This window comes from Glycocaulis alkaliphilus (assembly GCF_004000605.1).
Lineage (GTDB): Bacteria > Pseudomonadota > Alphaproteobacteria > Caulobacterales > Maricaulaceae > Glycocaulis > Glycocaulis alkaliphilus.
Map to the genome: position 1 here is coordinate 227208 of NZ_CP018911.1, position 55598 is coordinate 282805.

The following is a 55598-nucleotide window of genomic DNA, read 5'->3' on the forward strand; positions in this document are numbered from 1 at the left end:
GCCCGGCGTGCAGGTGTATCGCCCGGCGTGGTAAAGGGGCTCGCCGATGCTGGCGCGCTGCGCGCTGAACAGCGTGACACCGACCAGCCTTTTCCGGCGCCTGACCCTTATCGCGATGGCCTCACGCTCAATGACGGGCAGGAGGCTGCGGCCAGCCAGCTGCGCCGCCTTGTTGCCGCGGGCGGCTTTCAGGCGGCGCTTCTTGATGGCGTGACGGGCTCAGGCAAGACGGAAGTCTATCTGGAAGCCATAGCCGAGCTGTTACGCCGTGAGCCCGATGCGCAAGTGCTGGTGCTCCTGCCGGAAATTGCTCTGACGCAGGCCGTTACGGCGCGGTTTGAAGAGCGTTTCGGGGTGTCGCCTGCGCTCTGGCATTCGGCTATCGGGCCAACGGAGCGCCGCCGGGCCTGGCGCGAGATCACGGCGGGGCGCGCCCGTATCATTGCAGGCGCGCGCTCGGCCATCTTCCTGCCCTACCGCAATCTGCGCCTGATCGTGGTCGATGAGGAACATGACCCGACCTACAAGCAGGATGAGGGCCTGACCTATCACGCCCGCGATCTGGCGGTCGCGCGCGCCAAGATCGAAGGCGCCGTGGCGATCCTTGCCAGCGCGACGCCCAGCCTTGAAACCCTCGTCAATGCGCGCGCGGGCCGCTACGGCCATATCCGGCTGGCGGCGCGGGCAGGCTCTGCGGTATTGCCGCAGATCGAAACGATTGATCTGCGCGAGCACCCGCCCGAAGCGGGCCACTGGCTGTCGCCGCCTCTGACCGCCGCTATGGCCGAAACTATCGGGCGCGGCGAGCAGGTGCTGCTTTATCTGAACCGGCGCGGCTATGCGCCGCTGGTCCTGTGCCGGGCCTGCGGGCACAAGATGAAAAGCCCGGATACTGACCGCTGGCTGGTGGAACATCGCTATACCGGGCGGCTCATCTGCCACACGACCGGGTTTTCCATGCCCAAACCGAAGGCTTGCCCGGAATGCGGCGCGATTGAGTCGCTGACCAGCGTCGGCCCCGGTGTCGAGCGCGTGGCGGAAGAAGCCACCTTGCGCTTTCCGGAGGCGCGCGTGGAGGTGTTTTCCTCCGACAGTGCCGCCGGGCCCAATGGCGTGCGCGAGCTGATCGCCCGCATGGAGGCTGGCGAGATCGATATTCTGGTCGGCACCCAGATTGCCGCCAAGGGCCATAACTTCCCAAAACTGACGCTGGTCGGCGTGGTCGATGCTGATCTGGGCCTGAAAGGCGGCGATCTGCGCGCGGGCGAGCGCACCTATCAGACTTTGGTGCAGGTGGCAGGCAGGGCGGGGCGCGCCGACCGGCCAGGCCGGGCCTTGCTGCAGACCCATGAACCGGAACACGAAGCCATTCAGGCGCTGCTGGCGGGAGACCGGGATAGCTTCCTCGATCTGGAAGCGATGATGCGCGAGCAGCTCGGCCTGCCCCCTTTCGGGCGGCTGGCGGCTCTGGTGATGTCCGGCACCGATGAGCGCTTGTTGGCTCAGACCGCGAAAATCGCCGCTGCAGCCGCGCCTTTAAGTGATGATGTGAAACTGTTCGGGCCAGCCGAACCGCCGCTGGCGGTCGTGCGCGGGCGCTACCGGCGGCGCTTTCTGGTGCAGGCGCAGCGCAATGTGGATGTATCTGCCTTCATGGCGACCTGGATGGCGCGCTTCAAACTGCCCTCCTCGATCCGCGCCCGCGTCGATATCGAGCCGTACTCGTTTTTGTGAGCGGCCATAACGCGACATGATCTGACATTTTGTGTATCATTCCTGTCAGATCATGGAGGCCGGCATGCACATTTCGCTCACCGAAACGCTCGAAAAATGGGTCCGCGACAAGGTCGAGAGCGGCCTTTATTCGAACGCCAGCGAGGTGATCCGCGAGGCCCTGCGCGAACGCATCCGTGCTGAACGCACCGAAGCAGAGGATATCGAAGCCCTGCGCGCCCAGATTGATGTGGGCCTGCAACAGGCCGAACGCGGGGAGCTGCTGGACTGGACCATGGCCGATATCAAGTCCCGCTTGCGCGAAGAGCGTAATGGCTAGGTGGCGTCTTTCTCCCGAAGCGGGGGAAGACCTGCTGGAGATTGGCCGTTAAACGACGCAGGAATGGGGAGAGGCGCAAAGCGAACGCTATCTCGACCGCCTCGATGACGTTTTCAACCGGCTGGTGCTCATGCCCGGCCTTGGCCGTGAGCGCGAGGATATCCGGTCCGGCGTGTTCAGCTTTCCGGCCGGCCGCCATGTCGTCTGGTACCGGCAGATGCCTTCAGGCATCGAGATATTGCGCGTCCTGCACACCCGTCAGAGCAGCCGGGACGCGTTTTCCTGAAGCTCCGCCTGCGCCGTTTGCGCGCGGGCAGGTTGCCGCCCTCAAACCCTTGTGCTAGGTGGGCGCCGGACTGAACGGGACTGTCCTTGCACGGCCAAGGTGGTCTTTTGAAAAACCTCAATATCTCAAGTGCTTGGGCCTGATCTTTCGGCCAGACCCTATTTGGCACTCACCACAGAGAAGAGAGCGGGCGAAAAACGGTGACAAGCGCCGGTAACGCAATTTCAAACGAAGCCGCGCAGCGCTATGCGCGCGCGCTGTTCGATCTGGCCCTTGAAACCAAGGCGCTGGCGAAGGCCGAGGCCGACATGGCGTCTCTGGCCGAGGCTTTTGCCGAATCGGGCGAGCTCGCCCGCGCGGTTGCCAGCCCGATGCACAAGGCTGACGACAAGGTGAAGGCGCTTGGCGCTCTGGCCAAAGCGCTCAAGCTGTCGCCTCTGGGCACCAAATTCATCGGCGTTGTCGCCCGCAATGGCAGGGCAGGTGATCTGCCGGCCATGACGGTTGCTTTCGCCGCGCTGGCCGCCGCGCATCGCGGCGCCATTACCGCAGATATTGCCAGCGCTGACGCGTTGACTGCCACGCAGCTCAAGGAGCTGACGACGGCACTGAAAACCGCCCTCGGGCGGGAAGTTGAGATCCGGGCCGAAGTGCGGCCGGAACTCATTGGCGGGCTTACCGTGAAGGTAGGTTCGCGCATGTTCGATTCTTCACTCCGGACCAAGCTGGACGGCGTGAAACAGGCGATGAAAGAGGCTTGAGAACCGCCATGGACATCCGGGCAGCTGAGATTTCTGCGATCCTGAAGGATCAGATCAAGAATTACGGTGCGGAAGCGGACGTCTCTGACGTCGGCCAGGTGCTCTCCGTCGGTGACGGTATTGCGCGCGTTTACGGCCTCGACGAGGTGCGCGCTGGCGAGCTGGTGGAATTCCCCGGCGGCGTGAAGGGCATGGCCCTGAACCTGGAAAGCGACAATGTCGGCTGCGTGATCTTCGGTGATGACCGGGGCATCAAGGAAGGCGACACCGTCAAGCGTCTGGGCTCCATCGTTGACGCCCCCGTCGGCAAAGGCCTTCTGGGCCGCGTCGTCAACGCGCTGGGCGAGCCGATTGACGGCAAGGGTCCGCTTAAAGACGTGGCCGAGCGCCGCCGCGTGGACGTGAAAGCGCCGGGCATCCTGCCGCGCAAATCCGTGCATGAGCCGATGGCGACGGGCATCAAGGCCATCGATGCCATGATCCCGGTTGGCCGTGGCCAGCGCGAGCTGATCATTGGCGACCGCCAGACCGGCAAGACGGCGATCGCGCTCGACACGATCCTGAACCAGAAGCAGATCAATGAAGGCGATGACGAGAGCAAGAAGCTCTACTGCGTCTATGTCGCCATCGGCCAGAAGCGCTCCACTGTCGCCCAGATCGTGAAGACGCTCGAAGAAAACGGCGCGATGGAATACTCCATCGTTGTCGCCGCAACAGCCTCCGATCCGGCGCCGATGCAGTTCCTCGCGCCCTTCACCGCCTGTGCCATGGGCGAGTATTTCCGCGATAACGGCATGCATGCCCTCATCGTGTATGATGACCTCTCCAAGCAGGCCGTCGCCTACCGTCAGATGTCACTGCTGCTGCGCCGCCCGCCGGGCCGCGAAGCCTATCCTGGCGACGTGTTCTACCTCCATTCGCGCCTCCTGGAGCGCGCTGCTAAGCTCAACGAGAACCACGGTTCGGGCTCGCTCACCGCGCTGCCGATCATCGAGACGCAGGCCAATGACGTGTCGGCCTACATCCCGACCAACGTGATCTCGATCACGGACGGCCAGATCTTTCTGGAAACGACGCTCTTCTATCAGGGCATCCGTCCTGCCGTGAACGTCGGCCTGTCGGTCAGCCGCGTGGGCTCTGCCGCGCAGACCAAGGCCATGAAGCAGGTTGCCGGCAAGATGAAGGGCGAGCTCGCCCAGTATCGCGAGATGGCCGCCTTCGCCCAGTTCGGTTCCGATCTCGATGCTGCCACCCAGCGCCTTCTGGCCCGTGGTGAGCGCCTGACCGAGCTCTTGAAGCAGCCGCAATTCTCGCCGCTGGCCATGGAAGAGCAGGTCTGCGTGATCTTCGCCGGTACGCGCGGCTATCTCGACAAGATCGCCACGAAGGACATCGGCCGCTTTGAGACGGAACTGCTCCAGCATCTGCACGCCGACAAGGCCAAGCTGCTCGATGCAATCCGTTCAGAGCAGAAGCTGTCGGATGCGTCGGAAGCAGAGCTGGTCAAGACGCTTGAAGCGTTCGTCACCCGGTTCGCGGGCTAGGGTGCAGGGGCAAGGCTGACCGAGGCATAATCGATGGCGAGCTTGAAAGAACTGCGCAGCCGGATTTCCTCCGTGAAATCCACGCAGAAGATCACCAAGGCCATGCAGATGGTGGCCGCAGCCAAGCTGCGCCGCGCGCAGGACAGCGCGCAGGCAGCGCGCCCCTATGCGCAGAAAATGGCGCAGGTCATGGCCAATCTCGCCAATGGCGTTGTGGCCGGACCGGAAACGCCGCGCCTGCTTACCGGCACGGGAAAATCCGAAACGGTGCTCCTGCTCGTCCTGAGCGCTGACCGTGGCCTTTGTGGCGGCTTCAACACCAATATTGCCCGTCTGGCGCGTGAACGTGTCGCGACGCTCGTCGGCGAAGGCAAGGACGTGAAGATCGTCACGGTCGGCAAAAAGGGCTTCGACGCTCTCAAGCGCCTGCACCGTGACCGGATCGTCAGCGCTGTGGAACTGAAAGACGCCGCCAGCCCGGCCGCCCTTGCGGCCCGTGTGGGCGACGAAGTGCGCAAGCTCTTCGAGGCGGGCGGGTTTGATGTGTGCGAGCTGATCAGTTCCGAGTTTGTCTCGGTCATCAGCCAGAAGCCGAAGGCCCGTACGCTCATTCCGGCCCGTGAAGCCATCGATCCCGATGCGCCTGCCCCTGATCTCAAGGGCGCCATCTATGAATACGAGCCGGATGAAGAGGCCATTCTGGCCGCTCTCCTGCCGCGCTATGTCGACACGGTCATCCTCTCGGCCCTGCTGGAGAATGCCGCTGGCGAGATGGGCGCGCGGATGGCCGCGATGGATAACGCAACACGCAATGCCGGTGAGCTCATCAACAAGCTGAACCTGCAATACAACCGTACCCGTCAGGCCAAGATCACCACCGAGCTTACGGAGATCATCTCCGGGGCCGAGGCGGTCTAGGGCAGCGGATCAAACAAGTTAGAGAACACCTCCTGCGCATGGCAGGGGATTGGTAAAAGAGGCTGAGACGATCATGAGCAATCTCAAGGGCCGTATCACACAGGTGACGGGCGCCGTCGTCGACGTGAAGTTTGAAGGTGGCCTGCCGCCGATCCTGAACGCCCTGGAAACCATGAATGGCGACCAGAAGCTGGTTCTGGAAGTGGCCCAGCACCTTGGCGAGAGCGTGGTGCGCACCATCGCGATGGACGCCACTGAAGGCCTGCAGCGCGGCGGTGAGGTCGTTGACCTTGGCTCGCCGATCACCGTGCCGGTTGGTCCGGGCACGCTCGGCCGCATCCTGAACGTCACGGGCGAGCCGATCGACGAGGCAGGCGACGTGGTATTTGACCAGCGCGCGCCGATCCACCGTCCGGCGCCTGAGTTCGACGAGCAGTCGACCGAGGCGGAAATCCTGCCCACCGGCATCAAGGTCATCGACCTGCTCTGCCCCTACGCCAAGGGCGGCAAGATCGGCCTGTTCGGCGGCGCGGGCGTCGGCAAGACTGTGCTCATCCAGGAACTGATCAACAATATCGCCAAGCTGTTCGGCGGTTACTCTGTATTTGCCGGCGTTGGTGAGCGTACCCGCGAAGGTAACGACCTTTACTGGGAGATGATCGAGTCCGGCGTGAACAAGGACCCGAAGGAAAACAACGGCTCCACCGAAGGTTCACGCTGCGCCCTCGTGTTCGGCCAGATGAACGAGCCTCCCGGTGCGCGTGCCCGCGTGGCGCTCTCCGGCCTCGCACAGGCAGAATATTTCCGCGATGAAGAGGGCAAGGACGTGCTCTTCTTCGTCGATAACATCTTCCGCTTCACGCAAGCGGGCGCCGAAGTGTCCGCGCTTCTGGGCCGTATCCCGTCGGCGGTGGGCTATCAGCCGACGCTGGCCACCGACATGGGCGCCCTGCAGGAGCGCATCACCTCGACCAAGAAAGGCTCGATCACGTCTGTGCAGGCCGTTTACGTGCCCGCCGACGACCTGACCGACCCGGCACCGGCCACGACCTTCTCCCACCTTGATGCGACGACGGTGCTCAACCGCGCCATCTCGGAAAAGGGTATCTACCCGGCCGTGGACCCGCTCGATTCCACCTCGCGCATCCTTGAGCCGCGCATCGTGGGTGAAGAGCACTACGCCACCGCCCGCCGCGTGCAGGAAATCCTTCAGCGCTACAAGGCTCTGCAGGACATCATCGCGATCCTGGGCATGGACGAGCTGTCTGAAGAGGACAAGCTGACCGTGGCCCGCGCGCGCAAGATCGAGCGCTTCCTCAGCCAGCCCTTCGACGTCGCCGAAGTATTCACCGGCTCGCCGGGCATCCAGGTGCCGGTCGAGGAGACGGTGAAAGGCTTCAAGGCGATCTGCGATGGTGAGTATGACCACCTGCCGGAGCCTGCCTTCTACATGGTCGGTACGATCGAGGACGCGGTGAAGAAGGCGCAGAAACTGGCCGCCGAGGCGGCGTAGGCGTAACATGGCCGAGGGCCGCCCCACGCTGCGGATCGAGGACTGCGTCAATGACGTCTGTCCATGGTCCGGAAAGCCGGTGAGCGCAGATTCACTCACTGTCTATCGCGGGGCGGTCATGGGCTTCTGCAATCCCGGCTGCCGGGACAAGTTTGAAGCGGCTGCCGGCGCGTTCGATCGCGCTCTTGCTGCAAGGGACGATGATAATGGCTGACAAGCTGCAATTCGATCTCGTTTCGCCCGAGGCCCGTGTGTTTTCCGGGGCGGTGGACATGGTCGTGGTGCCGGGCACGGAAGGCGATTTCGGCGTGCTGCCCGATCATGCGCCGTTCATGGCGACGATCCGCACCGGCGCGATCGAGGTTCACAATGATGGTTCGGTCAGCCGTATTTTCATCCATGGCGGTTTTGCCGAGGTGACGCCTCAGGGCCTGACCATCCTCGCCGAGGAAACTGCAGAACTCGCCACGCTTGATGCCGCTGACATCCGCCAGAAGCTGGAAGCGGCGCGCCTGCGTGCCAAGGATGCCGGTGACGATATCACACGCGATCAGGCCGAGGCTGAGATCGCCAAGCTGGAAGCGATGCAGGCGGCCATTGAGCTGACGCACTAGAGGCGTTGAGGTGCTCGAAGTTTCAAAAGGCCCCGGTCTCCAGACCGGGGCCTTTTTGCGTTACGGGATCATCGCTGGCCGAAGCGGGCAAACGCCCGCACCACGTCCTCATAAACGGCGCGTTTCCACGGAATGATGAGTTCCGGCACGCGCTCCAGCTTTTCCCAGCGGAAAGCTTCAAATTCCTGCGGGGGCACGGCCGTCAGGTCGAAATCGGCATCGGTGCCCAGAAAGCGGAAAGCAAACCAGCGCTGGCGCTGGCCTTTCCAGTTCTTCTTGCGCAGAGCGAGGACTTCCGGCGGGAAGTCATAGGCCAGCCAGTCCGCGATGGTACCTAGCAGCTCCACCTGATCGCTGCGGATCCCGGTTTCCTCATATAGCTCGCGATAGGCGGCCGCCTGCGGGTCTTCGCCCGCATCCATGCCCCCTTGCGGCCATTGCCACACCCACTGCCCGGCTTCGCGGTAGCGGCGGCCAATCCATGTCAGCCCTTCGCGGTTGAACAGGACAATCCCGGCATTGGGCCGGTAAGCGGCAAGCGCCGCCGGGTCATTCAGGGCGCTCATGTGTCCTGGCCGGTGTACCCGGCGCGGATATTGGCCACATGTGAGGCGGGGGCCAGATGATAGCCCCGCCGCTCAAGGCCTTCAGCCCAGCTTTGCAGCGCGCTGACCGTCACAGGATAGGCAAAGCCGGAACCCAGTGAGTGACCGTTCTGGATGGCCAGCGCCTCCAGCTCAAGAAGCCGGGCGTCAATCGCCCGGGTGCTGGGGTCGCCATCAATGACCCGATCGGCAAGCGCCAGCGGCGCACCAGCGCGCGCGGCTGCTGCTGAGGCAGCGCCCGGACGACCCGCCCCGTCGTGGAAAATGGCGAGCCCGCGCCGTTCAACCTCGCCATATATGCGCGCCAATGCGGCTTCCGAGCCGGTCAGGCGCGCACCCAGATAGTTCGTGACCGCGAAATAGCCAGATGCCCGCGACAGCAGCCAGTGCAGCCGGCGCATATTCTCCGCCTCGCCCGCATCGGCCAGCAGGGTATGGGGGCCGGGGTCGTTATTGGGATAATCAAACGGCTCCATGGGCAGCTCGATCATCACCTCATGCCCGGCGGCCCGTGCGCGGTTCATCCAGCTCTGCAGATCACGCGCATAAGGCACGAAAGACAGGGTGATCTCGGGCGGCAGCGTGTCTATGGCCGCCTGGGTGAGGGACTCACTCACCCCCAGACCGCCGACAATCACGGCGATGACCGGCACTCCCGGCTCTGCCTCGAAGGGGCGTGCATAGGCCGAGGAGGGGCGGCGTCCATCGGACGCGATAACGGGAAGTGGTCCGCCCGGACCCTCCTCGAAGAGGCCGGCATAAGGAACATTGGATGCCCGCTGGAGGGCCAGCGCGCGGGCCGCATTGCTGCCCGGAGGCGGCTCCACCTCGCCGCCCAGAACATCGTGCGTTTCGCGCACGCCGGGAAGGCTCAGGCTTTCATCTGCCTCGCCTTCAGCGAACACGAGCGGGCTGGCGGGCGGCACCTCGGCGACCTCGATAGCCGCTTCTTCCTCGCGGGGCATTTCGAGTGCGGCCCGTGCCGCCGAGCTGGTCTGGGGTGCTGGCGCAAGGAATACAATGGCTGCGAAAGCCAGCCCGGCCACGAGAAACAGGCAGGCAGCCGCAATCAGGGGATTGCGCAAGGGCGGCGTGTCGGATGTCTGGCGGGCGGGCATGGTGTCCGGTTTGGCCTGAACAGGTGAAGGTGTGCCGGAGAGCAGAGCTCACTGGCACACTGACGCACAAGACCATTCAATGCGCCGGGGTAAGGAAAGGTTAACGTACCCGCCGACAGCCGTGCGGCGATTACCCTACCTGTTGGCGCCGCCTGACTGAACGCGAGCCTCCCGCCGCTCCATCATGCTCGAAAGCTGCTCAATGGCGCGGTGGAGCTGATAGTCCTCGTCCTCGGCCCAGTCTTCTGGCGGATACTCCATATCCTCGCGCTCGCGCCGCTCGGCGCCCGCCTCATTGGTCAGCGCATTGCGCAGATTGGCTTCGCTGAAGCGCGCGATTTCGCCTTCACGCGGGCGGCGGAAGGCCACCGCAATATCCGGTTCGACGCCTGTGGCCTGGATCGACGTGCCAGAGGGTGTGTAATAGCGCGCCGTGGTCAGGCGCAGCGCCCCGTCACGCCCCCCCCGCAGCGGTATCACCGTCTGCATGGAGCCTTTGCCAAAGCTGTTGGTGCCCATCAGCACGCCGCGTTCCCGATCGCGCAGCGCACCTGCCACAATCTCCGACGCGCTGGCAGAGCCCGCATTGATCAGCACCACGATAGGGGCGCCGTTCAACACATCACCCGGCCGGGCATTGAAGCGATAGGTGTTGCGCGCATCGCGCCCGCGGGTGGATACCACCTCGCCGCCGCTCAGGAACAGGTCGGAGATCGAAACTGACTGATCCAGCAAGCCACCAGGATTGGAGCGCAGGTCGAGCACAAGGCCCGGCAAGGGGCCGCCATTGGCTTCGCGCAGATCATTGAGCGCGCGCACGGCAGCCTCGGTCGTGTGTTCGTTGAACGTGGTGATGCGCAGGTAAGGCGTGTTATTCGCTTCCATGCGGTAGATCACCGAGCGCACCTCGATGATCGCGCGCACAATGGTGACATCGAAGGGTTCCACCCCGTCGCGCGCAATGGTGATGGTGACAGGCTCGCCGGCCGGTCCGCGCATGCGCTCCACCGCTACATCAATCCCGGCGCCGATCATGGACTCGCCGTCCACGGCGATAATGCGGTCTTCAGGTTCGATTCCCGCCCGGTCGGCGGGGGTTTCCGCGATGGGGGAGACGACGGTGACAAAATCGTCGCGCAGCGTCACTTCAATGCCGAGCCCGCCATACTCGCCGCGCGTGCTGACCTGCATATCCTGAAACGCCTGGGCGTTGAGATAGGTTGAGTGAGGGTCAAGCGAGCCCAGCATGCCGTTAATGGCCGCTTCGATCAGCTCGACCTGGTCCGGATCGCTGACATAGTCGGACTCGATACGGCTCAATATGTCGCCGAACAGCTCAAGCTGCCGGAAGGTGGCATCCCGGCCGCGGTCATCACCCTGCGCCGAAACGGCCAGTGCCGCAGCGCCGATACCAAAGGCGATGGCCGAAGCGATAATGTGCAAGCGCATGTATGTGTCCTGTCTGTCAGCGGCCCCGGTATTCGTCTCTCAACCAGTTTGCGGGGTTTTCGGCAGTCCCGTTACCCCGTCTTACCTCATAATATAGGTGTGGCGGCGGAATTTCACGCTCCGGCATGAGTCCGACCGGTTCCCCTGCCAGCACACTTTGCCCTTCTTCAGCATAAAGCAGGCCAATTCCGCCAAGAATAAGGGTGTATCCGTCACTCGTATTGATCATCACCACCGCTTCAAAGCTCTGGAACGGTCCTGCAAAAACCACCACGCCGTCAAATGGCGCTGACACCTGTCCGCTGCTGCGCGCGTCCAGCCACAGGCCTTCGCGGCGGATTCCATCCGGTCCGGGCGTGCCGGCCGGGCTTGCCACACGGCCCTCCACAGGCGGCCTCAGGCGCCCGCGCATATCGCCAAATCCGGGTCCTGCAGAGACGGTTTCCACTGGCAGCGCCGAGAGCAGGGTTTCACCTTCCAGCATCGCGACATCGGCCATCATGGCCGCCCGCCGTTCACGTAAAGGTGACAGGCGAGGCGATATGTCAGCGAGCTGCGTGATCTCCTCCCAGAGCTGGCGCAGGGACCGGGCCTCGGCGGCTATCCGCGCGGCCTGGCTGGCGAGGTCGCCCGCCTCGCGCCGCAAGGCGGCCTCAGCCTGACGCCGCTCCGCGATCAGAGCCTCAACCTGTGCCCGGACGGTGGCGAGTGCTTCGCGGGCGGTTTCAACCGTTTCACGCTGCCCCGAAAGCTCTTCACGTAAGCGTTCCAGCGCCTCTATATCGCTGCGCACGGCGCGGGCCCGCCGCTCAAGTTCCGGCGCGATGGCGGCCAGCAGTCCGGCAGCGCGCGCCGCCTCGCTGGCATCATCCGGGCTGACGGCCAGCGCCGGCGGCGCGTTCATCTCCAGCCTTTGCAGGGCAGCCAGCACCTCGGCAAGGCTGGCGCGTTCCCGGGCCAGGCGTGTACGCAGCTCGCCTTCTTCGGTCTCCAGTTCCGAAAGCCTCGCTTCGGCCGCGCCCGCATCGGCCTCACGCGCTTGCACGCGCGAACCAGCCTCCACCAGCCTTGCCTGCAGTTCCGCGATTTCCTGCCGCAGGGCGTTGGCTTCAGCTTCGCGTGCCTCGCTGATCGCCCGCGTTTCACGGGCGGTTTCCTCCATCGCCTCGATCTCCTGCGGATCAGGCGGCGTCTGCAACAGGGCGATGGCAAGGAGAAGCGCGCTCATGGTGCCAGCCTTCAGTCCCGGTGATAGGGCGCGCCGGACAATAGCGCGCTGGCCCGGTAAATCTGCTCGGCCAGCATGACCCGCACCAGCTTGTGCGGCCAGACCATGCGCCCGAAGGACAAAAGCCTGACATTGCCGGGCAACAGGCTATGGTCAAATCCGTCTGCGCCGCCGATCAGAAAGTACATCTCCCGTGTGCCCTGATCGCGCTCGCGCCCGATCATCTGCGCAAACTCGCGTGAATCCATCTGCTTGCCACGCTCATCGAGCGCGATGACAATGCCGGAGCCCAGCCCCTCGATGAGCGCGCGGGTTTCTGCTGCCGCGCCGGACAGGGAACGTGTATCGAACTCGCGCTCGCTGACAGGGCCAAGCCCGGTGGCGCGCCCATGATGGTTTGCGCGCTCGATATAGGTGTCGGCAAGGCTGCGTTCCGAACCCGGCCGGATGCGGGAAATGGCCCGGATCTCGATGCGCAAGGCTGGATCAGGCCGCCGTTTCCGGCGCCCCGCCCCACATCTTCTCCAGATCATAGAAGCTGCGCACTTCCGGGCGGAAGAGGTGGACGACCACATCCCCGGCATCAATGAGCACCCAGTCGGCGGCCTGCAGGCCTTCGACCTTTACATGGGCGTGCCCGCTCTCCTTGAGAGCCTGCAGCAAATGGTCGGCGAGGGCGCCGACATGGCGGTTCGACCGTCCGCTCGCGATCACCACGAAATCGGTAACGGACGACTTGCCGGTCAGGTCGATGGATACGATTTCCTCTGCCTTGTCATCATCAAGCGTTTTGACGACGAGGGCTTCGAGGGCTTCACTTTGCTCCCGGCCGCCTTTGAGGCTTACCGGGGCGGGCGCAGTATCATTGCGTTGGCGTTCGACGGGCAGTGCCGGAGCTCCTGTTGAATGGACTAAAACCAGAAAGGTCAGTCTAGCACGCTTCGCCCGCCGGTTCGAGCCAGTGCATGGAAAAGGGTTCACGGCCCGAAACCCAGGCCTTGCGCGACTTCAGACCGGCCTTCGCCGCCAGATCATGGAAGGTGTCCAGCGTGAATTTGTGGGAATTCTCCATGTGGATGGTCTCGTGCTTGCGGATCACGAAGCGTTCGCCAGCAACCGTGAAATGCATGTCGCGCACGGCCATGAGATACATCTCTACGCGCGAGCGGTACGGGTTCCAGAACGCCCGGTACTGCAGGCCGTCGGCGTCTATATCTCCGTCCAGCTCGCGATTGATCCGGGCGATGAGGTTGAGATTGAAGGCGGCTGTAACGCCTGCCTTGTCGTCATAGGCCGCTTCCAGCGTTTCGGACGCTTTGCGCATGTCCGTGCCGATCAGGAGCGCATCGCCTTCGCGCAGCCAGCTGCGCAGGGTTTTGAGAAGGCCAAGCGCGTCTATCAGCTCGAAATTGCCAATAGTCGATCCGGGGAAGAACACCACCCGCCGCCCTGCGTGGGCGTTTTCTGACAGGGGCAGGGCGTCCACATCCAGTTTTTGGGTAAAGTCGTGGCAGAGTGCGCCGATCTCCAGCTCCGGATAATCCGCCGCGAGCTCTTCGCATGCCGCGCGCACATGATCGCCTGAAATGTCCATCCCGACAAAGGCGGCCGGACGCTCCAGCGCGTCCAGCAGTGTGCGGATCTTCACGCTTGACCCCGCACCCGGCTCCAGAACAACCGCGCCCTCGCCCGCCAGTGCCGCCAGTTCCGGGCCGATCGCGCGCAGCAATTCCAGCTCCGTTCCGGTGACATAGTATTCGGGCTGTTCGGTGATGGCATCGAACAGGCGCGAGCCTTCCTCGTCATAATAGTATTTGGGGGGGAGCGCCTTTTGCGGCTTTGACAGGCCAGCCAGAATATCGGACCGGAAATCGGCCGCCGGCGGATGCATGTCCTCATAGAAGGACAGGCTGGGCGTCTGGCCCGTCTTCAGGCTGGGATCGGTCATGGCGGATACTAGGGGGCGGCTTCGGACGAGTGGGCTGGCGAGGTGCGTGAGAGACAGGAATGCCAGCGGAGAACGCCGGGTCGCAGCTTACCGTTCCCGGCGCAGGATCGAGGATGCCTCAGCATGTAATGGCGCGGTGATATATGTCCACCCCGGCGCGCCGCGTTCTACGAGGGCTCTGGCGGCAACCGGCTGGACGCGCGCATGTGCCAGTTGACGGGCCGCTTGGCCCAGCCGCCATTTCAGTGGCGAGCCGCCGCGCGCGATCACGCACACGGGCACCCGCGCGGCAATCTCGCGCCAATGCCCCCAGCGGCGAAAACTGCCAAGCCCGTCCGCGCCCATGATCCAGACAAAGCGGACCTGCGGATACCGCTTTGTCAGATGACGGATAATGTCGATCGTGTAGCGGGTGCCGAGACGGCTCTCGAGCGTGGTCACGACATGGCCCGGTTCCGGGATCAGCGCACGGATCGCGGCAACGCGCGCTTCAATTTCGCCGGGCGCATGGTGTTTGAGCGGGTTGTGCGGCGAGACCAGCCACCATACCGCATCAAGGCCGAGCCGTTTGCTCGCCGTCAGCGCCACGTGGCGGTGCCCGGCATGGGGCGGGTCGAAACTGCCCCCGTACAGCCCTACGGTCATGCCCGGCGCAAGCATCTCCGCCTTGCCGGCAGCAAAGCGGGGTGTGGCGGGCCGCTGGCTCATGGTGTCCAGCTATCGTCCTCATCGCCGCGTGCCAGACGCTCGGCCTTGGCCTTGTCGGCGGCGCGTTGGCCCTCGATGGCGGCCTCGATCCGGTAAAGCAGCGGGCGCATGTTCTCGCCGGTAACGGCCGACACCACAGCAATCTCGCCTTGGCTGCGGCTCTCAAGCTCTGCTTTCAGCTCTTCCAGACGTTCCGGGCTGACCGTCTCCATCTTGGAGAGAACGAGAATTTCCGATTTCTCCGTCAGGCCTGCGCCATAGGCTTCCAGCTCGCCGCGCACCACATCATAGGCCGCGACGGGGTCTTCACCGCCCGCATCGACCAGATGGACCAGCGTGGCGCAACGCTCGATATGGCCAAGGAAACGGTCGCCAATACCGGCGCCCTCGTGGGCGCCCTCGATCAGGCCTGGAATATCAGCGAGCACAAAGCGCTTGCCCTCGCCAGTGTCCACGACGCCCAGATTGGGATGCAGCGTGGTGAAGGGATAGGCTGCGATCTTCGGATTGGCCCGGCTGCAGGCCGACAGGAAGGTCGACTTGCCGGCATTGGGCAAACCCACCAGCCCCGCGTCCGCGATGAGTTTCAGGCGCAGCCACAGCCAGCGCTCCTCGCCCTCTTCGCCGGGCTGGGCATGGCGCGGCGCCTGCTGGCGCGAGGTCTTGAAATGGGCATTGCCCTTGCCGCCGCGTCCGCCGCGCGCCAGCAACACCTTCATGCCCTCTTCGGTCATGTCGGCGAGCACTTCCTCGTTGTTCTCGTCGAGGATCTGCGTGCCCACCGGCACTTTCAGGATGATGTCCTCGCCATCGGCGCCGGTGCGGTTCGCGCCAGCGCCATTAATGCCGCGCTGAGCCTTGAAATGCTGCTTGTAGCGGTAGTCGATGAGCGTGTTGAGCCCGTCCACGGCCTCCGCCCAGACATCGCCGCCCTTGCCGCCATCCCCGCCATCGGGACCGCCAAACTCGACATATTTCTCCCGCCGGAACGAGACGCATCCCGGCCCGCCATAACCAGACGCGATAAAGACTTTGACCTGATCGAGAAATTTCATGCGCTTTGCTTTCAGTCCGGCTGGTTTGGCCGGAGGAGGGTAGTCCGGCGCTCTCTATATACATTCCCGCACGCGATTACAGCCCGCCTGGCCCATGTCCCCACACAACTATGCCCTTGCCCGGACCCGGTTGCGCCTTGCGTGCGTGGCGCCGGGACGTTTCACTGGACCTTACCGTTCGCGCCGGGACACGAATCTGGCCTCGCGGGGACGGGAAAGGGCGTGAAACGGGTATCGAAGAGGGTTCAGCATGAGCGAGCGCGCACCCCGGCCAAGGCCGCCAAAGAAAACCGGAAGCATTGAATTCCGGGTGGCTGCCGAGGACAAGGATGCCTTCCTGGATGCCTGCGAGGCAGAGGGGAGGCCAGCCAGCGGGGTGCTTCGTGAAGCCATGGCGCATTTTGTCCGGCACCGCCGGATCGCGCCCAGCAGATGGAGCCGTCTCATGCCTAATTCCGTTATCGCAGCGGGCCTTGCGCTCGCCTTCGCCGTCCAGTCCGCTGACCGCCTGCCCGGCGCGGACCGGCCCTATGCCATTGCCGAGTTCGACTATTACGACCTCAACTCCGATGGCCGCATCACCTTGCATGAATATCTGCGGGCATCCGGGACGGTCCGGGAGTTGGCGGGGAACAGCAGAACCCCGCGTCAGGCTGAACGGACGGGCCGGGTGTTTGGTTTGTTTGCGGCCTACAATGCTGGCCCCGCCCAAATGCTCTTTGCGCACCCGGATCGCGTTAGTGACGAATGCTGGCGGGCTGTGGAGGACCAGCAACTGGTTGCCACCACTCGCAACTTCCAGCTGATGGACGCCGACAATGATGGCGTTGTGACGCCGGAGGAGTTTGGCCGGTACCGGCTTGAGGCAACACAAAGAGCGTTTAGCAATGCTTGGGACCTCACCGGAGACGGCCTCATCACATCTGCCGATCTCGAACTGCGGGCGCAGAGGTTTTCAGCATTTCAGACAGACACTCCCCGGCGGGAAGAGCAACTGCTCGATCCGGCCACCTTCCACGAGGACACACCTGACCATGTGCGGGTCTGCGCGCCTGAATTCGTCCGGCTCGCGCGAATGGAGCCAGAGACGGTGCCTGCAAGCAGTGACGCCAACCCTCTGATGCGGTCTGAGTCGTTGCTCCAACACTTGGATCTCGACGGTGATGGCGTCATCACCTTCCAGGAATATGCCACCGTCATGGAGCGCAACTGGTCGCGCCCTTAAGGCGCGCCAGCTCTCACCCTGCCTTGCGCACCATGCGCGGGCAGGGGCCAGATCCCATGCGTCCGGATGAGAAGGCAGCCGGCACCTCGCCGGTATAGACAAAGCCGCACTTTTCCAGAACGCGGCCCGAAGCCGGATTATCGGCATAATGCCCGGCGACGATAGGTGCGATGCCGGCCAAGTCGGCCGCAGCGAGAAGGCATTGCGCCGCTTCGCTGGCATAGCCTTGCCCCCAGAAGGGTTCTGCCAGCCAGTAGCCAAACTCGAAGGCGCCGTCTTTTCGCGGGTGCAGGCCGATCATGCCGATGCCCTGCCCGGTGCCTTTGAGCGTAATCGCCCGCACCCGGTCACCCCTGTTGGCCTCTGCGGCCAGGCAGGTGAGGACGTAAAGTTCGGCCCCCAGCGGGGGATTGGGATAGGGGATACGCCCGGTCATGTCGGTGACCTTGCGGTTGGTCGTGCCGGCTGAAATCCAGCCCGCATCGCCGAGCGTCAGGGGGCGCAGCTGCAGCCGCGCCGTCTCCAGAGGCCTTGTCCAGTCCAGTTCTTCTTCGGCATCGGCGTGCATGGCCGTCTCCGGGACGCTGGCCGGGAAAGGGTCCGGCACAACGAAAAGGGGAGCGGGATGATCCCGCTCCCCTTTCAGAGCTTTTGCAGCCAGTGCTGCCCGGGATCACCTTTTCTTGCGAAGGGCGATCCCGGCTTGAAGCGTGGGAAGGCCCCTATTCGGCGGCGTCGCTAAGCGGGGCGACCGACACATACATGCGGTCATCGCGCTTGCGGCGGAACTCCACCTTGCCTTCGGTAAGGGCGAACAGGGTGTGATCCTTGCCCATGCCGACATTGGCGCCGGGATAATACTTCGTGCCGCGCTGGCGAATGATGATATTGCCCGGAATCACGGCCTGACCGCCGGCCTTCTTGACGCCAAGGCGCCGGCCTTCACTGTCGCGTCCGTTGCGGGATGAACCGCCTGCCTTTTTGTGAGCCATTGTCTGCTCTCCTCAAAATCTGTCTGCTATCGGAACGGCGCGGGGGCTTAGCCCTTCGCCAGTTCCTTGGCCTGTTCCACCCAGTCGCCGGTCTCGGCTTTCGCCTTGATGCCGGGGATTTCCGCGTCCAGCGCGTCCAGATCGGCCGCCTTCCAGGCAGCGACCTGCGCAAAGCTGGTCACGCCAGCTTCATTCAGCTTCTTGGCATAGGCCGGGCCCACGCCATTGAGCTGGGTCAGATCGTCATTGCCTGCGGCCTTGGCTTTCGGCGCGGCTTTCGCGGCGGGCTTTTCAGCCTTCGGGGCGGCTTCGTCAGCCTTTGCCTTGGGCGCAGCTTTCGCCTTGGCAGCCGTTTTCGGCTTGGCGCCCGGCAGCACGATCTCGGAGATCGCAACGAAGGCTTCCCACTGGCGGTGGCCCTTGGTGCGGCGGTAGTTCTGACGGCGGCGCTTCTTGAAGACGATGACTTTCTCGCCCTTGCGCACTTCCACCAGCTCGCCGATTACCTGCGCGCCGTCGATGAGGGGGCTGCCGACGGTCACGCCGTCCGTGCCGCCCAGCATCAGCACTTCGCCGAACACGATCTGGTCGCCGGCTTCGCCTTCGATTTTTTCAACGGCGAGGCGGTCGCCTTCGGCAACCTTGTATTGCTTCCCGCCGGTCTTGATTACCGCATACATCTCTCAATCACCTTTTCTACGGCCAGATCTCCCAAACCCTTTGGAAGCCTTGCCCTTTTTCTTCGCCAGCTTCTTTGCAAGATGGCGTTGTCACAACGAAGTGCCCGCACTCAAGGCCTGAGGCGGGCATCAGAGGCGCGGACTTATACCCATGAGCGCGCGCGAGTCAATCGCGCGAGGGCGCTGCCGGGCCTGTATATGCACGGCTGGAAGGCCCTTTGGGGCGGGCGTGCAGGGGCGTCCGGGCGTTGCCGCTTCTCATGCACATTACCCGCTTGCAGGGGGCAAGGCTTGTCGCTAGGTTCCGCGCCTTCGCGGAGAGGTGCCGGAGTGGTCGAACGGGGCGGTCTCGAAAACCGTTGAGCGCGCAAGCGTTCCGAGGGTTCGAATCCCTCCCTCTCCGCCATTTTCATAGCAATTTCAATATGTTAGATCGATTGTTGGCTTCGCGGCCAACATAGCGGCCATCATTGAGTGGCCCAAATTCAAGCCGGTGTTACCGATTAAGCTGAACCCAGAATCGTATTATTGAACTGCTATAAAGCGATGAGGTGAGTCATGCAGTCAACAATCGTCGAGCAACTTTTGCATTCAACCGTGAAGTTGACCACGGCTTGTGAAGGCAAGGTTACCGGCTCTGGCACCGGCTTTTTTGTTAGGTTTGCAAGGCAGGACAACGGTAGTTTTGTGCCCGCCATTGTAACAAATAAACACGTTGTAAACAATAAGGACAGGGTAATTGCAGTTTGTCATTTGGCAGAAGATCAAAATTCGACAGAAGATCAAAAACCTTCCGGTAAATTCGTAAACTGTATAATTTCAATCGCACCTGAGATAATAATTAATCACCCTGATCCAAACGTGGATTTGTGTGCTGTTCCTATAACGGGAATTCTTTCAGATGCGAAGAAGAAAGGGACGCCTCTTTTTGTTAGATTTCTTGATCTTAGCCTAATTCCTGCGCAGGATGATTGGCAATATTTTGACGCACTTGAAGAAGTTTTAATGATAGGTTGCCCAAATGGGATATACGACAAGCATAACAACCTACCCATTATCCGGCGCGGCATAACTGCGACACCGGTCGGCAAGCGATATGAAGGCCGAGATGAATTCATGGTTGATATGGCGTGCTTTCCAGGATCGTCGGGTTCGCCAATTTTTCTCTACAATCAGTCTGGATATTTTAGTAGAAAAGAAAACGCGACTCTGATGGGGGCAGCGCGCCTGCACATAATCGGCGTGCTATATGCAGGCCCACTAATTACAAATGAAGGGAGCGTCATACTTTCGAAAGCGCCTCGCTTCTCTGTTGGCAGCATGATGCATCTCGGCAACGCTATAAGGTCAAGTGAGTTGCATGTTTTGGATGCAGAAATAAAAAGATTGGCTGGCCTGCCGCTTAAGCCCGAAGTTGAAATCGGTGAACCTGAATCATTCGAAGAAAAATAGCCCCGGCCATTACAGCCGGGGCAACCAATCACCCTTGGAGGATGGCGACCGACAAGAGCGATTGGCTAGTTACCCGTGGCGAGGGAACGCAGTCGCACGGGATCAGTGTTCAACCCGGCTGTTGCCTTTGTCGGCCAAGGCGGAGTTGTAAAAGGATCGGTGAACCGCACTGATGGCTTTGGGATATTTCGCGGCGGCTTTGCCAACGTCGATGGATTGAGCGATGCAACCCGCGCCTTCAGGGCAATGCTTCTTGATGAGGTCACCTGAAATCGAACCGTAAGTGTCCTCTGCCAGCCCAAGCAGATAATGCGGCGTGTTGTAGAGGACGGCGGCGGCTTCAAGGTCTTTGCCAGCGATTTCACGAATGCGGGCTAGACCGTCTTCTTTCGTTGAGAGTTCACGGATATATCCGCGTATGTCGGCATGAATGGCAGTGCGCTTTTCGTTGAGCGTGAACGCCTCATCAATGAGCTTCACGCCTTCGTTGAAAAACTCATCTTGAAGCGCGAGAAGTCCGGCTTGAGATTTTTCAACCTCGCGAGCAACATCGTGGGCAATCTTTTGCGCCACGACATGCTTTGAGACTTCGGTGCGCGTTTCGTCTTGATGCAGCGCCGCCACCTTCTCAATCCCGTATTTGATCGAGTCATGGGCGCGGTTCACGTAATTCAGCGCCTTCGCTGGCAGCTTCGACGCATCACCAAGCAGCACCTTGCGTCCGGTCGGTATGGACATGTCAGCAAAAAACTTGGCCGCATCCGGGCTGTTGTTCAGCGGCTTGATCGGTTGAGCGTTAAACATGGCGTGGACTTTCTTCAGTTGTAATTCGCCCTAGCCGGGCGGTTGTTGAGTTCGTCAGATCGGGCGTCTTCATCGCGGCATTCTTCAAGAAGCTTTGCTTGCTGTTCTTCAATGAGCTTATCGACAGCGGCAATGTCTTCAGGTTCGCGCGGGACTTCAGGCACAACTATCAAGCGGTGGCCTTCAGGTATGTCGCCGTATTGGCGCTGCATCCGGGCAAAGGCTTCGTCTTCAGTCTCGTTCCAACGCACCCCCACAACATGCGGCCAGTGGGTGCCGGTGCCGCGCTCTAGGCGCTCTAGGCGTCTGGACAGGCCGCGAAGGCTCATTGCAGCGTCCTGCCCTTCTCAAGCGCCTCTACACGGGCCTCTAGGGCCGATCCCTCAATCATCCGCGACAGGATCGACAGAATGTTGGCTAGGCGGCTGGCGTCTTCGACCTTGATTGAGCCGGAGCGCGCGTCCCTGAAAAGCCTTGCGGTCTGGTGGGCACAGTCGGTCACGCTCGACAGCCGCGCCCTGAACGCCTTGCGACGGCCACCCACAGCCCCTTTAGCGGGGGCAGGCAGGGGAACCCCGTCTTCAACCGGAAACTCGCTTTGCTCGACTTGCATTTCTCGACACCCAAGGCAGCTATTACCCACAGCCTAGAGGCGATTATTTGCATTAGTCAATAATAATGAAATCTGCAATACATATTCAACGAATGCATATTGTTTAATTAAAGTTCACCACTCGCTTTCTTGCGCATGTGTTCATCATATAATTCAAACATCAACTTTGTCGCTTCAAAAGCGACTTCCCTATCCGGCGAATTCACCGCTCGCAACAGGCATTCGATTGAGTGATTCAAGAGCCAGTTGCCTTCTTCACCCTTGGGTTTGAATTCTTCACGGGTCATAAGAATCTGAAGGGCCGCAATGGCCGTGCTGCGATCCGATTGGTTCACCCAATGCTTCGCCAGCCGTTCAGCCGTTTTCAGGTAACTGCGCTCGATTAGCCGATTGATTTCTTCATCGGTTGGAGCCGGTCCCGTGTCCGGTTTGTATTGGCGTTCCCACGGTGTTTCATTCCACCAATCCGCCCTTGGTTCATCCGTCATTTCAAAGTTCCTTTTGTTATTTATGTTGGCCGGTATGTTGGCCAAGTTGATGTTGTTCAATCAAAAGTCCTGCAAACTCTGTCGAATGTGGCGGAGTGTAAATCCGCGAGCGCCGAAATCGGGGCGCTCTAGAGAAGGGGCGGTAACAACGGTCACAAGGTAACAATCACGAAAAAAGACCCCCCTCATTCGTTACTTTGTTACCGTTGTTACCGGGGGTATAAGGGTGAGCGTATTTTCCGCGCCCTTCTTTGCGCAATTCGCCCGCCGCCACCATTTTGCCAAGTAACCGGCGAATGTTACCGGGGGACTGGCCGGTAACATTGGCGATCTCTTGAGGGGTGAGAGGGGCGTTTGCACGGGCCACAGCGGACAGGATGGCCGCGCGCTCATCGGAGCGGCGAACCTCTGACGGCGCACCTAGACTTTCCCAACGACAGGTATCCCGGTCGAAGTCCAGCGCGAGTTCAAATTCTTCAACGTCGCGCCCCCTGCCCGCCAGAACAGGCCCATTGCTATCGCGGCTCAACACAAGTGTGGTGTCGGCTGCGCCGGTCAGGCCATTGGTTCCGCTGGTTCGCTCTAGCTTATCGTCAGCTTCAGCTTTGCGCGTGTGGTGAACAACAACCACGCCAATGCCAAATTCATCCGCCAACGCCTTCAATGGCTGGACGCTTCGATAATCATAAACGTATGCGTCTTCACCTTTGCCCTTGGACGGGCGAACCATGTTGAGAACATCAACCACGATCAGGCGTGGGTTCACGGCTGAAGTTATCCAGTTCCGCAAAGCGTCAACGCCGCCCTTGTCGAGCGTTGGCATTTCAGTCCAGATCGTTAGCGCCGGGCCGGGCTTCACGGTGCAAATCCGTTGAAGCCGGTCCTTAATCCGGCGCGGTGTATCCTCTAAGGCCGCATACAGCACGCTCCCTTGCGGGCAATGCATGTTCAGCGCAAAGCCGCCATGCGCAACGGCGTTCGCCAAATCCAAGGCTAGCCATGATTTCCCTAGCTTCGGCGCGCCAACCAGCAATGTGAGGCCAGCGGCAACGAGTGTGGGCACAATCCATGCAATCGGGGCAAAGTCCGCATCCCACAGTTCTTCAGCCGTGTATGAGGTTTGCCGGGCGGGCCTGCCTCCGACTTTCGCGGCGATTTCAGCGGTTAGCTTGCTGCTATCAACCAAGGCAAAGTTCGGTCGCGAGTCCATCGCCCTGTTGATTGTCCGTTCACGGTAATCCGGTCGAGATTGCGTCTTCTCACGCTGACCTAACGGGCTGGCCAGCCAAAGGCGTTCAACTTCAGCCGGGTTAAAGTTCGTGCGCGGAGCAAGTGCATTGCAAAGGGCTTGATCGGCTGCGCTGTGATCCCCGCCGTGGGCGCTTAGATCGCCGTTATAGAGGGCGGCTAGGGCCGGATCGGCAAACAGGCTGGCCAACACCTCGCCATTGCCCACAGAAGGGGCCTGTGAGGGCTGTGGGGGTGTTTCCGGTGCCGGACTGCCCAAATCTGCCGAAAGGCGCTCTAGGAGGCCCTGACAGTCGTTTATCGGGCCGGGCCGGACGAACCTGCCGGTCATTGTGAAATACCGGCCAGAGGAATAGACCTCGACCTTGCCGCGTCGTCTCGACGCCACTTTGCCCTTCACGATGATATGTAGTCCGCGTCCTGACGGTGAAAGTTCGGCGTAGCTATCGAACGCTTCATAAATCCGCCGTTGGACGGCAAAAGCTTCAGCGTCATCGCCAGCGTCATCAAGGTCAATGCCGGTGAACGGATCATTGTCCGTGAACACAAAGCCAATGCCATCAAACCCGCCTGCCTTGAATGCGGCAACAGCTTCATCAAATCCGGTCCAATGTTCGGGGTTCGACACACTGGCCTTACCGTGTCCAACCGCCTTATATGGAACTTTAGTTGGCTTGTTTCCTTCACGATGTTCATATCGCCAACAAACAAATTGCCTGTAATTTCGCATTTCTACAGGAATGCACTCGAACTGCTTTGTGGTATCGAGCGCGCTAGCTTGCATTGTCGGTGAATTTAGACTAACGTAGTCTCTGCCATCGTGACTATCGTTAGCCGTCGCCTCATTGCCGGGGCGGCGGCTTTCGCTTTCCATGGGGCTTACACCGGCATTGCGGCGCGGCGGGCCTCAAGGGACGCGACTAGCACCCTGATCTCATCATCGGACTTGCCAGAGATACGGGCGGCGTTGATGGCCGCGATTTCCTCTGACGGCCATGCCGACGCTGTGCCGATCTTGACCGGTTTAGGGAACGTGCCGCGCCGAATGTCCCTATAGATGGTTGGCCGGGCTAGGCCGCTAACGCGCCTCACCTCTGGCATTCGCAACAACTCGCTCACCTGAAGCCTCCTGTGTCTTGGTGTAGACGCAGAATTGGCCGACAAGATCAGGGGCGTCGTGGGGAATAATTATTCCATCAAAGCTTTGTCTAGTTCACTTTTAATTCGGTCGGTTATATCACGAAGTTTAATGTTCCGCATTTCTTTATCATAAGATTGATGTTGAACGCCGGCATATTCAGGCAGGTATGCTTTAGCAGCTTCGCGAGCGTTACGATACTTGCCAGCAATTACGTCTTGGGCTGCAAGAACGTCGAGTTGTTCAAGCCGGGCATCACGCGGACGCCCGCGATTGATCGGGGGGACGGGAACGCCATCTTCAATCACAAAGCTCATTGGCCAACCGCCTCGTTGATCGCAACGACATTGCCGGACGGCTTTTGTGGCTTCGCGCAATACGTTGTCCAATCCGCCATCAACCTTGCCCGCTTGGCCAGCAAATCCCCACGCTGATACGCGGCCTCTGCCTTGTCCTTCAGTTGGTGCGCCAGCGCGTGTTCAATGACTTCACGCGGGTATGACGTAGTTTCGCCAGCCCAATCGCGGAACGTCGAACGGAAGCCGTGTTGTGTGATGTCATCACGGCCCATGCGCTTGAGAACTGCCGTCAAGGCGCTATCCGTCAAGGCCCCGCCCCGGAGTGCCGGAAAGACGTAGGGCGAACCCTTCACGCGCTGAACACCCTCTAGGAGCCTCGCAGCGGCGTCAGACAGGGGAACGCGGTGTTCCTTGCCTGCCTTCATGCGTTCTGCCGGGATCACCCACAGGCGGGCCTTCAGGTCGATTTCCGCCCACGTCGCGGCCCGGACCTCGCCTGACCGGCTGGCGCACAAAATGGCGAACTCCAACGCCTTAGCCGCCATCCCGTCGCGCTTGCGAAGTTCAACGATGAACTTACCGACTTCAGCGTATGGCAAAGCGGCATGATGTTTGACCTTCTTCACCTTGCTAGGGGCAGGCAACAGCTTGTCCAGATGCCCACGCCAACGGGCAGGGTTCTCGCCTTCGCGGTATCCGCTGACGGTTGCCCAATCCAGAATGCTTTCAATCCGCCCACGCAACCGGCTGGCCGTTTCCGTCTTGGTTGACCAAATGGGGCGTAACACGTCCAGCACCATTGCCCGGTCCACCGACGCCACCGGCAACTTGCCGAACTTGGGAAATGCGTAGGCTTCAAGCGTGGCCAGCCATTGCTTGCCGTGTTTCTCGTTCTTCCATTCGGGCCGCTTGGTTTCAATGAAGGCTTCAGCGCATTCACGAAACGTCTTGGCCTTGGCGACTTCAAGAAGTTCAGCTTGGGCTTGAGCCTTCACCGCTTCTGTCTTGGCAACTGTGGGGGAAATGACGGTGCCGGTTTCCTGTGCCATCGCGCGCAACTCGCGAGCCTTCGCACGGGCTTCAGCCAATGACAGTCCGGGCAGCTTGGCGGCTTCAGCGTCAGTTGCGCCAGCCTTCGCGTTATACGGTCCAAGGCCAATATCGCGGCGTTTCTCGCCAACCTTGATCCGCAAGGCCCATGACTTCGTTCCGCCCTCAATGCGCAGATGCAGCCCGGCGCAATCGCTAGGGCCGACCATGACACGGCGGTTTTTCGAGCCTTCGGCCTTCAGCCGGTCAACGGCGGTTGCCGTCAGTTCTTTCGCGCGCTTGGGCATATCCGATCCTTGGCCAACAATCCGGCCAACATAAAAGCGTGGATCGGGGGAGCCGTCAAGAGTCACCCATAGACAGGCGGCTTAGCTAAAACATTGGTCTAGATGGAGTTTTGAAGCCTTCCATAGACACCCGTAGCCGCGATGGAGGCGGACTCCCTCTCCGCCATTTTTATATTAAAATCAATGCATTAAAATACTGACTGGCTCTCCGGACAGCATGGCGGTCATCATTGTGCCATGCGTAATTTTGTAGAATCGATCTCTGCTCGCTATCTCACAACTGCCCACCACGCTCACCGGTATAGGGGGCATAAGGTGATGCATACTAATGACCCGACTGAGATGCCTAATGACCTGCGCCCCGTTTGGCCCCGCATTTGAAATGGGAGTCTGCTCAACAAGGAGACGGACCCATGAGGAAGAGCAGGTTCAGCGAGGAACAGATCATCTCGATCGCGCGTGAGCAGGAGCAGGCAAGGCCGACGCCGGAGGTCTGCTGCGCGCACGGAATCAGCGCGAACACCTTCTATCGCTGGACGTCGAAATGCGGCGGGATGGAGGTGCCGGACGCTCGCCGGCTCAGGCAGTTCGAAAATGAGAGCGCTCGGCCGATGCTCGTACCTAGGGCCGTGCGAGCGGTGGAGCCTGGACTTCCTGGCGGATGTGTCCGACGCAGCGAGGCGCTGCTCAACGCTTTACCTCTGATGATTTTCGCGGCTCGATACCCGCATAGCGTGTAAAATGCGAGTTGAGGGTTGCGTGAAGAATAATTTACTACAAATGATTGATCTGCGCGGGGCAATTGTGCGGGGCGGGAGTTTGACCCAGAAGCATGTCGGGCCAAATGGCAAGTTTCGTCTGCCTACGTTCGGGGCAAGCGTACAGACCATCGTATCGCATCGCGGGCTTGCGGCTGAGCGGGAGCTGATCGAGTTTCTGGGGCTTGCCCGTCTCATGCAGATTTATGATGGCGTCGATCCGAGCTTTCCTGAAGCGGTAGAGATTGCGCGCATCCTGAGCGTGCCCATCACCTCTTTCGTGCCCATTGACCCCGGCTCGATGCGCGAGCTCGACATTGCCTATGCCGAGCTGCTCTACGCCGCCGCGCCACTGTCTCCTGGACAACGCGCTGCCCTGGCCGCTCATGTTACGGATCTGGCGGAGGATCTGCGTACAGGCAAGCCGGACCGAATGGCGTCGGCACAGGAGCAGTATGGCAACCATCTCAATGAAGGGGCGGGCCATGAGTAGTGCGCCAGCCATCGCGCTTATCTGCTCTGAAGTTGACCGTCCCCGGATCTGGGGGCTCGCGGCCTGGCTAATGCGCCAGGGCAGTCCCGTTGTCGTTGGCTGGAATGCCAGCACCGATCCCGTCCCGGGCTGGCTTGTCGTGTGCTACTCTGACGCAACCGTGGAAGATATCGAGGTAAGCCGCGTCGTTGCGGGCTTTCTTGGCCATGCGCCGCGCGAGCGCCTGCTGCGTGTGGAACTGGGGACCGATCCGGGCGGGAGTAACGGGCCAGTCTTGCCGCCCGTTCTGGCTTGTAACCGCGGACCGGAAGGTCTTCTGGTCCCCCAGCCGCCTCCTTTTCTGGCGGGGGCCTTGCGCCCTGCACGCGAGACGGCAGACATCGAGACCGTGGGCGCAAAGCTTCTGGAGGTGGCGGGTACCGGCAAAGCTCAGAGCCGGCGCGCGCTGTACCTGCGGACATCCTTTATCGCCCTGAACGCCGCCATTGCCATAAGCCTTGTGCTCGGCATTTTTACTGTCCAGCTAGGCAACGAGCTGGAGCGCAGCCGCACTGCTGAAGCCGAAGCAATCCGGTTCGCAGATGTCCAGCTGATCGAGATCGCAGGTTCCCTGCAAACCAGCGCCCGCCAGGGTGTGATGATTGCGGCTAGCGAGGCCGTCCTTGAGCGAGGACTTCCAGATAGACCTACCGACGAAGACATGGCCCGTCGTATCCGGCTGCTGACCTGGCTCGCAGAGGCGCGCGATCTGTCCGGCGATCCGTCAGGTGCGGCACAGGCCTATTCGACGGCGATGACCCTTGGTGATCAATGGCACGACACTCCGCCGGATTCGGCTGGCGTGCTGGCTCTGGCTGAACTGACCATGTCGGCGGGCATTTCGGCCTATCGTGCCGGTGATCTCGAGAGGGCACGCACGATGTTGGATACGAGCCGCCAACATGCCGACGCGCTCCTCGTGCTGGCGCCCGGTGACCGTGAAACCCGCCGGCGCGCCGCAAGTGCCTATGTCAACTCTGCCGTCATGGCCGTGGAGAGTGATGAGCCGGATCAGGCGCTCGAATACCTCCAGGCAGCGATCACGGGATTTGACGAGCTGCAGCGCGAGTACGGCGAGTATGCGGGCGATCTGGCCAATGCCCTTGGCTGGACAGCTGACGCGTTCCGGGCCAACGGCCAGCTGGGTGAGGCCGCTGATGCGCGCCGGCGCGAAGCGGAGGTATTCGCCGGTCAGCTCAGAAATGATCCGGACAACCATCTGACCGCCTTCCGGCTGGCCAGTGCGGCTCATGCTGAAGCCGCTCTGCGGGTCGATGCTGGCGAGACTGCAGGCGCCTCAGCAGCGCTCGAGCAGGCGGCCTCCATTCTGGAGGGCCTCGTGGCTCAGGACCCCGAAAATGCGCGTTATCTGCGCCTGCTTCTGAGCGTCCAGCGGGACCGGGCTGAACTGTCGCTCTTTGATACCGCCCTGATACGCGCCCAGTTGCTGATCGATCGAGCGCGGCGCCTGCGTGTGAGCCGGGATCCGCAGGGCGGTTATGATGGTCGTGTGCTCGAAAACGCGAGCTTTGACATCCTGAGTGGCCAGATCGCTCTTGCCGCAAACGCCTATGATGACGCAGCTGTCAGCGCGGCCAATGCGCTCGCCGGCCTGACACCGGAGCTGGAGTCTGGCCGTGCCAATGCCCGCCTGCTCGCCCTGAGGGCTCACCTGTTGCGCCATGACGCGTTTGTGGCACTTGGCAGGCCGGAAGCACCGCGTGTCCTGCGTGAAGCGCTGTCGCTGATCGAGGATATGGATTCGGTCCGCGATCTGCGAATGCGTGATCTGGCCTCGCGGGTCTACTGGCTTGCCGGTGAGCGCGATCAGGCATTGGCCCTTCGTACCGGGCTGGAAGAAGCAGGCTATGCACGGCCCGATTTTGTGTATTTCTGGGAACGTTCCGACGCTCCAGAGACAGTTTCGACATTGAACGCGGAAAGCACAGGAAATGGCGGCTAAAAACGACACTGAGATTTTTACCGGAGCGGGTCATCAAGGCCCCAACGTCCTGCACATACTGGTACGGGTGTTTCCGTATCAGGAAGTCGCTGGCGGTGCGGGGCAGACCGCCCATAAGGTCTATGTCGGTGCAGGCTCTGGTGATTTCCAGGCAACCTATCCCACGCGGTTTGTTTTTGCACTGGCCGATGAGGACTGGGAGTTTCACGAGTTCGAGCTGGACGGCAAGACCTGGCCGGGGCTCGCCATCTTCCCGCAATCGGATGATTTCGAGGTAAGCTTTGGAGATCCCGAACGCAGGAGCGTGGTGCTCGACGATGCGTGCGAGATCATGAAGTCATACCGCTATCAGATTGTTGTCCGGCACCGGCAGACCGGTGCGCTGGCAACCTGTGATCCGGCCATCGAGAACGGTGATCGGGAACGAGTCTAACAAGGGAGGCTCAGGCTATGGTAGATAAAGGCACTCCACGGTCACCCAACCCAATTGACCGGTATGTCGGCATACGCATCCGGCTGCGTCGCCGGGTCATGGGGATGTCCCAGCAGGCTCTGGCGGCCAAACTCGGTGTCACCTTCCAGCAGCTGCAGAAATACGAAAACGGGGTGAACCGTATCGGCGCAGGACGGCTCTACGAGCTGGCACGCGCGCTGGGCGTCCCGGTAGGCTATTTCTACGAGGATTTTGACCCGGCTGTTGACCCCTCGAAGCGTAGCGAAGAGGAAACACAAGCCATTTCAGTCTTCATCGGAAGCCGGGAAGGGGTGCAACTCGCCCAGGCCTTCAACCGCATCGACGACGCAAAGATCCGCCGCCACATCTTGCAACTGACCAACACACTCGGGTCTGATGACAGCCAAGACGCCTGAAACGGGGTGCCAGCGTTCTGTTTGGGTTGGCCTCCGTCATCTTGGCCGACCTGGAATTGAGTGATTTCCGAAACGCGCCTTTCCGGATTTAGTTTGGCGGCCTCATCCCCGCCATTCGCCGCCGATCACCGCATGCTGATCTGGGAGGTGGAGTTGGCTTGCCGTACATATCCTTGGCGTGCAACACGGTTTGCTGCTTGATCGTTTGGCGTTTGCCGCACATGACTTAAGAGAGAAGAAGCGCGGATCGCTCGCGCTTCACAGACAATGCCGCGCCGGGAGACGGCTGCAGTTTCAGCCTTTGCTGAAGGCGGCCACCAGCATATCGGCGACCGCTCGCACGGCGGGGGCGTGTTTCAGATCGGCGTGGATCACCATCCAGACCGACCGTGGCGCTGGTTGTTCGCCGCAGACACGGACGAGTTCCTTGCAAGGTTGCCCAATCACACAAGGCAGCAAGGCCACCCCAAGGCCTGCCCGGGCGGCGGCGAACTGGCTGTGAAAATCCCCGGTCAGCAGGTCGAGCGGGCGACTTCCGGCAAACTCTTCCAGCCAGCGTTGTTGGGGCACATGCGCCAGCGTTTCGTCAAAGGCGATGAACCGCCATTGCTGTGGAGGCAGTCTGGCAATGTCCGGCGCCGCATAGAGCGCGAATTCGACTGAACCGATCCGCCGGACGATGTTCTGCTTTCCTTGCGGCTCGACCATCCGGACCGCCAGATCGGCCTGGCCGCTGTCGAGAGAGGCGATGTGCGAATTGGCAGAAAGCACGATCTGCAAATCGGGATGATTGGCGCGCAGATCGCGCATGGCCGGGATGATGACCTCGCTGACCAGTGCGGGTGGCGCGGTCAACCGCACTCGGCCAGACAGCGTGCCCTGCGCGGCATGTGTCAGACGTTCGATCCGCTGCGCGCTTTGCTCCATGTCGCGGGCTATTGCGGCGATCTCCTTGGCCCTCTCGGTCAAAGGTGTGGACCGTGCGAGGCGCCGCACGAGCGTTTGACCCAGGCTCTCTTCAAGCGCCGAGATACGCCGAGACACCGTGGCGTGATTGACACCCAGTGCCCGCGCCGCGCCGGCCAGAGAGCCTTCGCGCTCCAGCACCGCCAGCACATGCAGATCATCCCAGTTCATCTGATAGATATTACACAGATAGCGTGCGAGATCATGCAGTTTTCATCAGGTGTCATGGCTGCGAAAAGAATTAATCAGAACAGGAGCACCGACAATGATCCCCACACTCCCGCTTGGAGCCGATGGCCCCCACCTGCCCGCGCTTGGTCTTGGGTGCATGGGCATGTCCGAATTTTACGGGGAGACCGACGATACCCAATCGCTCGCCGTTCTGGCCCGCGCCTATGAACTGGGCGTGCGGATGTTCGACACCGCGGATATGTATGGCAACGGCCATAATGAGAAACTGCTGGCGCGATTCCTGAACGAGGGCCGTCCAGACGCCTTGGTTGCCACCAAGTTCGGCATTCGCAAGGCGCCGGGCGAATATGCCCGCAGCATCGACAACAGCCCGGACTATATCCGGCAGGCCTGCGATGCCTCGCTGCGGCGTCTGGGCGTTGAACAGATCGGGCTCTATTATGTCCACCGGGCCGAAGCGGGACGCCCCATCGAGGAAACGGTGCAGGTGCTGGCCGATCTCGTGCAGGCGGGCAAGATTGCGCGGATCGGCCTCAGCGAAGTGTCCGCCGATACACTGCGCCGCGCCCATGCCGTGCATCCTGTTGCTGCCGTGCAGAGCGAATACTCGCTGACCACCCGTGATATGGAGGCAGAAGTTCTGCCTGCCTGCCGCGAGCTGGGCGTCGCCTTTGTCGCGTATAGCCCTTTGGGTCGCGGCCTGCTGTCGGGTGTTTTTGACCGCGACAGCCTTGCCGAGAACGATTTCCGCCGCAACGCCCCGCGCTTCGGCGATGAGGCGCTGGGGGCCAATAATGCGCGGCTCGACACCCTGCGTGCCATCGCCGACATGCGCGAGGCGGCACCGTCACAGGCCGCGCTCGCCTGGGTGCTTGCCAAGGGCGCGTTTGCGATCCCCGGTACCAAGCGTCTGGCGTATCTGGAACAGAACATCGCCGCCACCAGTCTCCGCCTGTCCGCCGATGACATCACCAGGCTCGACCGCGCCTATGCGCCGGGCAGTTTCACCGGCGAACGTTACACTGCCGAAGGTATGAAAGGGGTGAATGTATGAGTGCCCCGTCATCTCGCCTACACAGACAGGCTTGATCGGTGATCACGCGATGAAGCGGATGACTGCGCGGTTTCGCCGGCTTCATCCTTTTGCGCACTGATTGGTTTCGCGATGCGACAGAAACGCTTCCAAGGTCCGTAATCCGCCACGCGGAAGCTTATCCAGATTGCTCTCGCAACGCCCTCTTCGTCCTGAACCTGACTGAGGGCGCAAAGCGTCAGTCATCGGCCCAGGGCGGTGGCGGCATGGATCTGTGCGCTTTTGCAAGGGCATCAGACCATTGCGCCCCTAGTTCACGGAAATAGGGGTCGTCGGCCTCGATGCGCCTTTGTGTGCCGGCAAACCGGTCAGGCCGGATGGTGACCATGTCAAACGGCAGGCCGACGCCCAGATTGGAGCGCAGCGTCGAGTCAAAGGAGATCAGCCCCAGCTTGATCGCTTCGACAAGCGGTGTGTCGGTGCGCAGGGCGCGGTCCAGAATGGGCTTGCCGTACTTGAATTCACCGATCTGGAGATAGGGTGTGTCCGATCCGCACGCGATGGCATTGCCCTGGGGGTAGATCAGGTAAAGCCCAAGCGGCCCGCCCCTGATCTGGCCCCCCAGAAGGACGGTCGCGCCCATATCCACGGCTTCGGCCTCAAGCCCGGCCTCGAAATCGTTGCGGACGGTTTTGAGGGCATACCCGACGAGTTCCACCGCGCGTTCCAGCGTGGGAACGTTCAACAGAGTTTCAGGCTGATCGGACCCTGGCAGTTTGATGCCGCTTTTCAACCGGCTGAGCGCGGTTTGTGTCACAGAGAGATTGCCGGCCGTGGCGATGGCGATGACACGCTCGCCGGTCTGCTCGGTTACAAACAGCTTCTTGTAGGTGGAGACATTATCGACGCCCGCATTGGTGCGGGTATCGGCGATCATCGCCAGACCTTCTTTCAACAGCATGCCAACGCAATAGGTCATGGACGGGGCGCTCCCACGCCTGAATCATAATCCCACGTGATAGCTGATTCCGCGTCCATGCACGTGGTCTATTGCTGTCTTTGCCCGAGCGGCTGGCCGCGCACCTGCAGGCTTACCGTCAGGCGCTCGCCCTGCCCGCCATAGCTGGCACCGCGTACCGGCGCTGCGCCGAGATAGTCCAGCGCCGAGGCGACACGCACATAGTTCTCGTCGGGGCAGATACCGTTGGCCGCATCAAAGCCGACCCAGCCCAGCCCTTCCACCAGCGCTTCTGCCCAGGCGTGCGCTGCTTCCTGTTCGGCTTCGCCATCGGTCCGGCGAAGATGGCCGGAGACATAGCGGGCGGGCACGCCAAGCCATCGGGCTGCCGCCAGGAAGATGTGGGTGTGGTCCTGACACACGCCCCGGCCGAGCGCGAAAGCCTCCTGCGCGCTGTGGCTCACATCTGTGACGGCCGTGTCAAAGGCTATGCGCGTGTGGATAGCCGCCATCAGCGCATGCAGCATGTCGAGCTGGTCGCGGCCCGGCAGCTCGCTGGCAAAGCTGCGGATTGCATCATCGGCCTGAGTCAACGGTGTTGACCGCAGGAATACCAGAGGCGGCTGGCGCTCCGGCCAGCCATCCAGCATGCCGGCACTGGTGCTTGTTTCCACCTCTCCCGACACGGTGACCGAAAGGCTCTCTACCGGCCCGTCCGTGTAGAGCGCGTGCGTGATATTGCCGAAAGCATCCTCGCCCTGGCGGATACGCACGTCGGCATCGGCATTGATGCGCCAGCGGCGGACATGCTGGCTGGAGCAGGCGCGTGGTGTCTTGCGCAATACCTGGACCACGAAGCGTGGTGCGCGGTCATAGTGATAGCAGGTCGCGTAATCGACGCGGATCAGCATCCGGCGCGCTCCTCAGGTCAGGTATTGTTCTGTGATGGTCTGGCCCAGCTGGTTGTTTCCGGCCAGGAAGTCTTCGATGAATTCGTGCAATCCGGACTGGAAGATCGCATCAATGGACGCCTCCTCCAGCTTGCCGAGCCGTGCAGTGGCCAGACGCTGGGCGGGGCCGCGGCGGCCATAATCGGCTGCCAGCCGCTCAAGAGCGTCAACGATGGCGGCCTGACAGCTGGCCAGCGAGCGCGGCATCTGCCGGTTGAGAACCAGAAGATCGGCCACCAGCCACGGCTTCACACCGTCACGGTACACCCAGTTATAGGCGGTCAGTGCCGAGACCTGCCGAAGCAGCGTTGTCCATTGATAATAGTCCAGCTGCCCGCCGACCGGCTCGCCCTCTGGCAGGAGCAGGTGGTATTTGACATCCAGCAGGCGGGCTGTGTTGTCGGCCCGTTCCAGCGCCGCGCCCAGTCGCAGGAACCAGTAGGCATCATTGCGCAGCATGGAGCGGCTGGCCGCCCCCTCCACCGACTGGGTGACCGATTTCACCCAGCTCAGGAAATCGCCAAACTCCGCGCGGCTCGCAGGCTGGCCCTGATCTTCCAGCGCATTCCAGGCTCCGTTTATGGCTTCCCACAGCTCGATGGTCAGTGCAGTGCGCACGGCACGGGCATTGGTCCGCGCAGCGATGATGCAGTTGCTGATCGAGGACGGGTTGCCGGTACTGAATGCCAGAAACTCCCGTGCGGCCTGCTCGCTGACGCTGCGTCCGCTGGCGTCGAACAGCGCGCCGGCGCCAGATGAGTCCAGCGCGGTGCGCCAGGCCTGATCCGCGTTGCCCTCACGCGACGGGACCACGGCCAGACGCAAGGTGGCTTCCAGAATGCGTACAACGAAATCGGCACGCTCCACATAACGGCCAACCCAGAACAGATGATCTGCGCTGCGAGACAGCATTACGTGTCCAGCACCCAGGTATCCTTGGTGCCGCCTCCCTGACTTGAGTTGACCACCAATGACCCTTCCTTCAGCGCGACCCGCGTCAGGCCGCCTGGCGTAACCTGAACGCCGTTTGGTCCGGTCAGCACGAAGGGACGCAGATCGACATGGCGTCCGGCAAGGCCGGAGCCGCAAAGCGTGGGAGCCGTGGATAGTTGCAGGGTTGGCTGAGCGATGAAAGCAGCCGGGTCGGCCATCAGCTTGCGCCGGAACGCCTCGATCTCGGCGCGTGTGGCAGCCGGGCCGACCAGCATGCCATATCCACCAGACCCGCCGACTTCCTTGACCACCAGTTCGTCCAGCCGCGAGAGTACTTCCTTGAGCGCCTCCGGCTCACGGCAGCGCCATGTCGGCACGTTATGCAGGATGGGCTCCTCGCCGGTGAAGAAGCGGATGATTTCCGGCATGTAGGTGTAGACGGCCTTGTCGTCTGCGACCCCTGTTCCCACCGCGTTGGCGAGCGTCACATGGCCCGCCTGATAGGCCAGCATGAGCCCCGGCACGCCCAGCGCGCTGTCGGGATTGAAGGTCAGCGGATCCAGAAAGTCGTCATCGACCCGGCGGTAGATGACGTCCACCTTGCACGGGCCTTCCGTGGTGCGCATGAACACCTGGGCGTCGTCGACATAGAGATCTGAGCCCTCCACCAGCTCCACCCCCAGCTTGTCGGCCAGGAAAGAGTGCTCGTAATAGGCCGAATTGTAGGGGCCAGGCGTCAGTACAACCACGCAAGGTTCACGCTTCGCCCCGGAAGGCGCAGAGTCCTTGAGGGTCTGCAACAGCATGTCGGTATAGGTGTCGACGGGCCGGACGGGATATTCGCTGAACAGGTCGGGAAAAAGCCGCATCATCATCTCGCGGTTTTCCAGCATGTAAGACACACCCGAAGGGGTGCGCGCATTGTCCTCCAGCACATAGAACGCATCCTCGCCGGTGCGCACAAGATCAACCCCGGCGATATGGACCCAGATGTTCTGGGGCGGAGGCCGGCCCGACATTTCCGGGCGGAAATAGGGATTGGTCAGAACGATGTCGGCGGGGATTATCCCGGCGCGGATGCATTCCTGCGGCCCGTAAATATCGCTCAGGAAGAGGTTCAGAGCGCTCACGCGCTGCACCAGCCCGGCTTCCAGCAGCAACCATTCGCGCGCCGACAGGATGCGCGGGATGATGTCAAACGGGATCAACCGCTCGCTTGCGTTGGCTTCGCCATAGAGCGAGAACGTAATCCCCAGACGCCGGAAAAAGAATTCCGCCTGACGGGAGCGCGCTTCAAGAAGGCCGGGCGGAGATTCCTCAAGCCACTGGGCCAGTGCGCGATAGCTTTCGCGCACCTGGCGTGCTGCTTCTTGCCCGGCCATTTCGTCAAAGCTCATCGCGCGCCGCCTCCAGGGGATGAGTGTGACCGGCAATTCATCGCGGCCGCAACAAAAATGTTGCAGAGCAAAAAAGAGCCGGCCGCGAACCCAAATGGGCGTTGTGGGCGCCAGGCTGGGTTGCTGGCCGGCCAGATGTCCGCTGCCATGGCGGGGCGCCCCATGCTCCTGGAAATTCGTGTTTGCACGAGCTTCGGGCAAGGCTGCCCGTGCAGGGGGCGTGAGTTCACGGGGTCGTGACCGCGATCACTGCAATGGCTTGCCCGTCCCAGGCAGTGCAGGCCCGAGTGTGCCCGGCGAGATGAGCCCGAAAATTTCCATTTTTCTGTAATCGCTTAAGTGGCGTCATATAACTGTATTAAATATCTGTACGGATGAAATTTAAACAAAAGTGAGAAAAAACAGATATGTTATTTCATTAATTCTACATAGTTTTGTCGTGGCTCCTCGCCACCAATCTGGCCTCACATCTCTATTGAGCGGGGGCTCCCATGAACAGAAAGATTATCGCGTCCGGCGTCAGCTGCCTGGCCATCGCCGTATCGGCAGGTGCCTTGCCTGCCAGCGCTTTCGGCCAGGAATCTGCAGCCGAGTCACCTGAACGGATTGCGGTTGTTGGCTATCGGGCCCAGACCGAACAGGCGGTCGAACAGAAGCGCTCCAGCGAGCTGATCGCCGAGTTTCTGCTGAGTGACGATATCGGACAGCAGCCGGACTATAATATCGCCGACAGCTTCCGCCGGGTCCCAGGTGTGCAGACCATCTTCGACGAGGATGAGGGACGCTACGTTTCCATCAGGGGCCTCAATCCCGGCTATACGCTAGGCTCGCTCGACGGAGCGACGCTTGCCACGGCAGAGCGCTTCAACCGCCAGCTCAATCTGGAGGCGGTGCCCTCCACCGCGGTGCGCGGGCTGGAAGTGATCAAGTCACGCACGCCTGATGTCGACGGCAACGCTATTGGCGGCACGATCAATCTGATGACCCGCTCGGCCTTTGATGCTGACGGTCTTTACGCGGTCGGCAATTTCTTCGTCGGCACGTCGGACTCGCAGGACGTGCCCGGTGTGGGCTTTGGCCGCGACAGCGATGACGGGCTGAACTTCCGCCTGGACGGTACGGTGTCGAACGTGTTTGGCCGCAATGAGCAGTTCGGCGTTCTGTTCACCGGCTCCTACAGCCGCAAACGCCGTGACCAGGAACGCCTCCTGCCGCAGATCGTGCCGGTCGATACCGGCTCCGTCCCCAATGCGCCGACGGGTCCTACCGACCTTCTCTGGTCCAATTACCCCAACACGGTGAACCGTTATGGCGGCACGCTGAAGCTCGAATACCGGCCGAGCATGGACTTCCAGGCTGCCGTCACGACAACCTATTTCATCCAGGAAGACCGTGAGCTGCGCCATTCCCACCGCCTGCGTAACGGTACGGGTTCGGCGGGCACGTTCGTGCGGTTCAATGACTTCTTCATCGACAAGCCGCTTTTCGTGTTCCAGACCGATTTTGCGTGGACGCCGGACGGCCCGCACAGGGTTTCAGGGCGGGCATCCTATTCCGAAGCCACCTTCTATGAGCCGTCCTTCCAGCCTGTCTTCACCCTGACCGGCCCCGCGCTGAACTTTGATGTCAGCCTGCAGAATGGTATCGCGGTTGCGTCCAATCTCGACCCGCGTGTCAGCGATGCCACCCAGTACGCGCTGACGGGCTTTGAGAACTATCTTGATGACTCAGACGATTACGTCACCGAGTTCCAGCTCGATTACGGCTTCAACTCACAGCGCGGCGATGAAGGCTGGGGCTTTGGCACCGGCATCAAGCACCGCAACATGGTGCGTGACACTGACCGCGATGCGAACGTCTATCTTCCTGCTCCCGGCGTCGATCTGCGTCTGAGCCAGTTCGAGCAGGTAGAGAATTACACCCCTATCTACGCCAACTTCCAGCAGCTCTTCGTCGATTTCCAGAGCTTCCTGGAATACTTCAACGCCAACCCGAACGATTTCGTGCTCGACGAGCTGAACACCGGGCGCCGCACCATCGGCAACGACTCGCGGGTTGAAGAGAACATCACGGCTGTCTATGCGCTGGCACGCCATGCCGGCCCGCGCCATAGCCTGATTTTCGGTGGCCGCTATGAGCATACCGAAACCACGTCAGACTTCTTCACCCGTACCACCGCGGGTGGTGTGGACACCTTCACGCCCGTCACGCGTTCGGGCAGTTATGACAACTTCCTGCCATCGGTGACGTTTGGCTATGAGCTGTTTGACGGGATGCGCCTGCGGCTGGCCTATGCCGAGGCTCTGGGCCGTCCCAATCCGTCCCAGCTTGCTGGCGGCGAGGTTCAAAACCAGGACGGCTCAATCTCACGGCCCAACCCCGAACTCGAAGCGCGTTATGGCCGCAGCTATGACGCGGCCTTGGAATATTATTTCCCTGACAATCTCGGCCTGTTCGCGGTCAGCCTGTTCCACAAGGAGATCGAGAACGAGATATTCTCGATCCGTGAGCTGGAAGATGTGAACGGCGTGATGACCGAGGTGACGACGCCGCGCAATGTGGAAGATGCGACCATTACGGGCCTGGAGCTCAACCTGATCGTGTCACGCATGCCCTTCCTGCCCGGCCGGCTGGAGAATTTCGGCATGTCTTCCAACCTGACATTCCTGCAGGGCCGTACCGCCATCCAGACGACCGGCGTGCGCCGCCGGCTGGACTCCCTGCCCGGTCAGGCCGACTTCCTTGCCAATTTCGCGGTCTTCTACGAGGAAGGTCCGTTCCGGGCGCGGGTATCTTACGCCCATACCGGGTCGCACTTGACCTCTGTCAACCCGACCAACCCGGCAGCGGACCGCACCGAGCGTCCCTACAACTCGGTCGATGCGCAGGCGCGCTATGCCTTCTCTGACCGGATCGAGTTCATCACCGAGGTACGCAACCTCACCGATGAGCGCCGCCTGAACTATACCGGCCCGGACCAGAACATCGCACGCGATGTGAACTTCTTTGGCCGTCAGTTCTGGGTTGGTGCTGCCCTGCGCTACTAGGTCCCTCACCCAGGCGCGCCCGGAAATACCGAGGGGTTTTCCGGGCGCGCAAGCCCTGCCGCAACAGACACCCTCCCTATGAGAACTGGATACTGCCATGCTGCGATCATTACTTGCTCCATGCCTGCTTTCCCTCGTCCTGACGGCGGCTGCCCATGCTCAAGGGGCGCTGGTCAGCGCAGACCAGTGCGCCCAGCAGCGTCTGGAGCGCTGTCAGCTTGCCGAGGGGCTGGAATATCACCGTATTGAGAGCTCTGATCCCGCAGAGCGGGTCGTTCACGTGCTTGTCGCCGATATGAGCCATCCCGGCCTGAGCGTAGGCTTGACCGAGCCGGACCCGTCAGCGGGCCTGCAATACCGGGCGATGCGCCTGAGTACCTTCCTTGAGCGCACCGGGGCGCTGGCCGCGATCAATGCCAGCTATTTCCTGCCCTTTGCTGGCGGCAGTGACGGCGGGGATGACTACATCCCGCAGGAGTTCGCCGCCGCTGAAGTGTCCGGCGCGGTCTATGTGGACGGTGAAACCGTGTCCCCGGTCGACTGGGAGACCGACCGGCGTGTCGAAGCCATTATCTGCTTTGAGCCTGGTCACGCGGTACTTGTCGCCGGCCAGATCTGCCCGGACGGCTTTGCCAGCGGCCTGTCATCAGGCCCGCACCTGATCGAGAACGGCGAGGCCAAGACGCCTCGGCAGCGTCCCGGCCAGCCAGAAGCCGATCCCGCCGTGCCCGGTCCTGGTGGTCCGCGCACCGCCATTGGCCTCGCTGATAACGGTACCCGTCTCATCATGGTGGTCGCAGACGGGCGCCAGCCGGGATACTCGCAAGGCATGAACCATGCCGCGCTCATCGAGCTGTTCCAGGCTTATGGCGCCCATGACGCGATGAGCCTTGATGGCGGTGGCTCCTCCACCATGGGCGTGCGCGGAGAGACAGGCCCAGTGATCATGAACCGGCCGATCCACACCCGCGTACCGGGCCGGGAGCGCCCGCTCGGCAACCACATCGCGATCTTCGCGGTGAGCGAATAGGGGCATGAGGAAAGACATGATGTCCATCCGTACCTGCACCGCCGCGCTTGCGTGCATTCTGGCCAGCGCCGGCGCGGTCTCCGCCCAGCAGGCACAAGGCTGGCGCTCGATCATTCCCGAGTACGAGCCGGTGGAAGTCCGGCAACTCAGTGCCGAACTCCAGCGCGTCTATGAGGCGCCTGAGGCCCGGCAGGGTGTGGCCATTGAGGGCGATCATTTCTACGCTGTGGTGAACACCGTAATCGCCAGATACGAGGTGGAGAGCGGGGAGCTGGTCACGCGCTGGATCGGTCCGCGCGGCGGGCTGATCCGCCATCTCAATTCCTGCTATGCGGAAAATGCACGCCTGATCTGCGCCAATTCCAACTTCCCCGAACTGCCGCAGGCCAGCTCGGTGGAGATTTACGACGCCGAGACCCTCGAACACCTCGAAACCCATAGCCTGGGTGTGATGGATGAGGGTTCGTTTGTCTGGTTTGAAGCCTATGGCGAGGGCTGGATCGCCGGTTTCGCCCATTATGACGGCGTGGGCGGGGTGGGTTTCAAGGACTCCACCCATTCCGGCATCGTTACCTTCGACCGCAACTGGCGGCGCACCGGCGGCTGGCTGATCCCGCAAAGTGTGCAGGAGCGCATGAGCCCGCATGCCGCGTCTGGCGGCTCCATCGGTGATGATGGCCTGCTCTACCTGTTCGGTCACTCGGCGCCGGAAATGTACGTGCTGGCACGCCCGTCCATGGGCCCGGCGCTCATTCACGTCGCAACCATCGATATTGACGCCGCCGGGCAGGCCTTCGCCTTTGACCGCGCGAACCCGGGCATTCTCTACGCGATTGACCGGCCCACGGGCACGGTGCGCCGCTTCCGCATGCCGGAGATCATCGCCGACCATGCTGATGTGCGCCGCTTTGAGCGGTGAGTGCGTCGAGATGCCTTAAACAGGCTTCGCTCTCGAAGGTGAATTGACCGCCCAAGGCCTTTGCAGGCCACGTTCTGTGACGCCGGATTGAGCGAAGCGCGAAACTCGCGCTTTCGGTTTTGAGTCTGGTGGTGCCAGACCGGCCGTGCGCTATCCGCCCGCCCTGACGGGCCGCTATTCCGGCAGGATGATACGCACGCCTTCGGCAAAGGCAGTGCCTTTACTGCGAATAGTTCGCAATTTTTACATGGCAGCAAAGGCGGGCAAGAGGTATCAGGCGCTATCCTGTGGCGTCGCGCTTCTCGCCGATATGGACCAGGCTCTCCATATCTATGCGCTCATCACCGCCGCATACGCCGATAACCAGGGCCTCGTCACACCCTTCGCCGGCCAGGTAGGCGTGGCCCATAGAGCTGTCGAGATAGAAGGATTCCCATTTCTCCAGCACGACCGGGTCGTAGAACTCGGTATGCACCTCGACGCGGCCTTCGAGCACGAAGATGAACTCTTCCCCGCCATGGCGTATCAGATCCCCGAACTCCTCGACCGAGCGGGCGCGCACCTTCGTGAAAATGGGGATCATGCTCTTCTTGCGCAGTTCGGTGCACAGATAGAAATAATCATAATTGTCCGTCTCGACGCGCATGCCGGTATCCAGGGTGCCCTTGGCGCGCAGCCCCGTCACCGGACCGGAGGCGGGTGCGCTGTCCTGCGCGGGCACGCTGAACAGGTCTGACAGCGGGATGTTCAGCCGCTGGCTGAGCTGCAAGAGCTTGTCATAGGTCAGGGTCAGCCGGTCATGCTCGATCTTGGACAGGGTTGAGAGCGGAATGCCGGAGCGCTCGCTCATCTCCTTCAGGGTCCAGCCATTACGCTGCCGTATGGCGCGCACGACCTGACCGAGTGTCGTGTGGGTGTCGGCGGCGGAATTGTTCATTGCAGGCCCCTGATTCATCTGATTCTCAAAATAACCAGAACCGACCCGTTCGGAAAACCGATTTCCATCCGGGACTTGCAAATCTCCGGTCAAACTCGCTGTCCCACCCACCGGTAACCCTGACAGGGCAAGGTGATCACCCCGCGCGAGACAGAATTATCCTGATTAGAAAATTTTGTTGACAATTCTCTTATTGGGATCGACTTTCGGTTCACAGGCCTGATCTGATTGCCGCAACCAGTCTGTCAGGGCGCAACCATGAACGCAAAGTTCAGGAGGGGAGACTACATCATGATCAGGCATTCACTACGCGCGGGGCTTCTGGGCACGGCCGCCACGGCCATGTGCGCACCGGCACTCGCTTTTCAGGACGCGCCCGACGAAGAGGCCGTTGCCACCTCGCAGGCGCGCGAGGTCATCACTGTCACCGCGCGTTTCCGCGAGGAGTCGGTCCAGAACATCGGTGCCAGTATTGCCGGCCTATCGGAAACGCAGATCCGCGAGCAGGGCATCTATGACATCGAGGATCTGGCGCGAACCGTCGCCGGTCTGGAAAATGTCCGGTCGCGCCCGAACGCCAACAATATCGCCATTCGCGGCGTGCGTACGGCGGGCAGCGGCTATGAAACCAGCTCAGTGTTCAGCGTCTTCCTGGACGATGTGTCGGTGACCGGCGCGGGCAGCATCCGCGATTTCAGCTCTGTTGACCTCAATCGTATCGAGGTTATCCGCGGGCCTCAGCCCACCCTGTTTGGTGAAGGCGCTGTTGGCGGCGTGATCCGCTATTTTACCAACGACCCTGATCTGGACGGCCCGACCTTTGAGGGTGTGGCGTCAGGGCGCTACGAGACGATCACCGATGGCGGCTTTGCACACAGCGTGGACAATGCACTGTCGGTAATCCTTGTTCCCGGGCGTCTGGGCATCCGCGTTTCGGGCTTCCACCGTCAGGATGACGGGTTCATCGACAATCCCAGCGAAGGCTCTGACGTCAACGACTTCCAATCCTATGGCGGACGTGCGGTTTTGCTGGCGCGCTTTTCGGACGATCTCGAGCTCCGGCTCTCCGCGTTCGTGACGCGCGACGAGGCAGGTGAAGCAACGCAGGTGGATCCGGGGTCTGACCCCCGCGACCTGACATATTCCGCTTCGCCGCTCTCTGGCACCTATATCGATGATTTCGATCTTTACTCGGCTCGGGTTTCCTATAGCGGGCTGGACTGGCTCGATATCACCTCGATCACCGGCTATTATAACAGGCGCACCAGTTCCGCGCTGTTTAGCGCCGGCAATTCCTTTGGTCTCGCCCCGTTCTTCCCGACCGTCGATACGACTACCTACAATACGGGTTCGGGTAACACCCGGCAGTGGTCGCAGGAATTCCGGTTCGTCTCCAATCTTGACGGCCCGCTCAACTTCACATCGGGCCTCTACTACCGCGACCGTGAGAGCAGCAGCGGCCAGTTTTTGACCTGTGTGGGGTGCGCGGCCGTGACCACGCCCCAGAGCGAGAGCCTGGCAAGCCGCCTCTCGACAACCCACACCGAGCAGTATTCGGCGTTCGTGGAACTGACCTACGAGTTGACGGACCGGCTGCGCCTTATCGGTGGCGTGCGCTATGTGAACGACACCGTCACGAGTGCCTTGCAGCTGGATAACACGGTGAACCTAGTTCCGCAGTTTGACGGCAGCGGCAACCTGATCCCGTGGACCCAAGCCAATCCGATCGGTTTTGTCAGCACGCTGGACGTCCTCAGGGGCGCGGGCGTTGGCACGGAGTTCCGTTTTGATCTGGAAGAATTCCTGCCGCGCGTCGGGATAGAGTTCGATCTGTCCGATTCCATCCTGCTTTATGCGAACTATGCTCGCGGCGTACGTAATGGCGGCATCGGCAATGCGCTGGCGGCGCTGGGCGCGTCCGGCGGCAATCAGGATGTTTTCCTGGCCAACCTGTCCTTTGACGCCGACGAGGTGATCTCCATCGATGGCGGTGTGAAGGCGTCCTGGTTCGGCGGCAATCTCGTCACCAATCTGGGTGTGTTCCACACCACCTATAACGACACCCAGATCCAGGTGAACACGCCGGCGAACAACACCGTGAACGGTCCGCAGCAGACCATTCTCGGGCTGGAGTTTGAAACCACCCTCCAGGTCAATAGCGACCTTTCCACCTTCTTCAACGCGTCAGTTATTGATGCGGAATTCCAGGAAGGCATGCTCATCACCTCTGCGCCGGGCGGGGTAGTCGGGCCGTTTGATCTGCGCAAAGGCAACAGCCCGTCCAACATTCCGGGGCTCACCCTGACGGCCGGCTATTCCTACTCGCGCCCGGTTGGCGGGGGAGAGTGGTCGTTCAACTCGAGCGGCTCCTTCCAGTTCATCGATGAGCGCTATTCCAACGTTCAGAACTATCGGTCAGCCCGGCTGAACACGCTCGAATACCTCAATTTGCGTGCCGGCTTCTCGAACGATGTCTGGTCGATTGATCTGTATGGTGCGAACCTGCTGAACGATGTCGAAGCAATCAGCATCGGCTCAAACGCCCTCCAGCAATTCATCACGCCTGAAGGCGAGCTGGATGCGCCGATCATTGCAACGAGTGTCAACCGGCCCCGCAGCGTCGGCATAAGCGTACGCCTTCGCTACTAGGCCTCGTGCATGTTCCGGTGTGCGGCGGAAGGCTCCGGCCTTCCGCCGCCACTGGCCGGCAGCCTGCGTTAACGCAACGATACCCGAAGCGGCCAACAGCGGCCGGAACTGGGACAGGGAAGGAAAAGTGATGGTAAGGCACTGGATGCGGGGCGCGCTTGGCGCCCTGCTGGCGGGGTTCACCCTGTCGGCAGCCACAGCTCAGGTACCCGATCAGCCTGAGGCTGAAGGTGAGGTGTTGCAATTGCCGGTGCCCGAGGCGCCGCCGGAGGCAACTGCCACCGCATCCGGCCCTGTCGACCCGGCTGACCTTGAAAGCTGGCTTGACGGCTTCATGCCCTACGCGCTGGCCCAAGGCGACATTGCCGGCGCCATCGTAACGGTGGTGGCAGACGGTGAAATCCTGCACTCGCGCGGCTATGGCTATGCCGATGTGGAAACCCGCACCGCGATTGATCCTGAAACAACGCTCTTCCGCCCCGGCTCGATCTCCAAACTCGTCACCTGGACGGCTGTCATGCAGCTCGTCGAGCAGGGGCTGATCGATCTGGATGCTGACATCAACACCTATCTCGATTTCGAGGTCACGGGTGTCGAGCGCCCGATCACCATGCGTCATCTGCTTACCCATACACCGGGCTGGGGTGAACAGGTGCGTGCCCTCATCATGGATGACCCGGAGCGGCTGCAACCGCTGGACGAATATGTCCGCAACAACATCCCGGCTGCGGTCTACCCGGCCGGTGAGGTGCCTGCGTACTCCAATTACGGCACGGCGCTGGCCGGTCATGTCGTGGCAGAGGTATCAGGCCAGTCATTCGACGATTATGTCGACGAGCACATCTTTGCGGCGCTCGGCATGGAGTATTCCTCCATGCGTCAGCCTCTGCCCGAACACCTGCAAGGCCTGATGTCCTCGGGCTATATGCGCGGTTCGGATGGCGAAGGACGTGCTTTCGAGATCGTGACGGCTGCCCCGGCGGGCTCCATGTCGGCCAGTGGCAATGACATGGCCCGCTTCATGATCGCCCACCTCAATCGCGGCGAAGGGTTGCTGTCACCGGAAACGACTGAGCAGATGCACACCACGGCCGACCGCAAACTCACCGGCGTCAATGCCATGCTGCTCGGCTTTTACGAGCAGAACCGCAATGGTCACCGCATTATCGGCCATGGCGGCGACACCACGCTGTTCCATTCCAACCTGCACCTGTATCTCGACCATGGCGTCGGCCTGTTCATTTCGATGAACAGCACCGGGCGTAGTGGTGCCACGGGGCGTGTCCGCCAGGCACTGTTTGAAGGCTTCACGGACCGCTACTTCCCGGCTGAAGCTGGCGAAGACCTGCCGACGCTGGACACGGCCGAAGAGCATGGCCGCATGCTGGTTGGCAATTATGTGATCTCCCGGCGTGCCCACCAGAATTTTGTTGCGGCGACGGCTCTGCTGACCCAGCCCAGCGTGACCATGAATGCCGACAATGAAATCAGCCTGTCCATCCTGACCGATGCGTCGGGCACGCCGTTGCGTTTCCGCGAGGTGGAGCCCTTCGTCTGGCAGCAGGTGAACGGGGTCGAGCGCCTGTCTGCCCGGATTAACGAGAATGGCGAGGTGGAGATGTTCTCCGCTGCCTTCTTCGCGCCCTTCATGATGTTCACGCCGGTCGAGTGGTGGCGCAATGGCGCGCTTCTCATGCCGCTGGCGGGCATTGCCGCCGCCGCGCTTCTGCTGACCGTACTGTTCTGGCCGGTCCGTGCTATCGTCCGCTGGCGGTTCAGGACGCGCTTTGCGCTCACTGGCCGTCAGGCAATGGCCTACCGGCTCTCGAACATCGGTGCCTTGCTGCCTCTGGTTTATGCCGCTGGCTGGCTGCTCCTCATCACACACCTGATGGGTGAGCTGAACAGGCTTGATGGGCGCATGGATGGCATGATCGTCTTCATGCAGTTCTTGTCTGTCCTGCCGGTACTAGCCCTGCTGATCGCTATCTGGAACGCCTTCGTCGTATGGACGGGCGGTGCAAGCTGGTTTGCCCGGCTCTGGAGCCTTGTGCTCGTTGCGTCCACGCTGGTGCTGATCTGGTTCGTGATAGCCGCCGGCTTCTTCAATTTCGGTCTGACCTACTAGGAAGGGGCACTGCACATCATGTCCGTTGCCAAGCCGCTATCCCTATCGGTCCGGATTGATCCGGTCCGCCTGAAAACACCGTTCCGTATCACGGGCCATGTGATGGACAAGGTCGATCTGGTGGTCTGTACGCTGGCGCGTGCCGGTCATCAGGGTCGCGGCGAGGCGACAGGCGTCTATTATCACGCCGAGACCGGCGCCAGCATGCTGGCGCAGATCGAGGCCGTCCGGGGTCGTATTGAGGCGGGCATTACCCGCGAGGCGCTGCAGACGTTGCTGCCCGCTGGCGGGGCCCGTAACGCGGTAGATTGCGCGCTCTGGGATCTGGAGTGTGCCGAGTCCGGGGAAGCGGCGTGGAAACGGGCTGGCCTGCCCGCGCCGTCCAACCTGCTCACCACCTTCACTCTGGGCGCCGACAGCCCTGAGGTGATGGGTGCCAGGGCGGCGGGGCTGACATATGCAAAGGCCCTCAAGCTCAAGCTCATCGGGGATGGACTCGATGCTGAGCGCGTTCGGGCCGTGCGGGCAGCAGCGCCCGATGTCTGGATCGGTGTGGACGCCAACCAGGCGTTTGACCGCGCAGGCACGGAAGCCTTGATGCCGGTTCTGGTCGAGGAGAAGGTAAGCCTTCTGGAGCAACCCTGTGCGATCGGCGCTGATGACAGCCTGATCGGGCTGAACTCGCCCATCCCGCTGGCGGCAGACGAAAGCGCGCAGACCAGCGCCGACATCGCCCGGCTCGCGCCCATCTACGACATTATCAATATCAAACTCGACAAGTCCGGCGGTCTCACCGAAGGGCTGAAAATGGCGCATCTCGCGCGCGAGCACGGGATGGGTGTCATGGTCGGCAACATGGTCGGCACCTCGCTCTCGTGCGGCCCGGCGGCCATTGTCGGACAACTCTGCGATGTGGTGGACCTTGATGGTCCCTGGCATCTGTCGGCCGACCGGGACCCGGCGGCTGTTTACGAGAATGGCTATCTCTTGTGCCCGCCTCGCGGCTGGGGTCTGCCGGAAAGGAAAGCGGCCTGATGAGTGTTCTGTCCCTTCCGCGGCCCTATCTGCTGTTTCTGGGCGACGTGACCGACCTGTCCTACGCCAAGACGGCGGCGGGTCTGCGTGACTGGGTGCCAGACCAGTGCGTCGCCGAATGGGCGCTGCCGGGCAATCCGCTGCGTCTGGGCCTGCCCGTCATGAACCCGGCGGAGGCTGCGAGGGCGGGTGCGCGCGCGCTGGTAATCGGCGCAGCGACCATGGGCGGCGCCTTGCGTCCGGCCTGGGTGCCGGCCCTTCTGGAGGCCATGGAAGCCGGTCTCGACATCATTTCCGGCATGCACATGCCGCTGGCCAGCATTCCGGATCTTAAAAGCGCCGCCGAGCGGCTTGGACGCCAGCTCATTGATGTCCGGCGCCCGCCGGCTGACCTCCCGCTTGGCACGGGCCGCAAACGCACCGGCAAGCGGCTGCTGACCGTCGGTACCGATTGCGCGCTGGGCAAGAAATACACCGCTCTGGCCTTGGCCCAGGCGTTCACGCGCGCCGGAGCCAAGGCAACCTTCCGCGCCACCGGCCAGACCGGCATACTCATCGCGGGCGGCGGTGTACCGATGGACGCGGTGGTCAGCGATTTTCTGGCGGGTGCTGCCGAGGCTCTGTCTCCCGATGCGCCAGCCGACCACTGGGACATTGTCGAAGGGCAGGGTTCGCTCTTTCACCCCTCCTACGCAGGCGTTTCGCTGGGCCTCCTGCACGGCAGCCAGCCCGATGTGCTGGTGATCTGCCATGAGTTTGGCCGCAAACGGATTATCGGTCTCGACGCGCACTACCCCATTCCCTCCATCGAGGAGGTTATCGAGCTCAACCTGATGCATGCGCGCCGGGTGAACCCCGATGTGCGGGTGGGCGGGATCAGCCTGAACACCTCCAAGCTGTCAGAAGACGAGGCACGGCGCGCCATCGAGACTGAAAGCCGCCGGACCGGCCTGCCATGCGCCGATCCGATCCGCGGCGGCGCAGCGTTCGACCGGCTTGTGGAGGCTTGCCTGGAACCCGAAGCCGCCCTCGCCCAATGAGCGCGGCGCCCAGCCTCTTTCAGCGCCTGATCTTGCCGGGTCTTGCCTTCAAGGCAGTGGTGATCGGCGGAGGCTATGCCACGGGGCGCGAACTGGTTGAGTATTTCATGCCGTCCGGCCCGGTGGGCGGATTGCTGGGGCTGGCGCTGGTCACCGCATTGTGGAGCGGTATCTGCGCCCTGACCTTCGTGTTCGCGCATGCCACGCGCAGCGGGAACTATCTGACCTTCTTCAAGGCGCTGCTGGGGCCGTTCTGGCCGCTCTTCGAGATCGCCTATCTGCTCTTTCTGTTCCTGATCCTCGCCGTGTTCGGCGCGGCAGCAGGCGAAATCGGCGCAGCGCTGTTCGGCTTGCCCAACCTTGTCGGATCGGTGGCGCTCGCGCTCTCCATCCTGGTCTTTACGGCCCTCGGCCAGGAGAGCGTTGAGCGGCTTTTCAAATACGCCTCGCTCTTCCTCTACCTGGTCTATCTCGTCTTCGTGGTGATGTGCTTCACCCAATTTGGCGGGGACATTCTCGCTGGCCTTGATGCCGGTATTCCGGCCACGGGCTGGGTGTCCGGCGGCATCACCTATGCGGGCTATAACGTGATCGGTGCGGTGGTGATCCTGCCCATGCTGCGCCATCTGACCAGCCGCAAGGACGCCGTGATTGCCGGCACGCTGGCCGGACCGCTGGCCGCGCTTCCGGCCATTCTCTTCTTTGCCTGCATGATCGCCTTCTATCCGGAGATTTCGCAAGCGGCCCTGCCGTCAAACTATATCCTCGAACGTCTCGGCTCGCCGGTCTTCCAGATGGCGTTCCAGTTCATGGTCTTTGTGGCCCTGGTGGAAACCAGCGTCAGCGCGGTCCACGCTGTCAATGAACGTATCTCGGCGGTGCGGCCACGCCCCATCGGGATACGTACCCGTCTTGCATTCACTGGGGCGCTGCTGCTCGCCGCCATGGTGGTCGCGGACCGGTTCGGCCTCATCGCCCTGATCGCCAATGGCTATCGCATGCTGGCTTTTGCGATCATCGCCGTCTTCGTCCTGCCGCTCCTGACGCTCGGCGTCTGGAAGCTGATGAGGACAGGCTCTACTGGCGCACCCAGTTCATAGGACGGCCTTCGCATCCAGTGGCGTGGAACTCGGCGACATTGTTCTCCATGTTCCGTTCAAGGCGGCTCAGATCATTGCGCGCTTGAGAAATCTCTGCCTGCAGGGTGCTTCTGCGGCGTTCAGCTTGAGCCAGTCTGCTCCGTGCATTGTCAAGCTGGCTGGCCAACGCAGCCGCTCCTGCTCCCGGCACCTCCTGAAGCACACCAACCAGCCGGCCTGGCCGGCGCGGCGGCACAGGGCCGTGGGGCAGAACCGATAATGTCTCCAGCCTGCGAACCTCGGCGCGTAGTGCCGGTATCTCGGCTTCAATGGCGACGAGAGACTGCTCAGCTCTCCTCCAGTCCCGGCCCGCTTGTGCTTGCTGGGCGCTATCGAGCTGGATATTGCGCTTTATCCGTTCGCAGACTGGCGGTTCGGGTTGAGCTTGTTTCGGGTTCTTGGATACAGGCTTCATATTGCGGGCCTCGACGATTAGGCTGTGCATTATAGAGCCGTCGCGGGAGGGGGCGGATTAGTTCCGTATGTGCTCTTTCGATTGAAGAACTTGCCGGAATTTCAGCGGGGACAGCGGCATGAAACCGGCATTTCTCACGGCGGTTATAGGGGCGTTTGCCGCTGCGGCCTGCGTTGCAGAGGAAGAGCGTGCGCCAGACTGGGTGGAGACACCGGAAATGGAGGCAGCGCGGCTCCTTCACGAGGCAGCGTGCGCGAACTGGCCTGATCCTCACGCACTTTACGATGCAGCCTGGCAAGGCGATCTGGGCGCTATTGATTGCGAAATAGCCAGTGACGAATGGCGCTTTGCCGCCTCCACCGGCTATGAATATGTGGATTATTACCGGCTTCAAACAGGCTACCGGCGCTGGCAGGTTAGCGGGGAGCGCGATGAGCGTGCGCTAACGGCGGCCCGGAACCTGCCGCGCTTCGAGGTGGCAGGCGAGGTGGCCTATCACGGCTATCGCCTGCGCAAGGCCAGCAATCCCGATGAGCCGCTATTGCCCCACAATCCGTGCTGGGAACTGAACGATATCCAGCTTGAACTGGTCCGGGTGGCGATCCCGGATGAGGAGAGCGCCCCCTGCCTCGAAAGCTGGGGGATTGACGACTGATTCCTACTCCGCCCCGCTCGCCACTGTCCCCCGGACCGGGCGGCCCGGCAGGACGGAGGTGTCCAGCTCGCCGCCATCGACCAGCACCGTGCCGTTCACGATCACATACTCAAAGCCGACGCTCGCCTGTGCGGGCCGTTCAAACGTCGCGCGGTCGGCCACGGTTTCGGGGTCGAACACCACGATATCGGCGTCCATGCCGGGCTGCAGGCGGCCCTTGCGGCGCATTTGCGGCACGGCGTCTGAAAGGATGCGGGCAGGATAGAAGCTCGCCTTGGCGACGGCTTCCGGCCAGTCGATCACGCCGCGCTCTCGCGCATAGATGCGCAGGAAGCGGCCATAGGTGCCAGCGCTGCGCGGGTGGGCATGGGCGTCCTCCGGGATCGGCCAGATGTCACCATCAAGACGCTCGCTGCCGACAGACCATGGCCCGCCATCAGAGGCGATTGCCCCGCCGGGAAAGAGGATGGACCTGTCCAGATAGGCCTGATGCTCCGGGCGCTCATCGGGGTTCAGGAAGTGGACCACAATGCCGGTGCCCGGCGCATTTTCCTGCAGATCGTTAAAGCGTTCCTCGTCCAGCGGCACGCCCTGAACGGTGAAGTCGGAATACTCGATACCGCCCATGCGGTCGCGCCAGCCTTCGCCCCGGAACATGGCCGCGCCAATGCCGGTTGCGCCTGCGCCATAGGGGTAGGCTTCCACGGTGATGTTCACGCCATTGGCCTGCGCCGTCTCGATCATGTCGGCGATACGGTCGATGTCCGAAAGGCTGATCGAGTTGAGATGGCTGATATGCATGTGCGCGCCGGTACCGGCAGCGACAGCCACCATCTCCTGAAAGCCCTCGAACGAGCTTTGCGGCTCTATCGCGCTCAGGAAGCGTGCATGGGTGAAGGTGGGAACATCGCGCGCTGCGGCCAGCGCGTTGACGGCGTGATACTCGCCCCGGCTGATGCCGGGCGCGTAGCCCAGCAGGATGCCGATGCCCAGCCCGCCCTCTTCCAGCCCGGTATTGATATGGCGCAGGATTGCTGACAGGCGCTCATTGTCGGCCAGTTCGGTCTGCCAGCGTGGATCGCCGATATAGCGGAAGAACCAGTATGTGTCGGCATGCGGCTCGACATCCATGACCGCAGCGATGCGTGCATGCGCCCAGCTGGACGCCGCGCCGTAATTGATCGGACGGCCTTGTTCGGCGGCGCGGGCGTAGAAGTCCGACACGGGCAGCACACCGGATTCCAGCTCCAGCGTGGTCGTCACCCCGTCCAGCGCCTGCATGCGTCCGGCTGGCGTATCCTGTCCGTGTCCGTGCAGATCGATAAAGCCGGGCGCCACGATGCGGCCCGCCGCGTCAATCGTGCGCGTGCCTTCCAGCGGGGTTTCGGAGATGATCGCTATCTCGTCGCCCCGGATACCGACATGGCGGATCGCGTCCAGCCCGGTTTCCGGGTCGATGACCCGGCCATTGTTCAGAACAAGGTCATAATCCTGCGCGAACGCGGCCGGGCTAAGCGCCAGAGCGCCTGCCAGGGCCAACTTCGTGATGATACCAGTCATGGCCGGTCTCCCCGTTTTCATTTTCTCCATCAATTCTCTTATCAGAGAAAATTGACCCTGTCAGGTTTGTTTGCGCAAGAGGTGAAGCTGGAACCCGATCGCGCCCGGCGCGTTTCCACCGCATGAAAAAACCGATTGTGATTATCACCTATGCCCGCAGCCTCATGTCGTTGACGGTGGCGGAATCCTGCCGTGAACTTGCTGGCCGCATCGTCGCGGTCGACAGTGTTGACCTGACGCCTCTGGGTTTCTCGAAGAATTGTGATGAGGCGGCCGTAACAGCCGATTGCCGCAGTGATCCGCAAGGCTTTGTCGACGGCCTCGTCGAAGTGTGTGCCCGCTTTGCAGGCGAACCGATCATCATCATGCCGGTATTCGAGGAGATGGAACTGCTGGCGCGTGAGCGGCACCGGTTTCCCGCCAATGTCACAATCGCAGCGCCTGAGGCAGAGGCTATCGGCAAGGTCACGCCCAAGCACAAGCTGGCCGAGACCATTTCCGGCACGGACATTCCTGCCCCTGCTACCGAGATCATAGGAGATGGCAAATCCGGGCTGAACGAGCCGGAGGGCTTCACCTATCCCTTCCTCGTCAAACCGTCTGAAGGTGCCGGCGGTCGCGGCATCAGCAAGGTGGAAGGCCGGGATGAGCTGGATGCCTATGCGGCGGGTCTTCGTGAGAAGGATGTCATCCTGGCCCAGTCCCTTGCCCCGGGTGAAGACTATTGTGTCTCCGCTCTGTGCCGGAAGGGCGAGCTGGTGATCTGCTCGGCCTACACCAATCTGGAGCAATTTCCCAAGGAGCACGGGGCCGGTGTGGTGCGTGAAACGGTGGATGCCGCGCCCTTTGTGGAAGCGATACGCAAAATTGCGCGCGAAACCGGGTGGGACGGCATCTTTGAGGCCGATTTCATGTGGACGGGTGAGGAGGGCGATACGCCGCTCCTCATCGAGATCAATGCCCGCTTCTGGGCCGGCGTGCGTCATTCCAAACTGTCCGGCGTCGACTATCCCCGCCTGCTGCTGGAGCAAGTCCTGTTTGGCGAGATCCGTTCCGACCCCGGAGAGCCGGAAATCGGCCATCGCTCGAAGGTACCCATGATCTGGATGCCCTCTGCCGTGACGGAGGCTTTTTCCGAGACGGAATATGCCGAAAAGCTGTCCGATGCCTGGGAGCACCTTCAGACTTCGGGCGAAAGCCTGCTGGAGCGCGTGGGCCGTTTTCTTGGAACGCTGGGCAGCGCGAAATCGGCCGGTGAAGCGATAGACGACATAATGTTCCGGCTCACCGACAGGTCTGATCTTGATATCGATCTGATCGCCGAAGATGATCCGCGCTCCGCATTGGGAGTGCTGTTCATTGCCTCCCATCTCGCACGCCACGGCAAGCTGCCGCCGGAAATCTCCTACAAGCCCATGGACTAGTCCCTGTTGAAACCTGTTATCGGATATATCGGCGCTCCGGACGGTGACCGGCTGGTTGGCGCTCTGACCTCGCTCATCATCCGCCTTTCGGGTGGCAAGCCGGTCCGCCTGCGTAAACCCCCCGGCACGCAAGAGCGGCGCATTGACGGGCTGATCCTGCTGGGCGGTCTGGATATACACCCCAGCCGTTACAACGCTGAGATCGAGGTCGAAAGCCAGTTCGACCTGCAGCGGGACGAGCTTGAGCTGGCGTGGCTGGATGTCGCGTTTGAGCGGTCCATACCCGTTATGGGCATCTGCCGCGGGCTGCAAATGCTCAATGTGAAGGCGGGCGGCGATCTTCATCAACGCCTCGACCCTGAGGTAACGAGAAACTGGCCGAGCGGCCCGGTCGGCTATGCGCTGTTCCGCAAGCCGGTCGAGGTGTTACCTGAAACCTTTCTGGCCCGCGTGTTTGGTCCAGGACCGCTGCGGGTGAACAGCCTGCACCGGCGTGCCGTGCGTAATGTGGCGCCCGGTTTCAGGGCGGCGGCCTGCGGAGAAGGGGGCGGCGTGCAAGCCATCGAGGCGCAGGGAGATGTGCTGCGTTTCGGTGTCCAGTTTCACCCTGAGCTTCTGCCTCATCGCAAGGATATGCGCCGTCTGTTCCGGCGGTTTGTCGATGCCTGCAGGACCCCGCAAAAGACAGATAATTGAAACCTGATGGCAGCAGGCGCGTTTACCGTTTCAACGGAGGTAACACGCGATGCACATGGCAATCGGATCGACAATCGCCGCAGCGCTGACGGGTCTCGCGGCTGGCACAGCGGTGATGCTCGCTGACCCGCAAACCGGGCGCAGCGGTGTCCTGGCCGCGTCTGCAGCGCCTGCAGATGCGTTCGAGGGCATGCGCGTCCAGCTTGCCGAAGGGCGCGCCTATATCGATCAGGTGCATTATGGCGAGGCAGGTTCGCCTGTCGCCTTTACCGTGCGTATTGGCGCCGGTTCGCGCA

The 55598-nt window shown here is 61.8% G+C and carries 56 protein-coding genes, 1 tRNA gene and 1 pseudogene (2 of these 58 cut by a window edge); 30 read left to right on the top strand and 28 right to left on the bottom strand.

The genetic code is table 11. The annotated features are described in order from the left end of the window. The 9 genes and pseudogenes from X907_RS01105 to X907_RS01145 form a co-directional block, all read left to right on the top strand. Positions 1-1734: the 3' portion of a primosomal protein N' gene (locus X907_RS01105; protein WP_127565227.1), read on the top strand. The gene continues 456 nt to the left of window position 1, outside the view; 1734 of the gene's 2190 nt are visible here — the last part of the coding sequence; its start codon lies beyond the left edge, outside the window; its stop codon occupies positions 1732-1734. A 64-nt stretch (positions 1735-1798) separates the two neighbouring features. Further along, positions 1799-2053: a type II toxin-antitoxin system ParD family antitoxin gene (locus X907_RS01110; RefSeq protein WP_127565228.1), complete on the top strand. Its 255-nt coding sequence runs from the start codon at positions 1799-1801 to the stop codon at positions 2051-2053. A gap of 73 nt (positions 2054-2126) precedes the next feature. Beyond that, a pseudogene (locus X907_RS01115) lies at positions 2127-2339 on the top strand (type II toxin-antitoxin system RelE/ParE family toxin); the annotation flags it as partial. Between the two features lie 200 nt (positions 2340-2539). Next, a complete protein-coding gene (locus X907_RS01120) occupies positions 2540-3100 on the top strand; it encodes a F0F1 ATP synthase subunit delta (protein ID WP_170175407.1) in 561 nt (186 codons plus the stop codon). 8 nt (positions 3101-3108) lie between these two features. Continuing rightward, complete coding sequence (gene atpA / locus X907_RS01125) at positions 3109-4644, top strand: F0F1 ATP synthase subunit alpha (RefSeq protein ID WP_127565230.1); 1536 nt, start codon at positions 3109-3111, stop codon at positions 4642-4644. 33 nt (positions 4645-4677) lie between these two features. Then, on the top strand, positions 4678-5562 hold the full coding sequence (locus X907_RS01130) for a F0F1 ATP synthase subunit gamma (protein ID WP_127565231.1): 885 nt from the start codon (positions 4678-4680) through the stop codon (positions 5560-5562). Between the two features lie 73 nt (positions 5563-5635). Continuing rightward, positions 5636-7075, top strand: a complete 1440-nt coding sequence (gene atpD, locus X907_RS01135) for a F0F1 ATP synthase subunit beta (protein ID WP_127565232.1) — start codon at positions 5636-5638, stop codon at positions 7073-7075. 7 nt (positions 7076-7082) lie between these two features. Further along, positions 7083-7289: an eL24 family ribosomal protein gene (locus X907_RS01140; protein ID WP_127565233.1), complete on the top strand. Its 207-nt coding sequence runs from the start codon at positions 7083-7085 to the stop codon at positions 7287-7289. Further along, a complete protein-coding gene (locus X907_RS01145; RefSeq protein ID WP_127565234.1) occupies positions 7282-7689 on the top strand; it encodes a F0F1 ATP synthase subunit epsilon in 408 nt (135 codons plus the stop codon). The genes X907_RS01140 and X907_RS01145 overlap by 8 nt, the downstream gene beginning before the upstream one ends. Positions 7690-7757: 68 nt before the next feature. Here X907_RS01145 and X907_RS01150 read toward each other — a convergent pair whose 3' ends face one another. The 9 genes from X907_RS01150 to obgE form a co-directional block, all read right to left on the bottom strand. Continuing rightward, positions 7758-8255, bottom strand: a complete 498-nt coding sequence (locus X907_RS01150; RefSeq protein ID WP_127565235.1) for an RNA pyrophosphohydrolase — start codon at positions 8253-8255, stop codon at positions 7758-7760. After that, on the bottom strand, positions 8252-9412 hold the full coding sequence (locus X907_RS01155) for a divergent polysaccharide deacetylase family protein (RefSeq protein ID WP_127565236.1): 1161 nt from the start codon (positions 9410-9412) through the stop codon (positions 8252-8254). Before X907_RS01155 ends, X907_RS01150 begins: the two co-directional genes overlap by 4 nt. Before the next feature lie 135 nt (positions 9413-9547). Beyond that, positions 9548-10861: a S41 family peptidase gene (locus tag X907_RS01160; protein ID WP_127565237.1), complete on the bottom strand. Its 1314-nt coding sequence runs from the start codon at positions 10859-10861 to the stop codon at positions 9548-9550. Between the two features lie 16 nt (positions 10862-10877). Continuing rightward, positions 10878-12089 (bottom strand): murein hydrolase activator EnvC family protein, encoded by a 1212-nt coding sequence (locus X907_RS01165; protein ID WP_127565238.1) that lies wholly within the window; start codon positions 12087-12089, stop codon positions 10878-10880. Positions 12090-12100: 11 nt separating this feature from the next. Next, positions 12101-12568 carry a 23S rRNA (pseudouridine(1915)-N(3))-methyltransferase RlmH gene (locus X907_RS01170; RefSeq protein ID WP_127565239.1) on the bottom strand — a complete coding sequence of 156 codons (468 nt, stop codon included), beginning with the start codon at positions 12566-12568 and terminating at the stop codon, positions 12101-12103. A gap of 7 nt (positions 12569-12575) precedes the next feature. Then, positions 12576-13070: a ribosome silencing factor gene (gene rsfS / locus X907_RS01175; RefSeq protein WP_233352454.1), complete on the bottom strand. Its 495-nt coding sequence runs from the start codon at positions 13068-13070 to the stop codon at positions 12576-12578. Beyond that, positions 13021-14037 carry an L-histidine N(alpha)-methyltransferase gene (gene egtD, locus X907_RS01180; protein ID WP_127565240.1) on the bottom strand — a complete coding sequence of 339 codons (1017 nt, stop codon included), beginning with the start codon at positions 14035-14037 and terminating at the stop codon, positions 13021-13023. The genes rsfS and egtD overlap by 50 nt, the downstream gene beginning before the upstream one ends. An 87-nt stretch (positions 14038-14124) precedes the next feature. Continuing rightward, entirely contained in the window at positions 14125-14745 is a 621-nt protein-coding gene (locus X907_RS01185) for a nicotinate-nucleotide adenylyltransferase (protein WP_127565241.1), read from the bottom strand. Beyond that, complete coding sequence (obgE, locus tag X907_RS01190; RefSeq protein ID WP_127565242.1) at positions 14742-15800, bottom strand: GTPase ObgE; 1059 nt, start codon at positions 15798-15800, stop codon at positions 14742-14744. The genes X907_RS01185 and obgE overlap by 4 nt, the downstream gene beginning before the upstream one ends. A gap of 250 nt (positions 15801-16050) precedes the next feature. Between obgE and X907_RS01195 the strand changes: the two genes are divergently transcribed. Further along, on the top strand, positions 16051-17025 hold the full coding sequence (locus X907_RS01195; RefSeq protein ID WP_127565243.1) for an EF-hand domain-containing protein: 975 nt from the start codon (positions 16051-16053) through the stop codon (positions 17023-17025). Positions 17026-17038: 13 nt separating this feature from the next. Here X907_RS01195 and X907_RS01200 read toward each other — a convergent pair whose 3' ends face one another. The 3 genes from X907_RS01200 to X907_RS01210 all read right to left on the bottom strand — a co-directional run bounded on the left by X907_RS01200 (position 17039) and on the right by X907_RS01210 (position 18697). Next, a complete protein-coding gene (locus tag X907_RS01200) occupies positions 17039-17593 on the bottom strand; it encodes a GNAT family N-acetyltransferase (protein WP_127565244.1) in 555 nt (184 codons plus the stop codon). 154 nt (positions 17594-17747) lie between these two features. Beyond that, positions 17748-18017: a 50S ribosomal protein L27 gene (rpmA, locus tag X907_RS01205; RefSeq protein WP_127565245.1), complete on the bottom strand. Its 270-nt coding sequence runs from the start codon at positions 18015-18017 to the stop codon at positions 17748-17750. A gap of 47 nt (positions 18018-18064) precedes the next feature. After that, entirely contained in the window at positions 18065-18697 is a 633-nt protein-coding gene (locus X907_RS01210; RefSeq protein ID WP_127565246.1) for a 50S ribosomal protein L21, read from the bottom strand. Positions 18698-19013: 316 nt separating this feature from the next. Here X907_RS01210 and X907_RS01215 point away from each other — a divergent pair. Then, a tRNA-Ser gene (locus tag X907_RS01215) sits at positions 19014-19103 on the top strand. A gap of 152 nt (positions 19104-19255) precedes the next feature. Continuing rightward, positions 19256-20149 (top strand): S1 family peptidase, encoded by an 894-nt coding sequence (locus tag X907_RS01220; protein WP_127565247.1) that lies wholly within the window; start codon positions 19256-19258, stop codon positions 20147-20149. A gap of 102 nt (positions 20150-20251) precedes the next feature. Here the strand turns inward: X907_RS01220 and X907_RS01225 are convergent, their stop codons facing one another. The 8 genes from X907_RS01225 to X907_RS01260 all read right to left on the bottom strand — a co-directional run bounded on the left by X907_RS01225 (position 20252) and on the right by X907_RS01260 (position 26076). Beyond that, entirely contained in the window at positions 20252-20953 is a 702-nt protein-coding gene (locus X907_RS01225) for a hypothetical protein (RefSeq protein WP_127565248.1), read from the bottom strand. Between the two features lie 14 nt (positions 20954-20967). Further along, positions 20968-21282 (bottom strand): hypothetical protein, encoded by a 315-nt coding sequence (locus X907_RS01230; protein WP_127565249.1) that lies wholly within the window; start codon positions 21280-21282, stop codon positions 20968-20970. Then, positions 21279-21455 carry a hypothetical protein gene (locus X907_RS01235; protein WP_233352456.1) on the bottom strand — a complete coding sequence of 59 codons (177 nt, stop codon included), beginning with the start codon at positions 21453-21455 and terminating at the stop codon, positions 21279-21281. The genes X907_RS01230 and X907_RS01235 overlap by 4 nt, the downstream gene beginning before the upstream one ends. Positions 21456-21673: 218 nt before the next feature. Then, positions 21674-22114: a hypothetical protein gene (locus tag X907_RS01240; protein WP_127565250.1), complete on the bottom strand. Its 441-nt coding sequence runs from the start codon at positions 22112-22114 to the stop codon at positions 21674-21676. A 106-nt stretch (positions 22115-22220) separates the two neighbouring features. Further along, positions 22221-24176: an AAA family ATPase gene (locus X907_RS01245; protein WP_127565251.1), complete on the bottom strand. Its 1956-nt coding sequence runs from the start codon at positions 24174-24176 to the stop codon at positions 22221-22223. Positions 24177-24181: 5 nt separating this feature from the next. Continuing rightward, positions 24182-24403, bottom strand: a complete 222-nt coding sequence (locus X907_RS14715; protein WP_127569228.1) for a helix-turn-helix transcriptional regulator — start codon at positions 24401-24403, stop codon at positions 24182-24184. A gap of 87 nt (positions 24404-24490) precedes the next feature. Further along, positions 24491-24757, bottom strand: coding sequence for a hypothetical protein (locus X907_RS01255; RefSeq protein ID WP_127565252.1), 267 nt, complete (start codon positions 24755-24757; stop codon positions 24491-24493). After that, on the bottom strand, positions 24754-26076 hold the full coding sequence (locus tag X907_RS01260; protein ID WP_127565253.1) for a tyrosine-type recombinase/integrase: 1323 nt from the start codon (positions 26074-26076) through the stop codon (positions 24754-24756). The genes X907_RS01255 and X907_RS01260 overlap by 4 nt, the downstream gene beginning before the upstream one ends. Positions 26077-26489: 413 nt before the next feature. Between X907_RS01260 and X907_RS14720 the strand changes: the two genes are divergently transcribed. The 5 genes from X907_RS14720 to X907_RS01285 all read left to right on the top strand — a co-directional run bounded on the left by X907_RS14720 (position 26490) and on the right by X907_RS01285 (position 30199). Then, positions 26490-26816, top strand: a complete 327-nt coding sequence (locus X907_RS14720; protein ID WP_127565254.1) for a transposase — start codon at positions 26490-26492, stop codon at positions 26814-26816. 79 nt (positions 26817-26895) lie between these two features. Beyond that, the gene (locus X907_RS01270; protein ID WP_127565255.1) at positions 26896-27327 is read left to right on the top strand and encodes a hypothetical protein; all 432 of its coding nucleotides are present in this window, start codon (positions 26896-26898) and stop codon (positions 27325-27327) included. Then, positions 27320-29329: a tetratricopeptide repeat protein gene (locus X907_RS01275; RefSeq protein ID WP_127565256.1), complete on the top strand. Its 2010-nt coding sequence runs from the start codon at positions 27320-27322 to the stop codon at positions 29327-29329. Before X907_RS01270 ends, X907_RS01275 begins: the two co-directional genes overlap by 8 nt. Further along, a complete protein-coding gene (locus X907_RS01280) occupies positions 29319-29762 on the top strand; it encodes a hypothetical protein (protein ID WP_127565257.1) in 444 nt (147 codons plus the stop codon). The genes X907_RS01275 and X907_RS01280 overlap by 11 nt, the downstream gene beginning before the upstream one ends. 17 nt (positions 29763-29779) lie before the next feature. After that, positions 29780-30199: a helix-turn-helix domain-containing protein gene (locus tag X907_RS01285; RefSeq protein WP_127565258.1), complete on the top strand. Its 420-nt coding sequence runs from the start codon at positions 29780-29782 to the stop codon at positions 30197-30199. 294 nt (positions 30200-30493) lie between these two features. On the opposite strand, the gene X907_RS01290 is transcribed toward X907_RS01285, so the two are convergent. After that, on the bottom strand, positions 30494-31336 hold the full coding sequence (locus tag X907_RS01290) for a LysR family transcriptional regulator (RefSeq protein ID WP_127565259.1): 843 nt from the start codon (positions 31334-31336) through the stop codon (positions 30494-30496). Positions 31337-31430: 94 nt separating this feature from the next. On the opposite strand from X907_RS01290, the gene X907_RS01295 reads away from it, so the two are divergent. Beyond that, a complete protein-coding gene (locus X907_RS01295) occupies positions 31431-32411 on the top strand; it encodes an aldo/keto reductase (protein WP_127565260.1) in 981 nt (326 codons plus the stop codon). Positions 32412-32628: 217 nt separating this feature from the next. On the opposite strand, the gene X907_RS01300 is transcribed toward X907_RS01295, so the two are convergent. The 4 genes from X907_RS01300 to X907_RS01315 form a co-directional block, all read right to left on the bottom strand. Then, entirely contained in the window at positions 32629-33369 is a 741-nt protein-coding gene (locus X907_RS01300; protein ID WP_127565261.1) for a proteasome-type protease, read from the bottom strand. A gap of 68 nt (positions 33370-33437) precedes the next feature. Continuing rightward, positions 33438-34259, bottom strand: coding sequence for a transglutaminase family protein (locus X907_RS01305; RefSeq protein ID WP_127565262.1), 822 nt, complete (start codon positions 34257-34259; stop codon positions 33438-33440). Positions 34260-34271: 12 nt separating this feature from the next. Then, positions 34272-35210, bottom strand: a complete 939-nt coding sequence (locus X907_RS01310; RefSeq protein ID WP_127565263.1) for an alpha-E domain-containing protein — start codon at positions 35208-35210, stop codon at positions 34272-34274. Continuing rightward, the gene (locus X907_RS01315; RefSeq protein WP_233352459.1) at positions 35210-36628 is read right to left on the bottom strand and encodes a circularly permuted type 2 ATP-grasp protein; all 1419 of its coding nucleotides are present in this window, start codon (positions 36626-36628) and stop codon (positions 35210-35212) included. Before X907_RS01315 ends, X907_RS01310 begins: the two co-directional genes overlap by 1 nt. Before the next feature lie 491 nt (positions 36629-37119). Between X907_RS01315 and X907_RS01320 the strand changes: the two genes are divergently transcribed. The 3 genes from X907_RS01320 (at position 37120) to X907_RS01330 (ending at position 41624) form a co-directional block, all read left to right on the top strand. Further along, a complete protein-coding gene (locus X907_RS01320) occupies positions 37120-39675 on the top strand; it encodes a TonB-dependent receptor (RefSeq protein WP_127565264.1) in 2556 nt (851 codons plus the stop codon). 97 nt (positions 39676-39772) lie between these two features. Then, on the top strand, positions 39773-40705 hold the full coding sequence (locus X907_RS01325) for a phosphodiester glycosidase family protein (RefSeq protein WP_127565265.1): 933 nt from the start codon (positions 39773-39775) through the stop codon (positions 40703-40705). Positions 40706-40721: 16 nt separating this feature from the next. Next, the gene (locus X907_RS01330; protein ID WP_127565266.1) at positions 40722-41624 is read left to right on the top strand and encodes a hypothetical protein; all 903 of its coding nucleotides are present in this window, start codon (positions 40722-40724) and stop codon (positions 41622-41624) included. A 280-nt stretch (positions 41625-41904) separates the two neighbouring features. Here the strand turns inward: X907_RS01330 and X907_RS01335 are convergent, their stop codons facing one another. Beyond that, the gene (locus X907_RS01335) at positions 41905-42561 is read right to left on the bottom strand and encodes a helix-turn-helix domain-containing protein (protein WP_127565267.1); all 657 of its coding nucleotides are present in this window, start codon (positions 42559-42561) and stop codon (positions 41905-41907) included. Between the two features lie 291 nt (positions 42562-42852). On the opposite strand from X907_RS01335, the gene X907_RS01340 reads away from it, so the two are divergent. From X907_RS01340 to X907_RS01360, 5 genes are all read left to right on the top strand, one after another. Further along, positions 42853-45210, top strand: coding sequence for a TonB-dependent receptor (locus X907_RS01340; protein ID WP_233352461.1), 2358 nt, complete (start codon positions 42853-42855; stop codon positions 45208-45210). A 130-nt stretch (positions 45211-45340) separates the two neighbouring features. Further along, positions 45341-47338 (top strand): serine hydrolase domain-containing protein, encoded by a 1998-nt coding sequence (locus X907_RS01345; protein ID WP_127565268.1) that lies wholly within the window; start codon positions 45341-45343, stop codon positions 47336-47338. A gap of 18 nt (positions 47339-47356) precedes the next feature. Next, entirely contained in the window at positions 47357-48373 is a 1017-nt protein-coding gene (locus tag X907_RS01350) for a dipeptide epimerase (protein ID WP_127565269.1), read from the top strand. Further along, positions 48373-49413 (top strand): N-acetyltransferase DgcN family protein, encoded by a 1041-nt coding sequence (locus tag X907_RS01355; protein WP_127565270.1) that lies wholly within the window; start codon positions 48373-48375, stop codon positions 49411-49413. Before X907_RS01350 ends, X907_RS01355 begins: the two co-directional genes overlap by 1 nt. Continuing rightward, positions 49410-50513 (top strand): YkvI family membrane protein, encoded by a 1104-nt coding sequence (locus tag X907_RS01360; protein WP_127565271.1) that lies wholly within the window; start codon positions 49410-49412, stop codon positions 50511-50513. The genes X907_RS01355 and X907_RS01360 overlap by 4 nt, the downstream gene beginning before the upstream one ends. Here the strand turns inward: X907_RS01360 and X907_RS01365 are convergent. After that, positions 50491-50997, bottom strand: coding sequence for a hypothetical protein (locus X907_RS01365; protein WP_170175408.1), 507 nt, complete (start codon positions 50995-50997; stop codon positions 50491-50493). The two genes, X907_RS01360 and X907_RS01365, sit on opposite strands and share 23 nt — an antisense overlap. Positions 50998-51085: 88 nt before the next feature. Between X907_RS01365 and X907_RS01370 the strand changes: the two genes are divergently transcribed. Next, the gene (locus X907_RS01370; protein WP_127565273.1) at positions 51086-51622 is read left to right on the top strand and encodes a hypothetical protein; all 537 of its coding nucleotides are present in this window, start codon (positions 51086-51088) and stop codon (positions 51620-51622) included. 3 nt (positions 51623-51625) lie between these two features. On the opposite strand, the gene X907_RS01375 is transcribed toward X907_RS01370, so the two are convergent. Continuing rightward, a complete protein-coding gene (locus X907_RS01375) occupies positions 51626-53182 on the bottom strand; it encodes an amidohydrolase family protein (RefSeq protein ID WP_127565274.1) in 1557 nt (518 codons plus the stop codon). Between the two features lie 122 nt (positions 53183-53304). Here X907_RS01375 and X907_RS01380 point away from each other — a divergent pair, with 122 nt between their 5' ends. The 3 genes in view from X907_RS01380 to X907_RS01390 are tightly spaced (at most 49 nt apart) and all read left to right on the top strand, a layout consistent with a single transcriptional unit that may run on beyond the window. Next, positions 53305-54606 carry an ATP-grasp domain-containing protein gene (locus tag X907_RS01380; RefSeq protein WP_127565275.1) on the top strand — a complete coding sequence of 434 codons (1302 nt, stop codon included), beginning with the start codon at positions 53305-53307 and terminating at the stop codon, positions 54604-54606. 6 nt (positions 54607-54612) lie between these two features. Further along, positions 54613-55302, top strand: a complete 690-nt coding sequence (locus tag X907_RS01385; protein ID WP_170175409.1) for a gamma-glutamyl-gamma-aminobutyrate hydrolase family protein — start codon at positions 54613-54615, stop codon at positions 55300-55302. Positions 55303-55351: 49 nt separating this feature from the next. Then, on the top strand, positions 55352-55598 hold the 5' portion of the coding sequence (locus X907_RS01390; protein WP_127565277.1) for a hypothetical protein. The gene runs 368 nt beyond the window's last position; 247 of the gene's 615 nt are visible here — the first part of the coding sequence; the start codon lies at positions 55352-55354; the stop codon falls past the right edge of the window.

Excerpts from the sequence above, each read along its gene's own strand:
- X907_RS01110 (WP_127565228.1), top strand. The coding sequence starts at position 1,799 with ATGCACATTTCGCTCACCGAAACGCTCGAAAAATGGGTCCGCGACAAG.
- atpA (WP_127565230.1), top strand. The coding sequence starts at position 3,109 with ATGGACATCCGGGCAGCTGAGATTTCTGCGATCCTGAAGGATCAGATC.
- X907_RS01130 (WP_127565231.1), top strand. The coding sequence starts at position 4,678 with ATGGCGAGCTTGAAAGAACTGCGCAGCCGGATTTCCTCCGTGAAATCC.
- atpD (WP_127565232.1), top strand. The coding sequence starts at position 5,636 with ATGAGCAATCTCAAGGGCCGTATCACACAGGTGACGGGCGCCGTCGTC.
- X907_RS01140 (WP_127565233.1), top strand. The coding sequence starts at position 7,083 with ATGGCCGAGGGCCGCCCCACGCTGCGGATCGAGGACTGCGTCAATGAC.
- X907_RS01145 (WP_127565234.1), top strand. The coding sequence starts at position 7,282 with ATGGCTGACAAGCTGCAATTCGATCTCGTTTCGCCCGAGGCCCGTGTG.
- X907_RS01150 (WP_127565235.1), bottom strand. The coding sequence starts at position 8,255 with ATGAGCGCCCTGAATGACCCGGCGGCGCTTGCCGCTTACCGGCCCAAT.
- X907_RS01155 (WP_127565236.1), bottom strand. The coding sequence starts at position 9,412 with ATGCCCGCCCGCCAGACATCCGACACGCCGCCCTTGCGCAATCCCCTG.
- X907_RS01160 (WP_127565237.1), bottom strand. The coding sequence starts at position 10,861 with ATGCGCTTGCACATTATCGCTTCGGCCATCGCCTTTGGTATCGGCGCT.
- X907_RS01165 (WP_127565238.1), bottom strand. The coding sequence starts at position 12,089 with ATGAGCGCGCTTCTCCTTGCCATCGCCCTGTTGCAGACGCCGCCTGAT.
- egtD (WP_127565240.1), bottom strand. The coding sequence starts at position 14,037 with ATGACCGATCCCAGCCTGAAGACGGGCCAGACGCCCAGCCTGTCCTTC.
- X907_RS01185 (WP_127565241.1), bottom strand. The coding sequence starts at position 14,745 with ATGAGCCAGCGGCCCGCCACACCCCGCTTTGCTGCCGGCAAGGCGGAG.
- obgE (WP_127565242.1), bottom strand. The coding sequence starts at position 15,800 with ATGAAATTTCTCGATCAGGTCAAAGTCTTTATCGCGTCTGGTTATGGC.
- X907_RS01195 (WP_127565243.1), top strand. The coding sequence starts at position 16,051 with ATGAGCGAGCGCGCACCCCGGCCAAGGCCGCCAAAGAAAACCGGAAGC.
- X907_RS01200 (WP_127565244.1), bottom strand. The coding sequence starts at position 17,593 with ATGCACGCCGATGCCGAAGAAGAACTGGACTGGACAAGGCCTCTGGAG.
- rpmA (WP_127565245.1), bottom strand. The coding sequence starts at position 18,017 with ATGGCTCACAAAAAGGCAGGCGGTTCATCCCGCAACGGACGCGACAGT.
- X907_RS01210 (WP_127565246.1), bottom strand. The coding sequence starts at position 18,697 with ATGTATGCGGTAATCAAGACCGGCGGGAAGCAATACAAGGTTGCCGAA.
- X907_RS01220 (WP_127565247.1), top strand. The coding sequence starts at position 19,256 with ATGCAGTCAACAATCGTCGAGCAACTTTTGCATTCAACCGTGAAGTTG.
- X907_RS01225 (WP_127565248.1), bottom strand. The coding sequence starts at position 20,953 with ATGTTTAACGCTCAACCGATCAAGCCGCTGAACAACAGCCCGGATGCG.
- X907_RS01230 (WP_127565249.1), bottom strand. The coding sequence starts at position 21,282 with ATGAGCCTTCGCGGCCTGTCCAGACGCCTAGAGCGCCTAGAGCGCGGC.
- X907_RS01245 (WP_127565251.1), bottom strand. The coding sequence starts at position 24,176 with ATGGAAAGCGAAAGCCGCCGCCCCGGCAATGAGGCGACGGCTAACGAT.
- X907_RS14715 (WP_127569228.1), bottom strand. The coding sequence starts at position 24,403 with ATGCCAGAGGTGAGGCGCGTTAGCGGCCTAGCCCGGCCAACCATCTAT.
- X907_RS01255 (WP_127565252.1), bottom strand. The coding sequence starts at position 24,757 with ATGAGCTTTGTGATTGAAGATGGCGTTCCCGTCCCCCCGATCAATCGC.
- X907_RS01260 (WP_127565253.1), bottom strand. The coding sequence starts at position 26,076 with ATGCCCAAGCGCGCGAAAGAACTGACGGCAACCGCCGTTGACCGGCTG.
- X907_RS14720 (WP_127565254.1), top strand. The coding sequence starts at position 26,490 with ATGAGGAAGAGCAGGTTCAGCGAGGAACAGATCATCTCGATCGCGCGT.
- X907_RS01275 (WP_127565256.1), top strand. The coding sequence starts at position 27,320 with ATGAGTAGTGCGCCAGCCATCGCGCTTATCTGCTCTGAAGTTGACCGT.
- X907_RS01280 (WP_127565257.1), top strand. The coding sequence starts at position 29,319 with ATGGCGGCTAAAAACGACACTGAGATTTTTACCGGAGCGGGTCATCAA.
- X907_RS01285 (WP_127565258.1), top strand. The coding sequence starts at position 29,780 with ATGGTAGATAAAGGCACTCCACGGTCACCCAACCCAATTGACCGGTAT.
- X907_RS01290 (WP_127565259.1), bottom strand. The coding sequence starts at position 31,336 with ATGAACTGGGATGATCTGCATGTGCTGGCGGTGCTGGAGCGCGAAGGC.
- X907_RS01295 (WP_127565260.1), top strand. The coding sequence starts at position 31,431 with ATGATCCCCACACTCCCGCTTGGAGCCGATGGCCCCCACCTGCCCGCG.
- X907_RS01300 (WP_127565261.1), bottom strand. The coding sequence starts at position 33,369 with ATGACCTATTGCGTTGGCATGCTGTTGAAAGAAGGTCTGGCGATGATC.
- X907_RS01305 (WP_127565262.1), bottom strand. The coding sequence starts at position 34,259 with ATGCTGATCCGCGTCGATTACGCGACCTGCTATCACTATGACCGCGCA.
- X907_RS01310 (WP_127565263.1), bottom strand. The coding sequence starts at position 35,210 with ATGCTGTCTCGCAGCGCAGATCATCTGTTCTGGGTTGGCCGTTATGTG.
- X907_RS01315 (WP_233352459.1), bottom strand. The coding sequence starts at position 36,628 with ATGAGCTTTGACGAAATGGCCGGGCAAGAAGCAGCACGCCAGGTGCGC.
- X907_RS01320 (WP_127565264.1), top strand. The coding sequence starts at position 37,120 with ATGAACAGAAAGATTATCGCGTCCGGCGTCAGCTGCCTGGCCATCGCC.
- X907_RS01325 (WP_127565265.1), top strand. The coding sequence starts at position 39,773 with ATGCTGCGATCATTACTTGCTCCATGCCTGCTTTCCCTCGTCCTGACG.
- X907_RS01330 (WP_127565266.1), top strand. The coding sequence starts at position 40,722 with ATGATGTCCATCCGTACCTGCACCGCCGCGCTTGCGTGCATTCTGGCC.
- X907_RS01335 (WP_127565267.1), bottom strand. The coding sequence starts at position 42,561 with ATGAACAATTCCGCCGCCGACACCCACACGACACTCGGTCAGGTCGTG.
- X907_RS01340 (WP_233352461.1), top strand. The coding sequence starts at position 42,853 with ATGATCAGGCATTCACTACGCGCGGGGCTTCTGGGCACGGCCGCCACG.
- X907_RS01345 (WP_127565268.1), top strand. The coding sequence starts at position 45,341 with ATGGTAAGGCACTGGATGCGGGGCGCGCTTGGCGCCCTGCTGGCGGGG.
- X907_RS01350 (WP_127565269.1), top strand. The coding sequence starts at position 47,357 with ATGTCCGTTGCCAAGCCGCTATCCCTATCGGTCCGGATTGATCCGGTC.
- X907_RS01355 (WP_127565270.1), top strand. The coding sequence starts at position 48,373 with ATGAGTGTTCTGTCCCTTCCGCGGCCCTATCTGCTGTTTCTGGGCGAC.
- X907_RS01360 (WP_127565271.1), top strand. The coding sequence starts at position 49,410 with ATGAGCGCGGCGCCCAGCCTCTTTCAGCGCCTGATCTTGCCGGGTCTT.
- X907_RS01365 (WP_170175408.1), bottom strand. The coding sequence starts at position 50,997 with ATGCACAGCCTAATCGTCGAGGCCCGCAATATGAAGCCTGTATCCAAG.
- X907_RS01370 (WP_127565273.1), top strand. The coding sequence starts at position 51,086 with ATGAAACCGGCATTTCTCACGGCGGTTATAGGGGCGTTTGCCGCTGCG.
- X907_RS01375 (WP_127565274.1), bottom strand. The coding sequence starts at position 53,182 with ATGACTGGTATCATCACGAAGTTGGCCCTGGCAGGCGCTCTGGCGCTT.
- X907_RS01380 (WP_127565275.1), top strand. The coding sequence starts at position 53,305 with ATGAAAAAACCGATTGTGATTATCACCTATGCCCGCAGCCTCATGTCG.